Genomic DNA, 56,827 nt, shown 5'->3' with positions numbered 1-56,827 from the left:
GCCGACATCGACCGCCTCGGTGCGCTGCTGGAACGGGACCTGAGTCACTGGAAGCGGATCTAACGGAACACCCCTTCCCGGTACAGGCGCCACAACAGCCCCCAGCCGTAAATCAAGGGGTGGCGGCGGACGCGCGCGGGAACCTCGATGGTGCGGCCGGTGTGGCGGGTCAGCTTCCAGAGGATGTAATCGACCCCGCCCTGGAAGGTGAACAGGGCCTTGACCAGCCGCAGCAGTGACAGCACCTTGCCCTGAATGCTGCGCAGCCGCCAGCGCCAGCGATACCAGCGCCTCACCGGCGCGGGGATGTCGAGACACCAGAGCGCCTGCCGGCGCCGCAGCCGATAGGGCAACCCGGCCAGCAGGGAAGGGGTCAGGCGCTGATAATAGTCTTGCGCCCACCGATACAACTGCCGGGCCCGCTCCGCCGCCTTTTCGGCCCGCAGCTCGGCCCCGTAACTGGAGCGCAGGCTGGTCTGCCACAGGGTGGCGGTGTCGAAACAGGGGGGCAGCAGGGGCGCGGTTTCACTGACGAAGCGGGCGGCGGCGGCGACGAGACAGGCGGCGATACGCTCGGCTACGGCCCCGTCACGGCGCCAGACCAGACGGCAGGGCTGGGAGAAGCGCCCCCAAAGATAGGAATGAAACCAATCGAGGGTGCCCCCTTGGAAGTCGGCGAGGGTGAGCACGGCGTACTTGCTGCGCACCGTCCTGCCCTCGTGGCGGATTTCGGCATAGAAGACGTTGGGCGGCAGCAGCCGGTTGGCCCAGGCCAGCCAGCGGCGATCGTAGGTCCTGGTATAATCGTCCACCAGCACGTACAGATCCACCAGGCCGTCGTAGGGATCGCCGCTGCGCAGGCAGGAACCGTACATCAGCACCGCTGCGGTGCCCGGATGACGCGCCGTCAAACGCTCCGCCAGCGCCCGCACCGCCCCGGGCACCGGAGTTTCGATCACTTGCCGCATCCAGGCCGATAATTCATGTCCCGTCGCTTCCGTCTCGCCCATCTTTCCGATCCTCATCTCACCGATCCCCGTCCCCGCCTGCGGCAGTTGTGCAGCAAGCGCCTGCTGGGGTGGCTGTCCTGGCGCCTGCGCCGCCGCCGCGAACACCGCCCCGAGGTGCTGGCCGCGCTGGTGGCCGATCTGAGGCGGCAGGCCCCCGACCATACCGTGGTCACCGGCGATCTGACCCAGATCGCCCTGCCCCACGAATGCCGGGAGGCGGCCGCGTGGCTGGCGACCCTCGGCCCGCCGGCGCAGGTCAGCGTCATCCCCGGCAATCACGACCGCTACGTCGCCGAAAACGCAGCCGATACTTTGGCCCGCTGGGCCCCCTATTGCCAAAGCGGGCGGTTTCCCTATGTCAGAGCCTTGGGTACAATCCACCTGATCGGCCTCGATTCGGCGCCGCCCACCGCCCCCTTCCTGGCGACCGGGGCGCTCGGGGCCGCCCAGTGCCGTCGTCTCGAGACCCTGCTGGCGGAAACCCAAGGCTGCCGCATCGTGGCCATCCATCACCCGCCCCACCCGGAAGCCGTCAAGGCCCGCAAACGCCTCACCGACCGCGACCGGCTGCTGGCGGTGCTGCGCCGCCACGGCTGCGAACTGGTGCTGCACGGCCACAGCCACCACTGGCAGCTGCACTGGCTCGAGGGGCCCGCCGGCCCCATCCCCTGTCTCGGCGTCCCCTCGGCGTCCGCCCTCGGCCGCCGGCGCGGCTACCGGGCCCGTTATCATCTCTACGACATCGAAACGGCCGCAGACGGCTGGCGCATCGAGGTGTCCATCCGCGGGCTCGACCCGGCAAGCCGGGCCTTCCGTCACGAGGGCGGCTTCCGGCTTCACTGCCGCAGCTGACGCACCCACCCCAGGCTCAGCAGCAAAATCAGCCCCGTCGGCGCCAATGCCGTGAGCAGCGGCGGCAGATTCCACAGCAGCCCTAGGTTGGCGATCACCTGGGTGGCGAGAAAATACAGCACCCCGATCACGATGGCCGCCACCACCTGCCAGCCGAAGCCACCGCCGCGGGGATTGGTCGCTGCCACCGGCACCAGGAACAGCACCATCACCGCCATGTTCAGGGGCAGCAGCAGGCGCTGCCAGAACAGCAGTTCGTAGCCTTCCGCCTTCTGGCGGGTGGCCTTGAGGTACTGGACGTAACCCCACAGATCGGCCAGCGCCAGGGTCTCCGGCGGCAGCTCCAGGGTCGCCAGCTGCCTCGGGGACAGGAACGCGCGCCATTGCAACCGGGGCAAAAATTCGGTCTGGAGAATGCCGCCCCGCCAGCGCTTCTCGGTCACCTGCTGCAGCCGCCAGGTGCTCTCGTCGAGCACCTGGGCCTGACGGGCATGGAGATAGCTCAACAGCCGGCCCTGGGCATCGAATTCGTAGATGTCCACGTCCTGAGGCAGGCGGCCGTGGCGGATGGCGTGGACGTTGACGAAACGCCGGCCGTCCCGGGACCAAAAACCGTACTCGGTCCGCAGGGTTCCCTGCCCCGCCCGGGCCTGCTGGCGCATGACGAAACCCCACTGGGATGTCCTGGGGGCGACGAACTGGGCATCGAGCATCAGCAGGGCGGCCAGGAGCAACACGGTCTTGAGCAACCCCCAGGCCAGCTGCGCCAACGACAGCCCGGCCGCGCGCATGGCCAGAATCTCGCGGCTTCCCACCAACACCGCCAGCGCCAGGCTGCCGCCCATCAGGGTGGCGATGGCGGAGAACTCCAGCAGCTTGGTGGGAAAGGAGGCGGCCACGTACCACAACGCGTGCCGCAGGCGGTAGTTGCCCTCGCCCACCTCGCTGAGCTCGTCCACCAAGTCCAGGAAACCGAACAGGGCCAGCAGCACCAGGATCACGATCAGGTAGAAACGCAGAAAGTGGCCGGCCAGATAACGCTCGAGGATGCCCATCAGGCCGCCCTCCAACGCGCCCTGAAAGACCGTGCGCGCCAGGCGGCGCGCAGCAGGGGCGCGTACCAGATCACGACGATGACAGCCAACAGCGCATCCACCCACCACAGGCCGGGCATGGCCCCCACCTGGCCTTCCTTGACCCAGGTCTTGGCGATTCCCGACAGGTTGTAATAGACCGCGAACAGGACGATGGCGAATATCGTCCGGGCGAAGCGGCCGCGGCGTGGCGCGCTGCGGCTCAGGGGGACCGCCAGCAGCGCCAGCAGCAGGGCCGAGACGGGCCGCAGCAGGCGCCACTGGAGTTCGGCCAGGTTCTTGGGATCGTCGCCGGCATGGCGCCAAAGCGTCTTCAGGCTGGCGGCCTTGGCTTTGTAACCCAGCGGTTTGGGCACCCCTGCCAGCGCCAGGGTGAAGGTCTCAAAGTGCAGCACCACATCGTCACGGCCGCCGGGATTCAGATCGTAGGCGTACCCCTGGTGGAAGACCAGCGCGGTGCGCAGGTCTGCGGTGGTTTCCTGGGTCAGGTAACGGGCATGGATGGTCTGGCGGCGGCCGTTGTCCCTGGGACGGGTGAAGAACACCCGCTCCAGACGCGCCTGGCTGCGGTCGATGCCTTCCGAAAACAACACGTAGTGGCCACTCTCGCTACTGTGGAAACGGCCCGGCTCGAGCTTGTCGATGTCGAACTGGGCCTTGGCCCGGTCCTGGAGCACGTAACTGCGCGCGTAGGCCCAGGGACGCACGTACCAGGAAAGCAGCGCCACCCCCAGCGCGACGAGCATCCCCAGACGCAAGGCCGCCCAGGCCACCCGCAGCTCGCTGTAGCCGCAGGCGAACATCGCCGTCATCTCGGCATCGTTGTAGAGCCGGCCCAGCCCCAGCACCACCGACAGATAGAGGGCGATGGGCAACAGCACCTCGAGGGCGATGAGGATCTTGAGGCCCACCAGCTGCCAGACGATGTCCATGGGGAGGATGCCGGCCACTGCGTCGGAGAGCAGCTGGGCACTGCTGTAGCCCCCGAACAGCAGGACGAAGAATCCGCCGGTGGCCAGCAGGGGGCGCAGGACTTCCAGAACCAGGTAGCGGTCGAGCAAGGGCCAGCGCAGCCAGGAGATCATCGGCGCGCTTCACCCAGAAAGTGAGAAAGTGTCCGCATCTTGCCTCAATCTCCCTATAATTTCATTCCAAGGCTTGGAGGGAACGGCGATCGCGAAAACCGGTCATTCAGCCATTGTACCAATTGCCCCCGCCATCAACATCCGCAACCCCGACGAGGGCCTATGAGCGACTCCTTCGAACGCTGGCGCCAGTCCTCCCCCTTCTACGGGGGCAACATCCAATATCTGGAGACCCTCTACGAGCGTTTCCTGGAAGATCCCGACAGCGTCCCGCCTCACTGGCGCGAGCGTTTCCGCCAGTTGCAGCGGCAGCTGCCCGATCATCCGGACATCCCCCACCGGCCGGTGCGCCAGCGTTTCGCCGCCCTGGCCCGGGAAGCGAAAGCGGCGGCGGCAACCGGCGAGGAAACCGCCTGCGCCAAGCAGATCGCCGTCAACCGCCTCATCGTCCAGTACCGCCTTCTGGGGCACCTGGTGGCTGACACCAATCCCCTGCCGCTGCGCCCCAAACCCTACCTGCCGGAACTGGATCCGGGCTTCTACGGCCTCACCGATGCCGACCTGGACCGGGAATTCGACGCCTCCCTGATCCACGGTGCCGGCCGCATGACCCTGCGCGAGATTCTCGCCAGGCTTAAACGCATCTACTGCGGCAAGGTGGGCAGCGAAACCATGCACATCCTCTCCCGCGACGTGCGCCACTGGGTCCAGCGGCAGCTGGAGACCAGTGAATGCCGACCGCGGCTGACGCCGGAGGAGAAGCGCTGGGTCCTGAAACTGCTGATCGCCGCCGAGGGCATCGAGAAGTACCTTCACCGCCGCTACGTGGGCCAGAAGCGCTTTTCCCTGGAAGGCGGGGAGAGCCTCATCCCCCTCCTGGACGAGCTCATCCAACGCGCCGGAGAGAAGGGGATCGAGGAGATGGTCATGGGCATGGCCCACCGCGGCCGCCTCAATGTGCTGGTCAACATCCTCGGCAAACAGCCGGAATCGCTGTTCCAGGAATTCGAGGGCAAGGCCACACCCAGCGAGGGGACCACCGGAGACGTCAAATATCACCTGGGCTTTTCCTCCGACATTCCCACCCCGGGCGGTCCTTTGCATCTGGCCCTGGCTTTCAACCCCTCCCATCTGGAGATCATCGACCCGGTCGCCGAAGGTTCGGCCCGGGCGCGCCAGGACCGCATCGGCAAGACCGGCCCCAACCGGGTGCTGCCGCTGCTGATCCACGGCGACGCCGCCTTCGCCGCCCAGGGGGTGGTAATGGAGACCCTGCAGATGGCCCAGACCCGCGCCTTCCACACCGGCGGCACCGTCCACGTGGTGGTGGACAACCAGATCGGCTTCACCATCAGCAACCCCTTCGACGCCCGCTCCACCACCTATCCCACCGACGTGGCCAAGATGATCGAGGCGCCGGTCTTCCACGTCAACGGCGACGATCCCGAGGCGGTGATCTACGTCATCCGCCTGGCACTGGAATTCCGCATGACCTTCAACCGCGACGTGGTCATCGACCTGGTCTGCTACCGCCGCCACGGCCACAACGAGGCCGACGAGCCGGCGGTGACCCAGCCGGTGATGTACCGCCACATCCGCCAGCATCCCAGCGCCGCCTTCCTCTACGCCCGCCGGCTGATCGAGGAAGGCGTGATCGATCCGGCCACCCCCGAACGCTTCGAGCGCGAATACACCCAGGCCCTGGAACAGGGCGGGCCGCTGCTGCGCCGACCCCTGCCCAAGACCACCTTCCGCAACCGGGTCGCCTGGCATCCCTACGTGGGCAAACGCTGGGACGCACCCTACGATTCCCGCTTCCCGCTGGAGAAACTCCGGGACCTGGCCTACGAGTGGCTCAAGCTGCCGGAAGGTTTCGAGCTTCATCCCCGGGTCGCCAAGATCTGGGAGGACCGGCGCAGGATGACCGAGGGCGAGCTGCCGGTGGACTGGGGCTACGCAGAAAACATGGCCTATGCCACCCTGCTGGCGGACGGCAAGGCGGTAAGACTGACCGGGCAGGATTCAGGCCGCGGCACTTTCTTCCACCGCCATGGCATCGTCTATCACTACAAGACCGGCGAACCCTTCATCCCCCTGAAGAAGATCGCCTACCGCTTCGACACCCGCTTCTACCTCTACGACTCGCTGCTGTCCGAAGAGGGAGTGCTGGGATTCGAATACGGCTACAGCACCGCCGATCCGGAAACCCTGGTGATCTGGGAGGCCCAGTTCGGCGACTTCGCCAACGTCGCCCAGGTGGTGATCGACCAGTTCATCAGCTCCGGCGAGGCCAAGTGGGGGCGGCTGTCGGGGCTGACCCTGTTCCTGCCCCACGGTTACGAAGGCCAGGGGCCGGAGCATTCATCCGCCCGTCTCGAGCGCTTCCTGCAACTGTGCGCCGAGGACAACATGCAGGCCTGCGTCCCCACCACGCCGGCGCAGATCTTCCACCTGCTGCGGCGGCAGATGCTGCGGCCTTACCGCAAGCCGCTCATCACCTTCACCCCCAAGAGCCTATTGCGCCACCGCCTTGCCGTCTCCACCCTGGAGGAACTGGCCGAAGGGCGTTTCCAGCTGGTGATCGACGAAACCGATCCCATCGACCGCGACCGGGTGCGGCGGGTGATCCTGTGCTGCGGCAAGATCTATTACGAACTGCTGGAAGCCCGGCGCCAGGCGCAAATCGACCACATCGCCATCCTCCGCCTGGAACAGCTCTACCCCTTCCCCGCCCAAGCCCTGCAACAGGCCCTGGAAGGCTATCCCAAATTGCGCGAGCTGGTGTGGTGCCAGGAGGAGCCCAAGAACCAGGGCGCCTGGTACCAGATCCGCCACCGTTTCCTGGAAACCCTGCCTTCCGGGGTGGAACTGCGCTACGTGGGCCGCCCGCCGGCGGCCGCCCCCGCCGAAGGCGCTTTCGCCATGCACGTGGAACGGCAACACGCTATCATTGAGGCCGCGTTGCATCCTCAAATCGACGAACTCAAACGGGCAGCAGGCTGATGGAAATACGCGTTCCTCCTTTGCCGGAATCGGTCACCGATGCCACCGTCGCCGCCTGGCACAAAAAACCCGGTGAGGCGGTCCGCCGCGACGAAAAGCTGGTGGACCTGGAAACCGACAAGGTGGTTTTGGAGGTGCCCGCGCCCACCGACGGCACCCTGAAGGAAATCAAGCATCCGCAAGGCGACACCGTCACCAGCGGCGAGGTGCTGACGGTTCTCGAACCCGGTGAAGTCGCCGTGCAGGCCCCGACTGAGAAACCGCCCACCGGCGCCCCCCAGGTCCCGCCACCGCTGACGCCGGCCAAACCGGAAGCGGAAGCACAGCCGCCAGCGCTCAGCCCCTCGGTGCGCCGCCTGCTGACCGAACACGGCCTTGACGCCGGCCAGATTCCCGCCACCGGCAAAGGCGGCCGCCTGACCCGGGAAGACGTGCTCGCCTATCTGGAACGCCACAAGGCTACCGCACCGGCGCCGCCCACCGGCGAGCGTTCCGAACAACGGGTTCCCATGACCCGGATCCGCGCCCGTATCGCCCAAAGGCTGCTGGAGGTGCAGCGCAACACCGCGATGCTCACCACTTTCAACGAGGTGGACCTCCTGAAGGTCATGCAGATCCGCAAACGCCACGGCGAGGCGTTCCAGAAGAAACACGGCGTCAAGCTCGGCTTCATGAGCTTCTTCGTCAAGGCCTCGGTGGAGGCGCTGAAGGCCTTTCCCATCGTCAACGCCAGCATCGACGGCGAGGACATCGTCTATCACGGCTATTTCGACATCGGCATCGCCGTCTCCACCGACCGCGGTCTGGTGGTGCCTATCCTGCGCGATGCCGACCGGCTGGGCTTCGCCGACATCGAAAAGCAGATCGACGAATTCGCCCGCAAGGCCCGGGAGGGCTCCCTGGCGCTGGAGGACCTGCAGGGCGGCACCTTCACCATTACCAACGGCGGCATCTTCGGTTCCCTGCTCTCCACCCCGTTGCTCAACCCGCCCCAGAGCGCCATCCTCGGCATGCACGCCATCAAGGAACGGCCGGTGGCGGTGGACGGCGAGGTGGTGATCCGGCCGATGATGTATCTGGCCCTGACCTACGACCACCGCCTCATCGACGGCCGCGAAGCGGTGCTGTTCCTGCGCACCGTCAAGGAAATCCTGGAGGCGCCGGAGCGGCTGTTCCTGGGCATTTGACGAGAATAACGACGAGGTCGATCCATGTTCCCCTTACGCGACGAAAACCCGACGCTCCGCACCCCCATCGCCACCTGGGCCATCATCGCCCTTAACGTGCTGGTCTGGGCCGGGCTGGAAGGTTTCGGCCAGCCGCTGATGGTGCTGCAGGCCCTGTGCGACTGGGCCATGATTCCCGCCGAACTGTTCGGCCATCTCAAACCCGGAGACAGCGTACCGCTGGGACCGGAGGTGGAATGCATGCTGGAGAACCGTTCCCCCTGGCTGAGCGTGTTCATGTCCATGTTCATGCACGGCAGCTGGTTCCACTTGATCTCCAACATGTGGTTTCTGTGGGTCTTCGGCGACAACGTCGAGGACGCCATGGGATCCGGCCGCTTCCTGCTCTTCTACCTGCTGTGCGGTCTGGCGGCTGCCGCGGCCCAGGCGCTGGCCGATCCGTCCAGCCCGGTGCCGATGGTGGGCGCCTCCGGCGCCATCGGCGGGGTGATGGGCGCCTACGCCCGCCTCTACCCCAACGCCCGGGTGGAAAACCTGGTGCCGATGGGCTTCTATCTGGCCGTCGTGTCGGTGCCGGCCTATTTCATGCTCGGCTACTGGTTCCTGATCCAGATCATCGCCGGCCTGGCGACCGACACCGCAGCGGGCGGGGTGGCCTTCTGGGCCCATGCCGGCGGTTTCCTCGCCGGGCTGCTGCTGGCCGGCCCGCTGCACCGGCCCGACTATCTGGCCGAACATATCGCCCAGACCCCGCGGCAACGCAGCGACTACCGCTGGTGACGGCATGACCGAACCGTTCTGGCAGCGCAAATCATTGGCGGAAATGACCGAGGCGGAGTGGGAAAGCCTGTGCGACCGCTGCGGCCGATGCTGCCTGCACAAGATCGAGGACATCGACACCGGTGAAATCCTGTTCACCAACGTGGTCTGCGCCCTGTTCGACCTGACCGGCGGCCGCTGCACCCAGTACCGCATCCGCCGCCAGCTGGTGCCCGACTGCCTCGATCTCAAGGAAGGGCTGCCGCCGCTGCACTGGCTGCCGCAAACCTGTGCCTACCGCCTGCTGGCGGAGGGCAAACCCCTACCCGGGTGGCATCCCCTGGTGAGCGGCGACCCGGAAACGGTGCACGAAGCCGGCATTTCCATCCGCAGCTTCGCGATTCCGGAGACGGAGGTGGAAGACGTTCACGACCACGTGGTCGAAGGGCTGCGCTGAGATCCTACCATTCCAGGATGCGCCACTGGTGCACCCGGGCCCCCTCCTCCAGATCGCTGCGGCGGGTGTCGAGAGTGCCGTCGGCATCGGTATCCACCAGATAATAGGGCGGACCGATGGGCGGAATGACCTTGATCATGTAAAGCTGCCCGCCGATGCGGTATTCCTCGATCACACTCTTGCCGCGGCGGCGGATCGTCACCTCCGGCTGCAGTTCCTGATCCTCCTCCACTTCCGGCAGCGGCTCCAGCGGCGGCGGGGCATCATCATCAGCGCCCCGGGCCGCACCGCCGATCAGAAGCGGGAGCAAAACGGGTAAAAGCCGGCGCATCGCTGTTCTCCTGGTGGCTTGCATGGCCCCATTATAACGGCGGCGGCGGCGTTTTCAGGCACGAAAAAAGCGGGATGGAGACATCCCGCTTTTTTCGTGCTCTCCCCGGAGGGAAATTCAGGTCCGGGGCGTGGATTACTCGCCCTTGTCCTGATCTTCCGGCTCGGCCATCACCCACTTATAGAAGAAATAAGCGGCCACGATGATGAGGATGGTCACGACGATGCCGCCCGGGGTGCGCATCTTTTCCACTAAGTCGAGTATAGCTCCCATGAGATCCTACCTTGAAAAATTTGTTTTAATCGGTCGTGCTACGCAAAATGCAAGCGGCTTCATTGTTACGAATTGACATCATCCTGTCAAGAAAGGGCCGTGCTTCCCCCTCGGTGCCGGTCAATTTTTGTTTACCACGGCTGCTCTGTTTTCGTTCGCCGTGGAAATTCAATAGAATATCCGTTTCCCCTACAGATGAAACAACATGCGCCCAGGCAAGACGCGCTTTGCGCCCAGTCCCACCGGCTTCATCCATCTCGGCAACGCCCGCACCGCCCTGTTCAACCGCCTTGCCGGCGAGCGCTTCCTGCTGCGCATCGAGGACACCGACCGCGAGCGCTGCCGCGCCGAGTATGTCGCAGCGATAATCGAGGACCTGCAATGGCTCGGCATCGACTGGGACGAAGGCCCCCGTTCGGCCGAAGCGGACGACTATTTCCAGTCCCGGCGGCAGGCGATCTATGACCGCTATTACACCCGCCTGGAACAGGCAGGAAGCGCCTATCCCTGCTTCTGCTCCCCGGAGGAACTGGCGCAAATCCGCGCCCGCCAGCGCGCCGCCGGTCAGCCTCCCCGTTATCCGGGCACCTGCGCGCGGCTGTCCCCGGAGGAGGTCGAAGCCCGCCTGGCCCGGGGCCTGAAACCGACGCTGCGCTTTCGCGTCCCGCCAGGCCGTCAGATCGCCTTCGACGACCTGATCCGCGGCCCCCAGGCATTTCGCAGCGACGACATCGGCGATTTCATCATCCGCCGCGCCGACGGCACCCCTGCGTTCCTGTTCTGCAATGCCGTGGACGATGCCCTCATGGCGGTCACCCACGTGCTGCGCGGTGAGGACCACCTGGCCAACACCCCGCGCCAGCTGCTCATCCTCGAAGCTTTGCGGCTGACCCCGCCGCGCTACGGCCATCTGCCCCTGATCCTCGGCGAGGACGGTGCCCCCCTGTCCAAGCGCAACGGCAGCCGCAGTATCCGCGAGCTGCGCCAGCAGGGCTATCTGCCCCTGGCGGTGGTCAACCTGCTCGCCCGTCTCGGCCATCATTACCGCGAGGAGGCGCTGTTGACCTTGGCGGAACTGAGCGAAGGCTTCGATCTGGCCGCCATCGGCAAGTCCCCGGCCCGCTTCGACCCCCAGCAGCTCGACCACTGGCAGAAGCAGGCGGTCCACGCCGCCGACGACGCCACCCTATGGGACTGGCTCGATGAGGCTACCCGCGCCCTGATCCCCGCATCCTGCCGCAGCGAATTCTTGAGTCTGGTGCGCAGCAATTGCCTGTTCCCGAAGGAGGCCCGCCGCTGGGCCGAAATCCTGTTCGGCGATGCCGGGGCTCCGGACCCCGAAGCCCGCCGGGTCCTGGAACAGACCCCGGCGGAATTCTTCCAGGCCGCCCTGGAAACAGCCCGCCGCCACCCGGAGGACTACCAGGCCTTCGTGGCGGAATTGAAGCGGCTCGCCGGCGTCAAAGGCAAACGGCTGTTCCAGCCGCTGCGCGCCGCCCTCAGCGGCCGCCTCGACGGCCCGGAACTGGAACGTCTCTACCGCCTGCCCGGCCCCGGGCGGGTGCAAACCCGACTGGCCCAATGGATCACGCACCAATGCTGAAACTGTACAACAGCCTCACCCGCCGCAAGGAACCGTTCAAACCCCTTCAAGCCGGCAAGGTCCGCATGTACGTGTGCGGCATGACCGTGTACGACTACTGCCACCTGGGCCATGCCCGGGTGATGGTGGTGTTCGACGTGCTGGCCCGCTACCTGCACTGGAAGGGCTTTGAGGTCACCTACGTGCGCAACATCACCGACATCGACGACAAGATCATCCGCCGCGCCGCCGAGGAAGGCGTACCCATCGAGGCACTGACCGAGCGCTTCATCCGTGCCATGCACGAGGACGAAAAGGCCCTCGGCTGCCTGCCGCCGGATCAGGAACCGCGCGCCACCCGGTCGATCCCGCAGATCATCGCCATGATCCAGGCCCTGATCGACAAGGGTTATGCCTACGTGGGGGAAAACGGCGACGTCTATTACGCCGTCAGCCGCTTCAAGGATTACGGCAAACTGTCGGGCAAGAAACCGGAGGAACTGCGCGCAGGCGCCCGGGTGGAGGTCAGCGAGGCCAAGCGCGATCCCCTGGACTTCGTCCTCTGGAAACGGGCCAAGCCGGGGGAGCCTGCCTGGGATTCCCCCTGGGGACCGGGCCGCCCCGGCTGGCACATCGAATGCTCCGCCATGTCCACCGCCTGCCTGGGGGCCCATTTCGACATCCACGGCGGCGGCGCCGACCTGCAGTTCCCCCACCACGAAAACGAGATCGCCCAGAGCGAGGCGGCCACCGGCCACCCCTTCGTCAACTACTGGGTGCACGCCGGCTTCGTGCGCGTCAATCAGGAAAAGATGTCCAAGTCCCTGGGCAACTTCATCCGCCTGCGCGAGCTCCTGCAGAAATATCCCGGCGAGGTGATCCGCTTGTGTCTCCTCTCCAGCCATTACCGCAGCCCGCTGGAATTCTCCGAGGATTCACTGAGGCACGCCCAAGCCGGCCTCACCCGTCTCTACACCGCCCTGCGTGGTCTGCCGGAGGCGGAGGAAGGCGAGGAAGGCAGAATCTGGCGCCAGCGCTTTGAGGCCGCCATGGACGACGACCTGGGTACCCCGGAGGCCCTGGCAGTGCTGTTCGACCTGGCCAAGGAGATCAACCGCCTGCGCGACCGTGACCCGGACCGGGCGGCCCGCCTCGGAGCGACGCTCAAGGCGCTGGGGAACGTCTTAGGGATTTTGACCCAGGACCCGGAAACCTTCCTCAAGGGGGAGACGGCGGATCTTTCCGACGAGGAAATCGAGCGCCTGATCGAACAGCGCAATCAGGCCCGCAAACGGCGCGACTGGGCCAGCGCCGACCGCATCCGCGACCAGCTCAGGGAAAAGGGCATCGTGCTGGAGGATACGCCCCAGGGAACCCTGTGGCGGCGGGCCTGATTCAGGCCGCCGCCATCTCCTTGGCGATGGCGTAGATCTCCTCGGCGTCCAGCACCCGATCGTTGCGCTCGAACAGTTTGGCGATACAGGCCCGGTGCACGGCCAGTTTCAGGGTGCCGAAGCCGATGGCCCCCCAGCAGATCTTGCCGTGGCGCTCCGTGCCGCGGTCCATCATGTCCACCCCTTCGATTCCCAGGGGCGGCGTGGCGTTGGCATCGACGAGAACCTCCAGCCGGGGCAGATCCCGCCACTGGGATTCCTCCAACAGCTGAACACCGGCGGCGCCGGTGGCGAACACGATGTGGGCGTCTTCGATGACGGCGGCGCGGGCGGCGTTGTCGATGGCCTCCACCGGGGTGATCTCCACCCCGAAACGCCGTTTCATCGCCTCGCAGGCGGCCCGGGCCCGCGCCAGGGCGCGCGAAGTCAGCACCACCTGGGCCCCCTCCTTGGCCAGCAGGGCGGCGGCGCGCTGGCCGACGGGACCGGTGCCGGCGAGCACCACCGCCCTCTTGCCCCGCACCTCGGTGCTGGAGGCGATCCGCGCCACCCCGGCGGCCGCGGTGGTATTGCTGCCGTTGCTGTCGAGCATCACCGACACCCGGAAATCAGCGAAAAACCGGGCCGTGACCGCCGCCAGCAGGGCCTCGCCGGCCTGGAGGTCGCTGCCGCCGATGAAGATGGCGGTGTTTTTCTTGTCCTTGGGGGCGCGGGTGAAGATGGTCCCGTCCACCAGAGGCCCCACGTTGTCCGGCGTCAGGTTGGCGTGCCCGATGACGTGGTCGGCGCCGCCATCGTAGGCGACCACGGTATCGAAGGAAGCCGGATGGCTGTCGGTATCGAACTGGAACAGGAGTTTCTTCACCGCATGCACCTTGGAAGTCCTAAGGAAACAATCGATCGATTATAATAGCGGGCCGATTCCGCCACCAGGTTTGCGCCATGTTCAAAGACCAATCCCTCGATACTTTTCTCGACCGCCTGGCCAGCGCCGACCCCACCCCCGGCGGCGGCAGCGCGGCGGCGGTGATGGGGGCGATGGGCGCGGCGCTGGTGGGCATGGTCGCCAGCCTCACCGTGGGCAAGCCCCGCTATCGGGCGGTGGAGGCCGAGATGCATGCCCTCCAGGCGAAGGCCGCGGAACTGCGCCAGCGGCTGCTGGCCGCCATCGAGGCGGATGTGGCGGCCTTCGACCGGGTCATGGCCGCCTACCGGCTGCCGAAGGACGACCCGAACCGCGGCGAGGCGATCCAGGCCGCCCTCAAGGGCGCCACCGACGTGCCCCTCGCCTGCGCCCGCCTGTGCGTCGAGGTCATCGGCCTGTGCCATGAGGCGGCGGAAAAAGGCAATCCCAACGTGCTGTCCGATGCCGGCGTCGGGGTGCTGGCGGCCCATGCGGCGCTCAAGAGCTGCGCCATCAACGTGACCGTCAACCTCAACGCCATCCGCGATCCGGCCTTCGTGGCCGAGCGCCGCGGGGAGCTCGAAGCCCTGCTCGACGGCAGGGACCGGGAAGTCGAACAGCTGTACAACCACATTCTGGCCAAGCTATGAAGCCTCTGCGTCTTTCCGCCTATTTCCTCGGCATCCTGCTGAGCCTGGGGGCGGCCTGGCTGCTGTTTCCCGGCAACGCCACCCAGGCCGGTCTCGAGGCGCCGCCGACGGTGAAATGGGTGCCCTCGCTCTCCGAGACCGAACCGTTCTGCAGCTTCGCCCATCCGGAATGGCGCCGGGCCCAGACCATCGAAGGCGTCGAGATCGACGAGGATCCCCAGTGCGATCCGGACAACCCCTATGTGATCGCCAGCGTGGTCAAGGGCACCAACAACGTCACCATGCCCACCCTGATGAAGACCCGCCTGGCGGCCGATGCGGTGGTGAAGGAAAACGACCGCGACGGTGACGGCGACCCCGACGTCATCCACATCCGCCTGGAAGTGGGGGAACTAAACGGCAGCACTCCCGACGGCGACTTCCTCATCCCCGGCTACCGCATCGCCCCGGGACTGACGCCCGGCCTGTGGGTATTCGTGCCCAAGATGCGCGGCATGGCCACCGTCGATGCCGTCAACCTGGACGCCAACCCCCTGCTGCGCGCCCCCTCGCCGCCGATCCGGGTGGAACAGGGCGACACGGTCTATCTGACCCTGGAAAACACCCATTATCTGCCCCACACCATTCACCTGCACGGCGTCGATCATCCCTACCTCAAGCCAAATGGCGAAGGCAACGACGGCGTCCCCATCACCAGCGAGAAGATGCTGATGCCGGGCGAGCGCCGCACCTATCCGATCCGGCCGCGCCAGCCCGGCGCCATGCTCTACCACTGCCACGTGCAGACCGACAAGCACATGCTCATGGGCCTGCAGGGGTTGTTCATCGTCGAGGAGAACCGGCCTAACAACTGGCTCCAGACTTTCAACGTCGGCGCCGGCAAGGTTCGCCATCCCTCGCGGGCGGTGCGGGAAAAATACGCCCAGGAATACGACCTCCACTATCAGACGCTGGACAAGGAACGCTACCGGCCGATCCAGCAGTACAATGACCCACGCCTGGTGGCCAAAGCCATGAATCGGGATTACGACATCACCGATGCCGACGAGGATTTCTTCCTGGTCAACGGCCAGTCCTTTCCCTACACCCTGCGCGACAGTCTGATCGTGGTGGAACCGGATCAGAAAGTACTGCTGCGGGTCCTCAACGGTCATCCCGAAACCCTGGCGCTGCACCTCCACGGCCACAAGACCACCGCCATCGCCGCCGACGGCGTGCCGCTGCCATCCCCCGTCACCCGCGACGTCCAGGACCTGGCCCCGGCCCAGCGTCTCGACCTGGTGCTCGACACCCACGACGACGGCCTGCACAGCTTCGGCCAGGGCGCCTGGCTGATGCACGACCATACGGAAAAGAGCGTCACCTCCGACGGCGTCGGCCCCGGCGGCGACATCAGTCTGGTGATCTACCGCCGCTTCCTGGACGAAAACGGCTTCCCCAAGCTGCAGGGCATGGATCTGGTGCCGTTCTTCAACCGCTGGTTCTACCAGAAACAGGTGCCGGCCTGGGCCCGCAGCAAGGATTGGGAAATCTACAGCGACCCGGCGCCCCTGCCGCCCGACCCGGTGCGGGTGCTGCTGGCCGGCCTGAGCCTGGGGCTGGCCCTGGGACTGGCCTTCTTCGCCTGGCGGGAATGGAGGGAAGCGTCATGATCCAGGTATTGCTATGCCGTGGCGGGACAGGGCGGGTCCGTTCTCCGGGACGCCGTGAATCCGTCCCTGGAGGCTTGAAACCCGCCCGTCCAGGCCGGGTACACCCTGCGAATGGACCCGCCCTGTCCCGCCTTGCCGGTATCCTGCTTCTGCTGTTCTCCCTCACGGGCTTGGCCCATGCCGGCCACCGCATGGACATGGACAGCATGGTGATGAACGAGAACCCGACCCGGCTGCCCCAGGGCTGCGCCCAAATCTCCGAGGACGTCAAGATCACCGTCCACGCCAGCCGCAAATACGCCAAAAAATTCCCCGGGCTGGTGTTCGCCTACGACCGGCAGAGCTGGGAGGTGCCGCCCTGCGCCCGCCTCACGGTACGCTTTGTCAACGAAGACCACATCCGCCACCAGTTCATGGTCCACGGCCTGCCGCAGGACCTCTACCCCATGGGCATGTTCACCATCGAGGTTTCCGGTCCCGGCGAGGAAACCGCCAGTTTCATCCTGCCGCCCTACAAGAAGACCTATCTGGTCCACTGCGACATCGCCCAGCACACCGAGCACGGCATGAAGGCGCAGCTCAAGGTGGCCGGCGGCGACCGCGACCTGACCAGCCTGCCGGGGCTGACCAAACCGGTCCGCCCGGACCGCTATCCCACCCGCTGGACCGGCGGGCGCATCGCCTTCCTCGTGCTGGCACTGGCCGGCGGCATCCTGCTGGTGTGGGCCGGACGCTGGATACTCCGAAGTCTGGCGGAAGATTGATCCATGCCGGATTCTTGGCTCAGGAAATTACGCCAAGCAGTTCGTTGCGGCAAAATAGAATACCAGCAACATGCGCTGGAGCGACTGCTCGAACGGGGAATTGCGCTCGAAGAAGTCGAAGCTGTCTTACTCCAGGGCGAGATGATCGAATTTTATCCAGAGGAAGCCATGAATGAACCGCGATAGTGTATGTCCACTCTGTGGTGGCGACAAAACCCCCGGATACACGACAATTACGATCGACCTGGCATCGGGAGTCATTGTCGTGCGCAAAGTGCCAGCGCAGGTCTGCCAACAATGCGGTGAAAGCTGGATTGGACAGGAAACGGCCCGCCATCTGGAAAAATTGATTCAGGAGGCGCGCAAGAAGGCCCCAGAAATCGAAGTATTGAACTGGCCTGACGCTGCCTGAACCTTCAAGAATCCGGATAACCGTCCGGATTCTGCAACTGCCAGCGCCAGGCATCGCGGACCATGTCGTCGATACCCTTCTCCGCCCGCCAACCCAGTTCCTCGGCCGCGCGGGAGGGATCGGCGTAACATTCGGCCACGTCCCCCGGGCGGCGGTCGACGATGCGGTAGGGAATCCGGCGGCCGGTGACCCGCTCGAAGGCCGCCACCATCTCCAGCACGCTGTAGCCCTCACCGGTGCCTAGGTTGTAGGTATAGACCCGCCCGGGCGGGTTCTCCAGTTGCTTTTCCACCGCCTTCACGTGGGCCCTGGCCAGATCGACCACGTGGATGTAATCGCGCACCCCGGTCCCGTCGCGGGTGGGCCAGTCACCGCCGAAGACCTGCAGCTGCGGCAGCTTGCCCACCGCCACTTGGGTGATGTAAGGCATCAGATTGTTGGGGATACCGTGGGGATCCTCACCGATTCGGCCGCTTTCGTGGGCCCCGACCGGATTGAAATAGCGCAGCAGCGTTGCGGTCCACGGCTGCTCGCGCCGGTGAAGGCGGTCCGATTCCACCAGATCGCGCAGGATCTCTTCGATGAACAGCTTGGTGCGGCCGTAAGGGTTGGTGGCCTGGAGGGGAAAATCCTCGGTGATCGGCACCGAAGCAGGATCGCCGTAAACGGTGGCCGAGGAGCTGAACACCATCCGCTTGACCGCGGCCCGCTGCATCGCCTCGCACAGGTTCAGGGTCCCGGCGATGTTGTTCTGGTAGTACAGCAGCGGCTTTTCCCAGGACTCCCCCACCGCCTTGAGGCCGGCGAAGTGGACGACCACGGCGATGTCGGGCCAGACCTCGAACAGACGCCGCATCTCGTCCGCATCGCCAATGTCGGCGAGAAAGAACGGCACCTCCCTGCCGGTGATTTCCTCGACCCGACGGAGCGCCTCGATATTGCTGTTGCTGAGATTATCGACCACGACGATGTCGTAGCCAGCGCTGAGCAGTTCCACACAGGTGTGGCTGCCGATATAACCGGCGCCGCCGGTCACCAATATCCGTTTCACCCCTTCCCCTTTGGTTGCATGAGGCCGTATGACGACCCGCCCCACCCCGAAGGATGCACCGGCGTCCGCTAGCCTGCAGTCATATCCGGCAATCTTTCATCGCCCGATGCGCTGCGCTCATCGGGCCTACCACCGGCCCACATCGCCGCCAGGTCTTAATCCCTTTTCAAACAGGTCGCTTTCTAGACGGTGCTTCGGAACCAAGGCAGCAAGAAGGGGCTGCGCGATTGGTTATATGACCCCTCGCCATCGCAGCCGTCATATATAGCACAAAACTCATACGTCTGGAAGCAAAAGGAAAGGCAATGTGGAAGGGGCGTCCTTCCGGGAGCGCCGGCCTCTTGCCGGCCCTTGTGCCGCCGGGACAGGAAGCGCTGCCTTCACCTCCCCCCGGGGCTTCCGCTCACCACCGCGGCCGGAACCGGCGCTGCAAACCGTCGGGATGTGCGCGCTTTGGAGCGGCATCAAACCCGCAACGTCAGACGCGGCTTGCTTGCACCGGATAGAACAGGGCCTGCAGCTGCGCGCCCGGATCTTCGGCGCGCATGAACGCCTCTCCCACCAGGAAGGCATGGACCCCGTGGCGGCGCATGGTGTCCACGTCGTCGCGGGTGTGGATGGCGCTTTCGGTCACCACCAGGCGCTCCCCGGGAATACGGGGGAGCAGCCGCAAGGTGTTGTCGAGACTGGTCTCGAAGGTGCGCAGGTTGCGGTTGTTGATGCCGAGCAGCGCCTCTTCCAACGGCAACGCCCGCTCCAGTTCGGCCTCGTCGTGGACTTCCACCAGCACCGCCATGCCCAGTTCCCCGGCGAGCTGATACAGGTCCTGCAGGCGGGCGTCGTCAAGGGCGGCGACGATGAGCAGCACCGCATCGGCGCCGATGGCGCGGGCCTCGTAGAGCTGATAGGGATCGATGAGGAAATCCTTGCGCAGGGTCGGCAGCCCGGATACCTGGCGGGCCAGTTCCAGATAGGCTTCGCTGCCTTGGAAATAGGTCTTGTCCGTGAGCACCGACAGGCACGCCGCACCCCCCCGGGCGTAGCTGTGGGCGATGGCGCGCGGGTCGAAGTCCTCACGGATCACTCCCTTGCTGGGAGAGGCCTTCTTGATCTCGGCGATCACCGCCGCCTGGCCCTGGTCGATCCGGCGCTGAAGGGCGCCGCGAAAATCCAGCGGCGAACCCTGGTCTTCCGCCAGCGCCCGCACTTCCGTCAGCGGCAGGCGGCGGCGGCGCCGGTCGATCTCTTCCTGCTTGGTGGCAAGAATACGGCTGAGAATGTCGCTCATGGGCGCTGACTCCAGTCGATCAAAGCTTCGAGTTTTTTCAGGCCGGCCCCGCTGCGCTGCAGCCGGCGGGCGCGTTCGATGCCGGCTTCGAGATCGGGGGCCAGATCGGCGGCATAGATCGCCGCCCCGGCGTTCAGGACCACGATGTCGGCCGCCGGGCCCGCCTCCCCGGCCAGCACCCGGCGCATCACCTCGAGGCTCTCCGCCACGGAAGCCACCTGGATGGTCTCCAGCGGCGAACGCGGGATACCGAACTGTTCGGGCTCGATCCGGTAGCTGCGCACCTGGCCGTGTTTCAGTTCCGCCACCCGGGTGGGCGCGGCGAGGCTGATTTCGTCCAGGGCGTCGTCGGCATGGACCACCAGCACGTGGCGGCTGCCGAGGCGGCCGAGGACCCGGGCCAGCGGTTCCAGATAGCGGGCGGCGAACACCCCCAGAAGCTGATGGGGCGCGCCTGCGGGATTGAGCAGGGGGCCGAGGAGGTTGAACAGGGTGCGGATGCCCAGTTCCCGGCGCACGGGAGCCACCTGGCGCAGGGCGCTGTGGTGCTGGGGGGCGTAGAGAAAACCGATGCCGACGGCTTCGATGCAGCGTTTGACCTGCTGCGGGGTCAGATCCAGGTTGACCCCGGCGGCCTCGAGCACGTCGGCGCTGCCGGAGCGCGACGACACCGAGCGGTTGCCGTGCTTGGCCACCTGAGCGCCGGCGGCGGCGACGATGAAGGCGGCGGTGGTGGAGACGTTGAAGGTGTCCAGACCGTCGCCGCCGGTGCCGCAGGTGTCGATGAGGTGGTCGCCGGCCACCTCGATACGCACGGCCTTTTTCCGCAGCACCTCGGCGGCGGCGGCGATCTCGTCCACGCTTTCGCCCTTGGCCCGCAGCGCCACCAGCAGGGCGGCGGTCTGGGCCGGGGTGGTGTCGCCGGCGAGAATCCGCCGCATCAAGGCACGCATTTCCGCGGCGGTGAGATCCGCCGGCGCCAGCAGCCGGTCGAGGGCGGCCTTGACTTCCATCAGCCTTCCAGGAAATTGCGCAGCAGGTCGTGACCGTGGCGGGTCAAAATCGACTCGGGATGAAACTGCACCCCCTCGATGGGATAGGTCTTGTGGCGCACTCCCATGATCTCCTCGAATTCCCCCTCACGGTCCTCGGTCCAGGCGGTGATCTCCAGACATTCCGGCAGGGATTCGCGCTCGATCACCAGGGAATGGTAACGGGTGGCCTCGAAGGGATTGCTCAGACCGCGGAACACGCCGACATCGCGGTGGTGGATCATCGAGGTCTTGCCGTGCATGATGCGCTTGGCGTGGACGATGCGGCCGCCGAAGGCCACCCCGATGCTCTGATGCCCCAGGCACACCCCCAGGATCGGCAGCCTGCCCTTGAAATGCTCGATGGCGGCCACCGAGACGCCCGCCTCCTTCGGCGTGCAGGGCCCCGGGGAAATCAGCAGCCGCTGCGGTTCCAGGGCTTCGATGTCGGCGAGGCTGACCTGGTCGTTGCGCACCACGATCACCTCAGCCCCCAGTTCCCCCAGGTACTGGACCAGGTTGTAGGTGAAAGAGTCGTAATTGTCGATGCAGACGGTACGAATGCGCTTCACGACAGCCCCTCCGCCGCCCGGGCCACGGCGCGAAACAGGGCGCGGCCCTTGTTCATGGTCTCCTCCCATTCCTTCTCCGGCACCGAATCGTGGACGATGCCGGCGCCGGCCTGGACGTGCAGCTGCCGGTCCTTCATCACCGCGGTGCGGATGGCGATGGCGGTGTCGAGATTGCCGGACCAGCCGATGTAACCCACCGCGCCGGAATAGATGCCGCGCTTGACCGGCTCCAGCTCGGCGATGATCTCCATCGCCCGGATCTTGGGGGCGCCGGAGACGGTGCCGGCCGGGAAGGTGGCCCGCAACACGTCGAAAGCGTCGAAGCCGGGATGCAGCTGGCCAACGACGTTGGAAACGATGTGCATCACGTGGGAATAACGCTCGATGATCATGCGGTCGGTGACCTCGACGCTGCCGATCCGCGCCACCCGGCCGACGTCGTTGCGGCCCAGGTCGATGAGCATCAGGTGCTCGGCCAGCTCCTTGGGGTCGGCGAGCAGGTCGCGCTCCAGGGCCAGGTCATCTTCCGGCGTCGCCCCCCGTGGCCGGGTGCCGGCGATGGGGCGCACGGTCACGGCGCCGTCCTCCAGCCGCACCAGGATTTCCGGGGAAGAGCCGACGATATGGAAATCGGCCAGGTCCAGATGATACAGATACGGCGACGGGTTGAGGCAGCGCAGGGCGCGGTAGACGCTCAGGGGCTCGCCGTGAAAGGGGATCGACAGGCGCTGGGACAGCACCACCTGCATCACGTCCCCCTCGACGATGTAGTCCTTGACCCGGCGCACCGCGTTCTCGAAGCCCTCGCGGGTGAAACCGGAGACGAAGTCGCTTTCGTGCACCCGGCCGCCCGTTCCGCTGTCGGGATAGGGACAGCTGCCACGCAGGCGTTCGACCCAGGATTCCAGCCGTGCCTCGGCCCGTTCCAGGGCGTCGGGCTCGCCGGGATCGGCGTGGGTGATGAGCTCCAGGGTTCCGGAGAGGTTGTCGAACACCAGCAGGTCTTCCGATTCCATCAGCAGGATGTCCGGCGTCGCCAGAGGATCGGGCTTGCCCGCGATGGCCCGACGCAGCCGCGGTTCGATGTAACCGATGGTCTCGTAGCCGAAATAGCCCACCAGCCCGCCGCTGAAACGGGGCAGGCCCGCCAGCGGCGCGACCCGGTAGCGGGCGGCGAAATCCTTGATCCAGGCCAGCGGGTCGTCCGCCTCGGTCTGCTCCAGCCGCTCGTCCCCGCGCCACAGCTCGATACGCCGCCCAAAGACCTTGAGCACCCGCCGCGCCGGCAGGCCGATGATGGAATAACGCCCCCACTGCTCGCCGCCGTGGACCGACTCGAACAGATAGGTATAGGGCCGGGCCGCCAGCTTGAGGTAGGCGCTCAAGGGGGTGTCGAGGTCCGCCAGGACCTGGCGGCGCACGGGGATACGGTTGTAGCCCTGGTCAGCGAGTTGCCGGAATCGTTGTGGTGTCATGGGCTTGAAGCGGCGGGTGATCTTCCCGTTCGATCCCCCGCCGCGGTGACAAGTTCAATCAGTCCCCCGTCGCCAGGCCCTTGGCGATCTCGGCGCGCATGGCGTCGATCACCTGATTGTAGTCCGGCTGGCCGAAGATGGCGGAACCGGCGACGAAGGTGTCGGCCCCGGCGGCGGCGATCTTGGCGATGTTGTCCACCTTCACCCCGCCGTCGACTTCGAGGCGGATGTCGCGGCCACTGGCGTCGATGATCTCGCGCGCCTTCTCGATCTTGCGCAGCACGTAGGGGATGAAGGACTGGCCGCCGAAGCCCGGGTTGACCGACATCAGCAGGATCATGTCCACCCGTTCGATGGCCCATTCCAGATAATCCAGCGGGGTGGCGGGATTGAACACCAGACCGGCCTTGCAGCCTTGGTCGTGGATCAGCTGCAGGGTGCGGTCCACGTGGGTGGAGGCTTCCGGATGGAAGGTGATGTAGCTGGCCCCGGCCTTGGCGAAATCGGGAATGATGCGGTCCACCGGCTCGATCATCAGATGGACGTCGATGGGGGCGGTGATGCCGTAATCACGCAGCGCCTGGCATACCATCGGCCCGAAGGTCAGGTTGGGGACAAAGTGGTTGTCCATGACGTCGAAGTGGACCACGTCGCCACCGGCGGCGAGGACGTTCTTTACCTCTTCGCCGAGGCGGGCGAAATCGGCCGACAAAATCGACGGGGCTATCCAGGGTGTCTGCATACCGGGCTCCTCAATGAGTTGTCATTTTTTGGTTAGCGGTTAAGTTTACCGGATTTCCCTGCGGCTTTCAGCGGTTAACCCAGGGCAATCGCATGAACGCTACGTCCATCCAAGCAACTGAGCCCGGTAGTGGTCACTGGAGGCGGCCAGGAGCCGTCTTGCCTTGATGCCCCCGCGGCGTTTGGTGTGGTCGAGGCGAAAGAGATTGAGCACCATCTGTTTGAGCAGCGCCAGGTTATGAGCCGCATGTCGGGTTCGAAGGCGCATCTGATCATCGTTGAATACGACATCCATACACCAGTGAAGCGGGTTCTCCACCGCCCAATGCTGGCGCACCGCCGAGGCCAGCCGTTCGGCATCGGCCGGCAGGCTGGTGATGTAGAAACGCCGTTCCCGGGTGGTTTTGCCGGCGACGGTGCGTTCGGACTCGACCACGGCAAAGCAGGCCAGATCCGGCCAGCGCTGGGGCCGGTCCAGGCCGTCGAGCTGGTCGAACACATAGCAGCGTCGCACTTCCAGGCGACCATGCGCCTTGTCGACCGTCTCGCATTGCTGATGCGGGGTTTTGTCCGGCGCGTCCTGAAAGGCCTGGAAGAAATCCCGGATCGATTCGGACAGACCTTTCTGGTTGTCCTTGACCGCCAGTACATAGTCGGCCCCCCGGTCACGGATGGCCTTGGCAATCTTGGGATCGGTCCCCATGGCATCGAGGGTCACCACGCATCCTTTCAAGGCCAGGGTCTCCAGCAGGGCGGGAATGGCCGTCTTCTCGTTGGATTTGTCGGCCACCGCCTCTTGACCGACCACCAACCGGTACTGAGCCGCAAAGGCACTGACCAGATGCAGGGGATCCTGCCCCTTGGACCGGCTGCGCCGACTGGTCTTGCCGTCGATGGCGATCACCTGACCTTCCAATGCCGGAACCACGCTCACCGCCCAGCGCTGGAAGGCCGATCCGAACGCTTCCGGATCGATCATCGCCAAAATCCTCCCTAGGGTGTCGTGGGACGGAATCCCATGCGGCAAGGGCACATATCGACGCAGCCAATCCAGCTTCTCTTTGCCCCAAAGTTCAATCTCCACCAACGTATCGGCACCGCAGATCACCGCGCACACCACAACCACCAGCACTTCCACCAGATCGTAAGTTACCTTCGATGATTGTCGCGGGTCCGGAATCGATACGAACACCTCGCTCAGCGCCAGGGGCTTTTCCAGCATCTGTGCCTCCCACAAAAAGCATGCTCCTCAGAGAAGAAGTCTCTAATCTCCAAGTAATCTGCTGCAAGTCATCGAATCTTAAACCATCATCTTCGTGGGGTATATTCATGCGATTGCCCTGGCGGTTAACCCGGCCGCTGGTAATTTGCTTTCCCGGCCCCCTCCCGCAGCAGGGCGGGCGGAAAGAGCGGTTAGAATGACCCTTGATTTTTTCGATCCCACCCCAATATCAAGGACTGCTGATGAAAAAAGTGACCCTGTACACCTCCGCCCACTGCCCCTTCTGCCTGATGGCCGAACGCCTGCTGGCGCGCAAGGGGGTGACGGACATCGACAAGATCCGGGTCGATCTCGACCCGCAGCGGCGCCGGGAGATGATGGAACGCACCGGCCGCCGTACCGTGCCACAAATCTACATCGGTGACACCCACGTGGGCGGGTATCAGGAACTGGCCGCCCTGGAGCATCAGGGCCGGCTCGATGAATTGCTGAACGACTGTTAGCTTTGGGGAGAACAAACCATGCAAATCGTTTGCGGCCATTGTTTCACCATCAACCGTGTGCCTGAGGAACGCCTGGGCGACCGCCCCATCTGCGGCAAGTGCCGCAAACCACTGCTCGACGGCCGGCCCATCGAGCTGCGGGAAAACAACTTCGACCGCTTCGTCAGCCAGAACGCGCTGCCGGTGGTGGTGGATTTCTGGGCCCCCTGGTGCGGTCCCTGCAAAATGATGGCCCCGGCCTTCGCCCAGGCGGCCGCCGCGCTGGCGACCCAGGCCCGCTTTGCCAAGGTCGACACCGAGGAGTGCCCCCGGCTGGCCCAGCAGTACGGAATCCGCAGCATTCCGACCCTGATCCTGTTCCGCCGCGGCCAGGAGGTGGACCGGATTTCCGGCGCACTGTCCGCCTCCCAGATCCAGCAGTGGGTGCTGCAGCACTGAAGCCGGCTTTACTTGTATCCCGGCCGGTGATTGCCTAAGCTCCTCATATAAAGAAGCAGGAGAGGAGGGTTTCGTCATGCTTCCCGGATTCATCGGCCGGGTGCCGGTCTACGACCGTGCCCTGAATCTGTTCGCCTACGAACTGCGTCCCTGCAGTCTCACCGTGGAAAACGACACGGCGTCGGAAGCAAAGCTCCAGAAACTGTGGCAGTCGCTGCGGCTGGAGCGGCTCACCGGCGGCCGTCCGGGACTGGTGCCGTTCACCCCGGCCCTGGAGGCCCAGCTCCAGGCACACGCCTGGCAGAAGGAAGCCGTCATCATCACCCTGCCCGGCGAGCTGCTCGACCGTTACCCGAAGGAAACCCTCCAGCGTTGGACTGAAGAGGGTTATATGCTGGCGGTCCGCCATGACCGCTACGATGCCACCCTGGCGGCCGATCTGGAGTTTGCCCGCCTGTGGGCGATGGACGCCTCGCATCTGGAAGAATTCATTCCCCACCTCGACGCCCTTCACCGGCATGGCCTCGAGCTGCTGGTGCGCGACATCGAAACCCGCCAGCAATACGACCGCGCCTTCGATGCCGGCTGCGACTACTTCCAGGGCCATTATTTCGAATGCCCCCGCTTCATCCACGGCACCCAGCTGCCCGCCAACCGCCTGGCGGTGCTGCATCTGATCGCCCGCCTGAACGACCCGGACATCAGGATCGAGGAAGTCGAAACCCTGGTCAGCCAGGACATGACCCTGAGCTACAAACTGCTGCGCCTCATCAACTCCGCCTTCTACGGCCTGCCCAAGCAGGTCGACTCGATCCGCCGCGCTGTGGTCTTCCTCGGTCTTGACCGCATTCGCCACTGGGCCATCGTCATCGCCGTCAACGCCATCGACTACAAACCCCGGGAGCCGCTGGTCACCGCGCTTGTGCGGGCCCAGACCTGCGCCCGCATCGCCGCACGCCTGGGACGCAGTGATGTGGAAGCCTGCTACATCGCCGGACTGTTTTCCCTCCTTGACGCCATCATGGATGCACCCATGACCGAGATCCTCGCCAATCTCAGCCTGGCGGAGGAAATCGAGCAGGCCCTGCTCTACGGCGCTGGGCCCATCGGGCCTGTCCTGCAGACGGTGTTGCAGCTGGAAAACGGACTTTGTCATAAAATACCCCTCCCCGACCTCGATCTGTCCCAGGCCATGAGCGCCTATCTGGAGGCGATCGAGGAAGCGGAAGCCGTCCGCCGCGTGCTGGAAGATCAAAACAATGGAGGCACCGCATGAATGCAACCCCTTCCCTGCTGACCGCAACCCGCCTGCTGGAACAGACCATGCCGGTCACCTCCCGGCGCATTCTGGTCTATGCCGCCATCACCCTGGGACTGGTGTTCGCCGTGCTCGCCGGGAGCGGCACCTTCGTCGGCCTCGCCTCGCTCAGTGACGATCCCGGATTCTGGGGCCGCATCGGCGCCGTCGTCGGGCTGGCGGCAGGCATCTATCTGGCCCGATCGTTTCGGGCGCTGCGCTATTTCCGCCTCGAGCTGCCCCATCTCACCGCCATGGCGGTCAGGACGGCCGGCGGCGACCTGCCCCCCGGCAAGGCGCAGTTCGAGCAGGTCTCCCACCAGGTCGAAGACACCTTCGGCGACGCCAAGACCACTTTCGCGCTGCGCCGCCGGCTGCTCGACCTGCTCGCCGCCGCAGCCCTGCAGCACACCGCCGGCCTGCAGCGCCTGCCGGAAGCGGTCCGCACCCGCCTGCTGGATCTGTTGGGGTGGCACAGTGCCGACGCCATCCTGGCCGAGGCGGCCCGGCACCGGGCCCCGGACGTCTGCCGCCGCGGCGTGGCGGCCTTCGGCGTGCATTTCCCCGAGGTCCTGCGCCAGACCCTGATCGGCAAGGCCTTCCTCTACAGCCTGTGGCTGGGGGCTTTCCTGCTGCTGCTGCGCCCGGTCGTGTGGGTGGACGAGGCCCTGCCGACCGCCTTAGGGGTCTGGAACTACGTGTTCGCCGCCATCCTCACCTACTGGGTCAAAGGCGCCTTCCTCAATCCCATCGTTTCCGGTATGATGCTGTTGACCCTGCAGCCACGCCTGGAAGAAGTCGACGACGGCACCCTGAAGGCCTGGCAGCAAAAACTGCCGGCCCTGGAAAAGCCGCTTCCGTGACGGCACCTTCCCGCCGTTCTGCGGTCGAACGCTGTGTTTCCGCGCCCCGGCGCTAGATTGAGGTATCTTATTTCCGATGAAACCTGCCCACGTCGAGAGCACGGTCCGCGCCCGCATTCCCACCCGCCACGGCGAGTTCCTGCTCTACTATTACGAAAACGATATCGACGGCAAGGAGCACCTGGCGCTGGTCAAAGGCGAGGTCGCCGGCAAGACCGGCGTGCCGGTCCGCCTGCATTCGGAGTGCCTGACGGGGGACGTGTTCGGCTCCCGGCGCTGCGACTGTGGCGAGCAGTTGGAGGAAGCCCTGCGCCTGATCGGTGAATCGGAATGCGGGGTGTTGCTGTATCTGCGCCAGGAGGGGCGCGGCATCGGCCTGTTCAAGAAGCTTCAGGCCTACAACCTGCAGGACGAAGGTCTGGACACCGTCGACGCCAATCTGAAACTGGGGCATCAGGCCGACGAGCGCGATTACCGCATCGCCGCCCTGATGCTACGGGATCTGGGCGTGGACTCGGTGCGTCTGATCACCAACAACCCCCGCAAGATCGCCGAACTGGAGCGTTACGGCATACAGGTGGACGAACGCATCCCCATCGAAGTCGGCCACACCCACGAAAACTGGCGCTATCTCAAGACCAAGGCTGATAAGATGGCCCATCTCCTCAGCCTCAAAAAGCCCTGATTCAGCCCAGCGCCAGCATCCGGTCCAGCGCCTGCTTGGCGTAACGGGCGTCTTCCTCGGGTACCTGGATGCGGTTGACCACGTTGCCTTCCACCAGATTCTCCAGCACCCAGGCCAGGTGCTGGGGATCGGTGCGGAACATGGTCGAGCACATGCACACCGTGGGCGACATGAAATGGACATCGACGCCCCTGGGCTTCATCTCCTGGCGCAGCCGGTTGACCATGTTGAGCTCGGTGCCCACCAGCCAGCGGGTTCCCGGTTCCGAGGCCCGCACCGTCTTGAGGATCGCTTCCGTCGAGCCGATCACGTCGCTCTTCTGACAGACCTCGAAACAGCATTCCGGGTGGGAAATCACCCGGGCGTCGGGATACTTTTCCTTGAAGCGGTCGATGTGCTCGGGGCGGAACATCTGGTGCACCGAACAGAACCCCTCCCAGAGGATGATGCGGGCCTTCCTGATCTGTTCCTCGGTCAGCCCGCCCAGGGGCTTGCCGGGCCGCCACACCACCATCTCTTCCAGCGGGATGCCCATGCGGTAGCCGGTGTTGCGCCCCAGATGCTGGTCGGGAAAGAACAGCACCTTGCGGCGCTGGGTGAAGGCCCACTCCAGAATCCAGGCAGCGTTGCTGGAGGTGCAGACGATGCCGCCGTGGCGGCCGCAGAAGGCCTTCAGATCGGCGGCGGAATTGATGTAGGTGATGGGGGTGACTTCCGTTTCCACCTCCAGCACCTGGCCCAGCTCCTGCCAGCACTTTTCCACCCGGGCCAGGTCGGCCATGTCGGCCATGGAACAGCCGGCGGCCAGATCCGGGAGGATGGACACCTGTTCCGGGCGCGACAGGATGTCAGCCACTTCGGCCATGAAATGCACCCCGCAGAAGACGATGTACTCGGCCCCGGAACGGGCTGCCTCCCGCGCCAGTTTGAGGGAATCGCCGGTAAAGTCGGCGTGGCGGAACACCTCGTCCCGCTGGTAGTGATGGCCGAGAATCACCACCCTGTCGCCCAGCTTCTCTTTGGCGGCGACGATGCGGGCGGTGCAATCGGCATCTTCCAGTAACGCGTAATCCTGAATCGCCAGCGCTGCGGTCATAGGCTTGGTTTTCGGTAGTTGGACTTAAGAGGCGTTTTCCGCCTTTTCCCTGGCGCGCTGCTGCGGCAGCTTGCGCAGCTGCAGGAACAATTCCCGCAGCTGCTGTTCGTTGACCCGGGCCGGGGCGTCCACCATCGGACAGGCGGCGGTCTGGGTCTTGGGGAAGGCCATCACGTCGCGGATGGTCCTGGAACCGGTCATCAGCATCACCAGCCGGTCGAGGCCGAAGGCGATGCCGCCGTGGGGCGGGCAGCCGTACTTGAGGGCGTCGAGCAGGAAGCCGAACTTCTCCCGCGCCTCTTCCTCGCCGATTCCCAAGAGCTCGAACACCGCCTGCTGCATCTCCGGCGTGTGGATACGGATGGAACCGCCCCCCACCTCGACGCCGTTGAGCACCATGTCGTAGGCGCGCGACACCGCCTTGCCCGGATCGGCCTTGAGTTCCTCGATGGAACAGGCCGGCGCGGTGAAGGGATGGTGCAGGGCCACCCAGCGCTTTTCTTCCTCGTCCCATTCGAACATGGGAAATTCCACCACCCACAGGGGACGCCAGCCTTCTTCCACCAGGCCGCGGTCCTGGCCCAGCTTGACCCGCAGCGCGCCCAGGGCCTCGTTGACCACCCTGGCCTTGTCGGCGCCGAAGAAGATGATGTCGCCATCCTGGGCCCCGGTGCGCTGCACGATGGCATCGATCACCGTATCCGGCAGGAACTTGAGGATCGGCGACTGCAGGCCGTCGCGGCCCTTGGCCACGTCGTTGACCTTGACGTAAGCCATCCCCTTGGCGCCGTACTGCGAGACGAATTTGGTCAGGTCGTCGATCTCCTTGCGGCTCAGATCACCGCCCCCCGGCAGGCGCAGGGCCGCGACCCGGCCGTTGGGATCGTTGGCGGGGCCGGCGAAGACCTTGAACTCGACGTCGGCCATCACGTCCCCCAGATCCACCAGCTCCAGCGGGATACGCAGGTCCGGCTTGTCGCTGCCGAAGCGGCGCATGGCCTCGGCATAGCTCAGGCGCGGGAAGGGATTGGGCAGTTCGACCTTGAGCACCTGCTGGAACAGGTCGCGCATCATTTCTTCCATGAGCGCCATGATGTCGTGCTCGTCCATGAACGAGGTTTCGATGTCGAGCTGAGTGAACTCCGGCTGGCGGTCGGCGCGCAGGTCCTCGTCGCGGAAGCAGCGCACGATCTGGTAGTAACGGTCGAAGCCGGAGATCATCAGCAGCTGCTTGTAGAGCTGCGGCGACTGCGGCAGGGCGAAGAAGGCGTGGGGATGGGTGCGGCTCGGCACCAGATAGTCGCGCGCCCCTTCCGGGGTCGCCTTGGTGAGAAACGGGGTTTCGATTTCGAGAAAACCGTGCGCGTCGAGAAACCGCCTCAGCACCTGGGTGATGCGATGGCGCTGCCGCAGTTTCTCCTGCATTTCGGGACGGCGCAGGTCGAGATAACGGTAACGCAGCCGCACCTCCTCGCTCACCGGCACCTCGCTGTCGAGGGGGAACGGCGGGGTCTCGGCGCGGTTGAGGATTTCCAGCTCCCGGGCCAGCACTTCGATTTTCCCGGTGGGGATGCCGGGATTTTCCGTTCCCTGCGGGCGCCGGCGCACCTTGCCGCGCACCCGGATCACGTATTCGCTGCGCACCTTGTCGGCCAGGGCGAACGCATCCGGTGTGTCGGGATCCACCACCACCTGGACGATGCCCTCGCGGTCGCGCAGGTCGATGAAGATCACCCCGCCGTGATCGCGGCGGCGGTGGACCCAGCCGCTCAGCTCCACTTCCTCGCCGATGTTGGCTTCGCTTAATTCTCCACACCGATGGGTTCGCAACATGGTCGTTCTCGGTTTCCTTAAAATAGAGAGAAGTTGAATGAAAAAACGGCGGTCAGCTTTCCGCCGCCGCCTTCTTGGAGGACTCGCCGGCGGATTTTTCTCCCGCACCCTTGGACTCGCCGCCGTCGGCCAGGTTGCGCTTCTTCTCCGCCTTGCCCTTGAAGTCGGTTTCGTACCAGCCGGTGCCCTTGAGACGGAAACCGGCCGCCGACACCAGCTTCTGCAGGCTCTGGGCGTGGCACTCCGGACACTCGGTCAGCGGCGGGTCGCTGACCTTCTGCAGGGCTTCCAGTTCGTGGCCGCACTTCTGACAGCGGTATTCGTAAATCGGCATCCGTCACCTCCTCGAATTTCGGTTGAACTTTTCCGCCCCTCTAGTGGAGACGGCCGAGAGGCTTTTCAAGTTCCTGTATTTGCGGCATCATGCAGGCACGCGAAAACATGGAATTATAACCGAAACCCATGAAGACACTCACGTTGACCCGCCCGGACGACTGGCACCTACACCTGCGCGACGGCGCCCTCCTGGCCCAGGCCGCCCCCTTCAGCGCCTGCCGGTTCGGCCGCGCCCTGGTCATGCCCAACCTGAAACCGCCCGTCACCACCGTCGCTGCGGCCCTCGCCTACCGCGACCGCATCCTCAAGGCCGTGCCCCCCGACTGCGGTTTTACGCCCTATTTCAGCCTCTATCTCACCGAAAACACGGCGCCGGCGGAGATCGCCCGCGCCGCCGCCGAACCCTGCGTGCTCGGCTTCAAGCTCTATCCGGCCGGCGCCACCACCCATTCCGATGCCGGCGTGCGGCGTCTGGAAGCGGTCTATCCGCTGCTGGAGGCGATGGAGGAACTGGGAGTGGTCCTGCAGGTCCACGGCGAGGTCACCGATCCCGACATCGACATCTTCGACCGCGAGGCGGTCTTCATCGAGCGGGAACTGGTGCCGCTGCGGCGGCGTTTTCCCGACCTCAAAATCGTCCTGGAACACGTCACCACCGCCGAAGGCGTGGCCTTCGTGCAGCAAAGCCCGCCCCAGGTGGCCGCCACCATCACCCCCCAACACCTGCGTTACAACCGCAACGCGCTGCTGGCCGGCGGCATCCGCCCGCACTATTACTGCCTGCCGGTATTGAAGCGGGAAAAACACCGCCAGGCGCTGCTGGCGGCGGCCACCTCCGGCTCGCCCAAGTTCTTCCTCGGCACCGACAGCGCCCCCCACCCCCGTCCGGCCAAGGAAAACGCCTGCGGCTGCGCCGGCTGCTTCACCGCCCCGCTGGCGCTGGAAATGTACGCCGAGGTCTTCGAACATGCCGGCGCCCTCGACAGGCTGGAGGACTTCGCCAGCGGTTTCGGCGCCGACTTCTACGGCCTGCCCCGGAACCGGGAGAAGGTCCGTCTGCTTCGGAAAAGCTGGGAAGTGCCACAAACCCTCGGCGGGGAAATCCCCCTGGTTCCGCTGCGGGCGGGAGAAACCCTTCCCTGGCGCCTGCACGACGCCTGAAAAAACACGGGCCGGCGCCCTGCGGCGCCGGCCCGCAATTTTGCAAGCAACCCGGCTCAGATCCCGCTTTCGCCGCTTCCCTCGTCCAGTTCCTCTTCCAGTTCCTCGAATTCCTCGTCCAGCGGCACCTCGCCGTCGTGGATCAGATATTCGCGCCGCTGCAGATAGGCGTTGCGGATGAAGGCGTAGCGGTCCAGGGCGGCCTGATCGAGAATCTCGGTGGAGCTGAGGTTGTCGGCCCGGTAATCGACCGTCCGCAGGCCGAAAAGCCCCACCTTGACCGGGAAAATGGTGTAGGCGATCGGATTCATGAACCCGTCGGCGACGCTGCCAACACCGTCACGCGGGGTCGTCGGCCCCAGGAACGGCAGTACCAGATAGGGGCCGGGCGGAAGCCCCCACACGCCCAGGGTCTGACCGAAGTCCTCGTCATGCTTTTCCAGGCCGATCTCGGAGGCGACATCGATCAGGCCGGCGACACCGACCGTGGTGTTGACCAGAAACCGGGCGGCATCCTGACCGCTTTGCTTGAACTTGAACTGCAACAGGTCGTTGGCGGTCACAGCAATGTCCTTGACGTTGCCAAAGAAGTTGGTCACCCCCTGATCGACGAAATCCGGCGTCACCCACTGATAACCTCTGGCCAACGGCTTCATCAGGTAATCGTCGAGAGTGTCGTTGAAAGCCTGGACCTTGCGGTTGACCGGCTCCAAAGGATCGCGGGGATCGGTGCTGGCGCAGCCCCCAAGCAGGCCCAGCAGCACCAGCGCCATCCATCCGGCCCGCTTCCAGGTCGTCGCTATCGTCTTGTTTTCCATGTTTTTGTTACCACGATGTGAAAATAGAGCGTACTGCTAAAAATAGCATATTCGGCCTGGCGCTTCGAGTTCAGGGTATACTGATTGCCCTTTCTGAGGCCGTCCCATGCCTATGTCCCAGGAAAAACCGCCAATGGCACGCCGCTTCCGCGGCTATCTGCCGGTCATCGTCGATGTCGAAACCGCCGGTTTCGAGCCTGAAAAACACGCCCTGCTGGAGATCGCCGCGGTGATCCCGGAGATGGACGCGCAGGGGTTCCTTCGCATCGCCGAGGTCCACAGCGCCCACGTCCAGCCCTTCCCCGGCGCTGAGCTCGATCCTGCGGCGCTGGAATTCACCGGCATCGACCCCCACCATCCCCTGCGCATCGCCCTCGACGAGAAGGAGGCGCTGCTGAAAATCTTCCACCCGGTACGGGCGGCGGTGAAAAAACAGGGTTGCACCCGCGCCATCCTGGTGGGACACAATCCCTCGTTCGACCTGGCTTTCGTCAAGGCCGCCGCCCAGCGCGCCGGTCTCAAGCGCAATCCGTTCCACCCCTTCAGCACCTTCGACACCGCCACCCTGGGCGGGCTGGTCTACGGTCAGACCGTTCTGGCCAGGGCGGCCAAGGCCGCCAGCATCGAATGGGACAACCGCGAGGCCCACTCGGCCCGCTACGATGCCGAGAAGACCGCGGAGCTGTTCTGCACCATCGTCAACACCTGGGAGCGGCTCAAACGCAATGACGGCGCCGCACCGCACTCCCCCGACGCACAGGAAGCGACAGAAACGGAACAGGGCTGACTAGGGCGCCCCGGACCAGGCGATGCGGTGGCGGGCCGTGACCTCGCGCAGCCAGGCCGGCATCCGCTCCAGCAGCAACGCCCGCCGCACCCGGTCGCCGATGGCGGCGAAGGGTTTTTGCTCCCCAGGCTTGCGTTCGATGATGGTGACGAGATGGAATCCCCTCGGGGTTTCGATCACCTCGCTGATCTCGCCGTCCTTCAGCGTGGTCAATGCCTTTTCGATCGCGGGCATGGCGCTGCCTTCCGGCAACCAGCCCATGTCGCCGGCGTGTTGCCTGCCGTAAGGGTCGATGCTGTACTGTTTGGCGAGCCGGAACAGGCTCTCGCCCTGCAGAATCCGGCGGCGCAGGGCCTGGGCCGTGTCGCGGTCCGCCACCACGATCTGGCCAATGTGGCGCCGCTCCGGCACCCGGCCGATTTCCGGGTGACGCTGGTAGTAGTCGCGCAGTGTGGTCTCATCGGGCATCCATTCCTTTTCCTTCCGTTCCAGCAGACGCTGGATCAGGCGTTCCCGCCGGAAGCCGGCCACCTGGGCGGAAACGTCGATCTCCGCCTCCCGCGCGCCCCGGGCCAACAGCCCGGTTTCGGGCAGATCACCATACTTCCGCCGCAGCCGGGCCAGGGCCGCGGCTTTGGCCTGCCGGTAGCGGTCGGCAATGTAAACCGAGCGGACCGCGGCCAGGGCGTCGAGATCGGTGCCCAGCCGGCGACGCCAGTCGGCCTGTTTTGGCGCCGGGATTTCGATCCGGTCGTGCAGGTATTGCAGATATTTCTGCGCCAGCAGGCCGGTCTCGAATTCGGCCACGTCACGACGCACGGTTTCGTCTTCTTCCAATCCCAGTCGTCTGGCCTCCTGATACAACACTTCCGCCTGCACCAGGCGCTGCAGCAGATCACGGCGCAGGACAGTCTGTTCGTCAGCATCGAGGCTGGGATACTGGGTGGCAAAGGGTGAGGAGCGCAGGGTCTGTTCCAACTGCTCGGAAGTGACCGGCGTCCCGTCGACGGTGGCCAGCACCTTGGCCTGCAGGGTGGTGCTTGCCAGCAAGGCGGCGAAAATCAAGATTCGCATGGCAGTTCTCCGGGAAAAGGGACGCTGGCCGGAAGCCGGCGTCCGGTCGGGATCAGCGGGGATTGCGCCCGCCCAGATCGGGGGCGCTGGCGTGCATCCAGGTCACCGCGGCATCGAAGTCCTTGTCGATCTTTTTGCCCTTCCAGGTCTTGCCTTCGGCGATCAGCGGCACGCCGTACTGGTTGGTTTCGTGACAGGCGGCGCATTTGAGCGGTCCGTGGCTGCCGTCCGGGTTGTACTGGGGCGCCTGCTTGTAGGTGGTGGTGTCCACCCGCGGCGTCACCGGATACAAGCCATGGATCGACTGGTGGCACGCCTGGCACGCCAGCCCGGCGTGGCCCTTGGAGTAGCGCATCAGACTGTACTTGCCCGGCTGGTTGATGGGATAGGCGATACCGCCCTGTCCTTCCACATAGGGCGCCTCATGACAGTCGGCGCAGTGGGGCTCGCCCGGTGCCAGCCAGTAGTCGCGGCCGTGATCGGCGGCCCGGTAGGGCACGGCGATGGCGTCGTCGGCCCCCCTGGGCAGCTTAAGGCTGTCGGGATCGACCATGGGATCGGCGGACAGAATGGTGACACTGGGATCGCCGTCCTCGTCCTTGTGGATCAGCGGCTTGCCGCCCTGCATGGCGATCACGGCGATGTCGGCCTCGGTGCGCTCCTTGGCCCAATTGAGCAGGATGCCGGATTCGGCCGGGTCGTCGTGACCGTTCTTGTCCAGCATCACCTTGGGATCGAGATAGCGCTCGACCAGCTCCTTCTCGGTCACGCCGATGGCCAGGGCGATGGCTTCGAGGGACTTGTTGCGCAGGGTTTCCCCTTCCTGGCGGAAGGCGTGGGTGATGTGGTCACGCTGGTACAGCTCGCGCGAGAGCTGGTTGTGGCAGTTGGTGCACCACAGTCCCTTGCCGTGCTGGCCGTTGCCGATCTTGGAGACATTGGCCTGCAGCCACTTGCCGATGGCGTTGAGGTGCTCGGGGGTTTCCACGCCGTCCTTGTCCTTGTTGGGGTTGGAGTGGACGTCGCGGCCGGCGAAACAGCCGCCCTTGGTGTCGCGGTTGTCGGCGTTGGCGTAATGGTTGCGGCCGTCGGGGGTGATGGGATAGCCGTCCAGGGAACCGTCCTGGCGGTGGGCCGGATGGCAGCCGGCGCAGGTGCCGGTACGGCCCTGGCTGTCGGGAAGCGGCCGCACGGTCTGGTGGGCGCGGTGCAGCGCTTCGCTCAAGGGCGGAATACGCACATCACCGGGCACCTGCTGGCCGGTCAGCGCCTCGACCACGCCTTTCGAGGCCAACACCCCGATGACGTTGTCGGCGTGGCATTTCTGGCACAGCACCGGATCACGCCCGAGGCGGTTGGCAAGCGAGCGGCTGTCGGGATTGTAGTTGGCGGTGAACTTGGTGCCGTGCTTGGCGTCGTGGATCTGCAGGATGGAGATGGAGGTGGCCTTGAGGCCGGCGATGTAGTCGCTGGCTCCCAGCCCCTTCCAGAAGGCGAACTCGCGCTTGTAGAGGGTGTAGCGGTCGCCGTTGGCGTTCTCGTTGGAATGACAGTTGGAGCAATTGGGCACGTCGATGGGGTTGGTGCCGTGGAATTCGATGGGCTTGCCTGTATGACTGTCGAGCACCGGCTCGCCGGTCTTGGCGTCCACCATCCGCACCCAGGCCTCCTGGTAGGGACGGATGTCGCTCTCGACGATAGTGATGGGATTCTTGGTGACGGTGCTGTCCCAGAACGGGGTCAGCGGCAATCCCAGGGCGTCCCAGATACCGGGATGGGTAAGCATGATGGGGACGTTCTCCAGTACCGGCGACTTGGTGAAGACGATGGTGCCCGCCTCGCCGGTATAGTGCAGGTGCCCCCCCTTCATGGGACTGGGCACCGCCGCTCCTGCCGGGCCGTTGTCCACCGGCACCGGAATCTCGATGCCGACCCGCTGCTTCTCGCTGTCCTTGCTGGTGTGCTTGGGATTGCTGCCCTTAAGGTCCTTGTAAACGTACAGATGAGTCCAGTAGGCGTTGGCGACGTTCTCGCTGGCCTCGTACTTGCCGTCGCCGTCCACGTCGTAGGGAACGGTCCAGTAGTACAGCTTGGCCCCTTCCGAATAGGTGTTGTCCACGTGACCGTATTCGAGCTTGAAGCGCTTGTTACCGTCCACCAGGATCATCGGGTCCTTGGGATCGGCGCCGAGCAGCCGCGGCTTGTCGTGGGGTCCCCGGGCGGTCTTGACCACCTGACTCTGGATCGAGTTGTAGGGAGGCAGAATGCAGCAGTAGGAAAAATCGAAGCCGGTGCAGTGCATGCCCAGCTCGTAGTTGATGGTGATGTTGTAGTCGTTCTTGGGTTTGGTGGGATCGGTGGCGGCCGCCGCCACACCGGAGAGCAGCAGGGCACCCCATAGCAGAGAATGGCGAATCATGACAAACCTCCTTCACGATTGGCCGCCTGCAGCCCTCCCGGCACGGCGGCGGAATGTTATTTCTTCAGGCTTTCGTAGTAGGCGGCGATGTTTTCCATGTCCTCGTCGGAGAGGCTGCCCACCATCGCCTTCATGACCGCATGGTTGCGGGCACCGGTCTTGTAGGCCTGCATCGCGGCGACCAGATACTGGGCATGCTGGCCGGCGAGATTGGGATAGGCAGGGTTGGCAGCGATGCCATCGGCCCCGTGACAGCCGGCGCAGGCGGCCGCCTTGGCCTTGCCGGCGGCGATGTCGGCAGCATTGGCGATGCCGGCCAGGCTGGCCAGCGCCAGAACGGGAATCAGTTTTCTGGTCATGGGTACTCCTCCGCTTTTCGGATTTTGGGGAAGCCAATCATAACCCTTTTAATCATGTTATTCTAATATTTTTCAATTCCAAACACACCGCCATTGTAATAAAGGGCCGCAGCATTATTGCAAAAATTTATATTCATATAACATTTATCGGTTATATGTTGGGTCCCGTGTGATCATATTCCCAAAAGGAGCTATCCTTTGTTCCGTGCCTGGGATATTCTGAGTGAGCTGATGGCAGAGGCCCAGGCCAGAAAGACGACTCAAGCCTGACGGACGAGGAGGAAGTTATGGTCATCCGTCTTCACAAGAAAGCCCGCACCACCCCTGAGATCCGCCGGGAGATCCAGAACTCCGATCTGCCGGCCACGGTCCTGGCCAGGAAATACGGCGCTCATCGTCATACCATCCGCAAGTGGCGCCAGCGCGATTCGGTCGAGGACGCCCCGCACCGGCCCCATCGCATCCATGCCACCCTGACCCCGCAGCAGGAAGCGATCGTGGTCTGTCTGCGCGAAACCCTGCTGCTGCCCCTGGACGACCTGCTGGCGGTCGTTCACCGCTTCATCCATCCCAAGATGTCCCGCTCGGCTCTGGACCGGCTGCTGCGCCGCCATGGGGTCTCCAATCTCAAGGAACTGATCGCTGCCAAGGAAGGGGAGAACGCCCCCGCCAAGGCCAAAAAGAAAGGCTTCAAGGACTACGAGCCCGGGTTTGTCCACATCGACATCAAGTACCTGCCCAAGATGCCCGATGAGACTCGGGGCCGTTACCTCTTCGTCGCCATCGACCGGGCCAGTCGCTGGGTCTGCCTGGAAATCCATCCCACCAAGGAAGCCCAGGTCGCCGCCGCTTTCCTCGACCGCCTGATCGCCAAGGCCCCCTTCAAAATCACCAAGGTCCTGACCGACAACGGCAAAGACAAATCCGCCGGGAGCGGATTTGGACCGCGCAGCGGGCCCCGAAGGGGCGAACCCCAGGGATGGGGTGAGCAATTCACCGACCGCTTCTGCGCCACCGGGGAACGCGAACCGACCGGCCGTCACCTTTTCGACCAGGCCTGCCAACGCCATGGCATCGAGCACCGCCTCATCCCACCCAAACACCCGCAGACCAACGGCATGGTAGAACGTTGCAACGGTCGGATCGCCGAGATCCTCAAAACCACCCCCTTCCGCAGCAGCCAGGATCTGGAACGGACCTTGATGCAGTATGCCAGTGTCTACAACCATCAGATCCCCCAGAAGGCCCTGGGACACATATCACCAGTACAGGCCCTCAAAGACTGGCAGAAGAAGCGGCCGGAGCTCTTCAAAAAACGTGTATACAATCTCACGGGGCTTGACACCACCCCCGATCCCAAGTGGGTGATCGCCTGCGGCGACTGCGCCGTGTGCGGCGGCGAGTTCGGCGTGTCCTATGCCAGCTGCGGCGCGGTGGAAAACGTCATTCCAGTGGATGTTAAAATCTCCGGTTGCCCCCCCGCCACCGGCAGTGCTGCTGGCCGGGATTCTGGAAGCGCTCGGAAAAGGGAGAAGAAAGCGATGAAACGCCTGTTGCTGATACTGGGCTTCCTCGGCCTGACGGCCGCGGACGCCTTCGGCGCCGACAACGCCTTCTTCGGCTGGTACGGCCTCTCGGCCCAAGGCAGCCTGGCGGCGCTGTCGCCCAGACTGGAGAAATTCAGCTGGAGTTTCCTCCAACAGGCCCGCTTCAGTCACAATCCCCAGCCTCTGTTTGCTGACAAGTCCAACAAGCTGACCGAGAACCTGCTGTTCGTCCAGTTCAATTACCACTTCAACGACCAGCTCCACGTCGGCCTGGGCTACACCCGCGACTGGCTCGACCGTTTCAACGAAAACCGCGCCTACGAGGAGATCGGCTGGCGTTCCCCCTCTACAGATACCGGGCGCTGGTTCACCCGCACCCGGCTGGAGCAACGGCTGCACGAGAAGCTCGACTCCAACGATATGGGCCTGCGGATCCGCGAACTGGTGCAATGGAACCACCCTGTGCCGGGCCTGTCCCAGGTTGACTTCATCCTCAACGACGAGGTGTTCTGGTATCTCAATTCCAGCGCCTGGCGCAGCGACGGCTTCGCCGAAAACCGCGCCTTCGCCGGTTTCGCCATTCCCCTGGCGACCAAAACCAGGCTGACCCTCGGTTATATGAACCAGTTCGTGCGCAAGGGCACATCCAAGACCAGCCAGCTGAACCACATCCTGTTCGTCAATATCGGTTTTCATCTTTAAGCGAGGTTTGCATGAGCGCCCTGCCCCCCTGCCCCCCAGTGCCAGTCCGAATACACCTATGAAGACGGCCACCTGTATGTCTGCCCCGAATGCGGCCACGAATGGAGCCAGACCGAAGCAGAAGCCGCCGAAGACACCCTGACCATAACCGACGCCCATGGCAACGTCCTGCACGACGGCGACAGCGTCACCGTCATCAAGGATCTCAAGGTCAAGGGGGCTTCGGCGGTGGTCAAGGTCGGCACCAAGGTCAAGAACATCCGGTTGGTGGAAGGGGATCACAACATCGATTGCAAAATCCCCGGTATCGGCGCCATGAAGCTGAAGTCGGAATTCGTCAAAAAGGCCTGACCCCCGGTAGCCGTCACCCGGTGCCTTCCGTCAAACAGCTGCTCTACCGGCCCCTGATCGCCGCCACCGTGCTGGCGAGCCTGGCGGTGGCGGCGGTCATCGCCGCCTTCATCTTCCTCAGCGACCGCAACTTGGCGCGCATTCACCGGATCGAGGCCACCGTCGGCCAGGTCAACCAGCTCCAGGCCATCGACCATCAGCTCCAGGCCATGCTGCTCGACGGCCCCGATCCCCGGATGCTGGCAAACATCCGCACACAATTACAGCGACTGGAACAGGAATGGCCGGACCTGATTCCCGCCATCGTCAGCGCCCTGGACGATCCCTCCCCACCCCGGCTGGGAAGCGCCATCCGCCGCCTCCAGTCTCTCCTCGGACGGGAAAACCAGCGGGAAACCCGGCTCCTGGCGCAGATCGTCGCCGATACCGAGATGGAACGCCGGGCCGCCTTCGTCGGCCTGATCGTCCTTTCGGGGCTGCTTGCCCTCGGCGCGCTGCTGACCTGGCGCTGGCTGCTGCTTCCCCTGAGGCGCATGAACCTCCTGCTGCTGCAGCTGGCCGACGGCCGCTTCGAGCCCATCGACAACCCCGACAGCAGCTCGCCCTGGCGTCCTGTGCTGGACAATTACAACCGCATGGTCCGCCGCCTTGCCGAACTGGAACGGGCCCGGCGGGAACGCACCGAGCAGCTGGAATCCCAGGTGCGCCGGGCCGCCAGCACGCTGCTGGCCCAGAACCGCGACCTAGCCCGGGCCGAGCGCCTGGCAGCGGTGGGCGAGGTGGCCGCCGGCCTGGCGCACGAGCTGCGCAACCCCTTGGCCGGCATCCGCCTGGCGCTCCATAATCTGCGCAGCGACACGGACGACCCGGAAACCTGGCGCCGCCTCGATCTGGTCATCGCCGAACTGGAGCGGATCAGCCGTCACCTCAATCAATTTCTGGACCAAGCCCGCCACCGGCCGGAACCGCCGCGCACCTTCGAACTGGCCCCGGTGGTCCAGGAAACCCTGGAACTGCTGCGCTATCAGTTGCCACCCGACATCGCGCTGCAGTGCCACATCCCCACCGGTCTGCAGGTGCAACTGCCGGAAACCGGCCTGCGCCAGGTGCTCATCAATCTGGTGCTCAACGCCGCCCAGGCCCTGGGAACCCGGGGCTGCATCCGAATCGAGGCCCGTATCGAACCGGGACGCCTGCTGCTGACGGTGAGCGACGACGGTCCCGGTTTCCCGCCATCACTGCTGGCCCACGGGGTCCGCCCCTTCGCCAGCAGCCGCGACGGCGGCACCGGTCTGGGGCTGCTGATGGTCAAACGCTTTGTCTCTGCCCTCGACGGACGCCTGGAACTGGCCAACCGCCCCGAAGGCGGCGCCCGGGTCACCCTGGAGATTCCATGCGCGCCACCCTGCTGATCATCGAAGACGAGCCCCTGCTGGGCGAGGAACTGCAGCGCCACTTCCTGCATCTCGGCTGGGAGGTGGAATGGGTGCGCGACCTGGCCGGCGCCCAACGGGTGCTGGACCAGGAGGGACTGGAACCGGACGCGGTGCTCTCGGACATGAACCTTCCCGACGGCAACGCCCTGGAGTTTCTCGAACGCCGCGGCGGCCGCCGGCCGGGCTGTGAATGGATCTTCCTCACCGGCTACGGCAGCGTTCCGGACTCGGCGCGCGCCCTGCGTCTGGGGGCCTACGAATTCCTGGAGAAGCCCTGCGATCCCAACCGCCTGCAGATGGTGCTGGAGGCGGCGGTGCGCAGCGCCCGCGCCCAGCGGCGCCTGTCCGAGGAGCGCGCCCAGCAGCATCAGCGCTACACCCCGCAGCTGTTCGCCGGCGACAGCCCGGCCACGGCGCGGCTGCGGCAGATGCTGACGCGCCTGGCCCAGGTGCCGTTCTCCTCCCTGGTAATCCTGGGGGAAACCGGGACCGGCAAGGGGCTGGCGGCCAAGATCCTCCACGCCGGCGGAACCCGCGCCCAGGGCCCCTGGGTGGAGCTGAACTGCGCCGCCCTGCCCCGCGAACTGGTGGAAGCGGAGCTGTTCGGCTACGAACCGGGCGCCTTCACCGGCGCCAAGGGTCGCCACCGGGGACTACTGGAACAGGCCGACGGCGGCCCCCTGTTCCTGGACGAGATCGGCGAACTAGAACCGGGCATCCAGGCCAAGCTGCTCAAAGCGGTGGAGGACAAGCGCTTCCGCCGCCTCGGAGGGTAACGGGAAATCCAGGTGGACGTCCGGATCATCGCCGCCAGCAACCGCGATCTCAAGGCCCAGGTCAAAGAGGGGCGTTTCCGCGAGGATCTCTATCATCGCCTGAGCGTGTTTCAGCTCACCATCCCGCCGCTTAGGGAACGCAAGCAGGACCTGAAAGCCCTGGTTCCCCTGTTCGTGGCCGAATTCAACGCCAAGGCCGGCAAGCAGGTCCGGCACGTTCCCGAGGCCGCCTAGCGCGCCTTCGAGCGCTACGACTGGCCCGGCAACGTGCGCGAACTGCGCAATCTGATCGAGCGCTGCGTACTGCTGGCGGAAGACGACACCCTGCCGATCCAGTGGCTCGGCCTGCCTGGCCTTGCCGCACCGCCGGAGGACGACGACTGCCTGCGCCTGCCCCTGGACGGCAGCCTGTCCCTGGAGGAGATGGAACGCCGCATCCTCGTCGCCGCCCTTCACAAGACCGGCGGCAACGTCACTGCCGCCGCCCGTCTCCTCAAGACCTCCCGTGAAACCCTGCGCTACCGGGTACAGAAGTTCGGCCTGGATGGCTGATCCGGCGCGGCCCTCCCTGGCCGCTGCAGACCCTTGCCCCAGCCCCACCTGCAAAAACGGAACAGAGGATGGACTATATTCGCTCCCCATAATAGAATGATGCCCATCACAATCATCAGGACGACGACATGGAGTTCACGGCGCGCGCTTTCCACATCGTGCTTCTGCTTTGTCTGGGGCTGAACGCCGCCGCCGACACCCCCGTCCTGCCACCCCGCCCGCTGTCACTGACGGAAACCCTCGCTCTGGTCCGCCAGCGCAACCCCGATCTCCAGGCCGCCCAGGCCCGCATCTGGCAGGCCGCCGCCCGGCTCGACGAGGTGAATGCCGCTTTCCTGCCCCGGATCAAGGCTGGCGTCCACTACCTCCATAGCAACGATCCCGCCCGCGCCTTCGGCATGATCGTCTCCCAGAGGCGCTTCGACTTCAGCATGGACGTCAACCATCCCGGTTATGTGGAAGATTTCCGTCCCGAGATCGGCGCCTACTGGTCCCTGTTCCGCGGCGGCCAGGACTGGTATGCGCGCCAGGCGGCCAAACTGGGGATCGACAGCCGCCGGCTGCAGCGCAGCGAACTGCACAACCTGCTCGCCGCCGCCGCCAGCCGGGCCTTTTACGCCCTGTTGGAGGCCCCGAAGCGGGTGGAGGTGGCCGACAAGACCCTGACGACCGTCCGCAAGGAACTGGAACTGATGCGCGCCCGCCAGCGTGAAGGCACCGCCCTCAAGTCCGACGTGCTGTCGCTGGAGGTACGTCTGGCCCAGGCCCGCCACGACCGCATCCGCGCCGAGAACGCCGAGCAGGCGGCCCGCACCGCACTGGCCACCCTGCTGGCCCTGCCTTCGGACGCCCGCCTTCAGGTTCGCGACGAATCCCGCCGCCTGCCCTCCAGCGAAGGGAAGTTTGAATCCTGGCTCCGGCAGGCCCTGGCCCACCGCCCCGAATGGCTCGCTGCCCGCAAACAGGTGGCAATGCGGGAGAAGGCGCTCAAAGCCGCCTGGGGCGGGCATCTGCCGCGGGTGGACGCCTTCGTGGTCTACGGCATGAACAGCAGGAACCCGCGCTTTCCCACCTCCAGGGACAACTGGACCATGGGGCTGAAGGCCGAAATCGACCTGTTCTCCGGCGGCGCCGTCAACGCCCGGGTTCGTCAGGCCCGCCGGCGCCTGGAAGAGGCCGAACGGCTGGCGGAAAGCACCCGCCTGCGGGTGGAAAAGGAAGTCCGAAGCGCCTGGCTCGACCTGCGCGACGCCCTGGCCCGGGTCGAAGTCGCCAGACGAGGGTTGGCCGCCGCCGAGGAGGCGCTCAAACTGGTGCGGGCCCAGTACCGCGGCGGCACCGCCACCGTGACCCGCTTTCTCGAAGCCGAAACCGACGCCGCCGGCGCCCGCCTGCAACTGATCTCCGCCCGGTTCGGGGCCCTGGTGGCGGAAGCGGAATTGAAACGGGCGACAGGGATGTGGTCGCTGGAGGAGCCACGATGAGGCGTTCAACCTCCGAACAAGCGCTCCAAAGCCGCGCTCACCGTCACCGTATCCCGCTCGGACAATCGCCCCAAACGCCCGTCGATCAGACGGTGGTCCAGGGTGAAGAGTTTGAAACGCACTTTGGACGGTGCCGGCAAGCCGGCAGGTTGCAGGTCCTGGATCGCACAGTCCAACGGCCAAGGCCGATGATAAGCCGAGGTAATCATCGCCATCACCGAATGACCGACGAGATCGTTGAAAGCCGACGCCGAAGACAAGACCAGGGCCGGGCGCCGTTTCCGGGTCTGGCGATCGGTGAACGGAAACGGCACCCGGACGACCGTGAAGCGCTCAAAGGTCATGGTAGGCGGCTTCGTCCGCTTCCGAATGCCATTCTTCCAGGGTCGATTCGACCGCTTTCAGATATTCCAGGTCCAGCGGTGTGGCCCGCCGTATCCGAACCGCCCCTTCGGCGTCGATCTCCCAGACGATCCGATCCCCGGGACGGATACCCAGGGCCTTGCGGATTTCCGCCGGAATGGTGGCCTGCCCCTTGCTGGTCACTTTCACCACATGCGTCATTATCACCCCTCATACTGTATTACGGTAAGAACATCATACTATGAAACTCACCAGCAAACTCGTCTGGGGACCGCTCGCTTTTCTGGGACTGGTGCTGCTGCTGGCCTGGGTCCAGGGGGCCTTTGCCACCAAGGTGCCGCCGGGGAATACGGGGCGACCTGGGAAAACCGTCTCCGGGCCGACGGTGGCGGTGGCGGAGACCCCCCTGCCGCGGCGGCTGCGCTGGCCCGGCACCGTCAGCGCCGACACCGTGGCCCACATCGCCCCCAAGATTCCCGGGCGGATTTTGGAAATCGGCGTCGATATCGGCAGCAGGGTCGAACAGGGACAACTGCTGGCCCGCCTTGAAGACAGCGAAATCCGCGCCCGTCTCAAGGCGGCGCAGGCCGCGCTGGCCGCCGCCCAGGCCCAGGCGCAACGGGCGGCCGCCGATGCCCGGCGCATCCGCAATCTGTTCAGACAACAGGCCGCCACCCAGCGTGATCTCGATGCCGCCGTCGCCGCCGAACGCACCGCCAAGGCGCAGGTGGAACAAGCACGCCAGCAAATCCAGGCCATCCGCTCCCAGCTCAAGGAAACCCGTCTGTATGCCCCTTTCGCCGGCAGCGTCATCGAACGGCTGGCCGATCCCGGCGACATGGGAATGCCCGGACAGCCGATCCTGGTGCTGCAGAACCCCCACCGGCTGGAGGTCTATACCCACGTACCGGAAAGCTGTGCCGTCTATTTGCGTCCGGGCACCGGGGTACGGATCGAGATTCCCGGCCGGCGCTTACAGCTTATGGCGACCGTGACGGAAACGGCCGCCGCCGCCGATCCCTTCACCCACACCATCGAGGTCAAGGCGGCGCTGCCGGCCGGACAGGACATCCTGCCCGGCGCCTTCGCATGGGTCGGCCAGAGCTGCGGTGAGGAGACGGTCCTGCTGCTGCCGCAGCAGACCGTACGCCGGGTGGGTCAGCTGGAGGAAGTGGACTTGGTGCGCGAGGGCCGGGTCCAGACCCGCCTGGTGCGCACCGGCCGCCGCATCGACGGCCAGGTGGAGATCCTTTCCGGGCTGAAGGCGGGCGAGCGGGTGCAACTCCCCGGGGATGGGGGAAACGCTTCGCGGGGACGCCGTGAATCCCTCCCTGGAGGCTTCACCGCGGCCTCCCTGCCGCGGAGACCCCGCTCACCGTCCCCCCCATCCCCTACCCCCAGGAGCTGAGATGGCGGAGACAAAACTGGGCTTTACCACCCGCATCGTCAAGCTCTTCATCGAATCGCGCCTGTCGCCGCTGATTCTGATCGGTTCGCTGCTCATGGGCCTGACGGCGCTGCTGCTGACGCCGCGCGAGGAGGAACCACAGATCGTGGTGCCGGTGATGGACGTGTTCGTCGAGGCTCCCGGCACCTCGGTGGACGAGGTGGAGAAGCTGGTGGCCACCCCCCTGGAGCAGAAGCTGTGGGAGATTCCCGGGGTGGAATACGTCTATTCCATGTCGATGCCGGGCCGGGCCATCGCCACGGTGCGTTATTACGTGGGTGAGGACCGCGAGGACAGCCTGCTCAAGACCTGGAGCAAGCTGATGTCCAACCGCGAACTGATCCCGCCGTTTGTCACCTCCTGGACGGTCAAGCCGGTGGAGATCGACGACGTCCCCATCGTTCTCCTGACCCTGTCCTCGCCCGATCCGGCCTACGGCACCTACGAGCTGCGCCGCATCGCCGAGGAACTGCTGGACAAGGTCGGCCAGGTGAAGAACACCGGCAAGCTGTGGATCGCCGGCGGCGAGCGCCGCACCCTGCGCATCTATCCCGATCCCGCCAAACTGGCGGCCCATCACCTGAGCCTGTTGCAGCTGATGCAGGCGCTGCAGCAGGCGGACTTCAACCTTCAGGCCGGGGAATTCGACCACCGCAACCGTCGCCTGCGCCTGGAGGCCGGTCCCTTCTGGCAGACTCTGGAGCAGGCCGCCGCCACCGTGGTCGGCCAGTACCGGGGACGGCCGGTCTATCTGCGCGAAGTGGCCCGTCTCGAGGACGGCCCTGCCGAGGTGGAAACCCTCACCCGCATCGGCTTCGGCACCCAGGCGGAACACAGCAAACACATCGCCGGCCCCGAGACGCGGACCGGCGACGGCCGGCCGGCAGTCACCATCGCCATCCCCAAGCGCCGCGGCGCCAACGCCGTCACCGTGGCCCGTGAGGTGATCGAGAAGATCCGCTCCCTGCACGGCAGCGTGATTCCCTCCGACGTCACCGTCACCGTCACTCGCGACTACGGCGAGACCGCCAACGACAAGGTCAACGAACTGGTCGAGCATCTTTTCATCGCCATCGCCACCGTCATCGTCCTCCTGGCCCTGGCCCTGGGGGTGCGCGAGGCCTTCATCGTCGCCATCGCCGTGCCCATGACCCTGGGGGTGACCCTGTTCTGCGACCTGGTGTTCGGCTATACCATCAACCGCGTGACCCTGTTCGCCCTGATCCTGTCTCTGGAGCTGCTGGTGGACGACCCCATCGTGGACGTGGAAAACATCTACCGCCACTTCAAGCTGCGCAGGCAGCCGCCGCTGCAGGCGGCCCTGACCGCGGTGGACGAGGTGCGGCCGCCCACCATCTATGCAACTTTCACCGTCATCGTCTCCTTCCTGCCGATGTTCTTCATCACCGGCATGATGGGCCCTTACATGGCGCCGATGGCCTTCAACGTGCCGGTGGCGATGCTGATGTCGCTGCTGGTGGCCTTTACTGTCACCCCCTGGGCCAGCTATCACCTGCTCAAGGCCGAATACGGCAAGCCGGGGGAAAAGCCTTATCGTTTGCACGAAAGCCCCATTTACCGCGGGTACCGCAGAGCGCTGGGGCCGCTGATCGCCTACCCCTGGCGCGCGCGCGTTTTTCTGGGGGTGGTGGCACTGCTGTTCGTGCTCTCGTGCCTGCTGGCGGTGTTCGGCATTCCCCTGAAACTGCTGCCCTTCGACAACAAGAACGAGCTGCAGCTGGTGATCGACATGCCCCGCGGCACCACCCTGGAGGAAACCGACGCCGTGGCCCGGGACCTAGAGGCCTATCTCGCCACGGTCAACGAGGTCACCGATTTCGAGACCTACATCGGCCACGCCTCACCCATGGACTTCAACGGCCTGGTGCGCCACTACTATCTGCGCCGCGCCAGCTATCAGGGTGATATCCGCATCAACCTGATCCACAAACATCAGCGCGAGCACCAATCCCACGAGATCGCCCTCAGGATCCGCCCCGACATCGAGGCCATCGCCGCCCGTCACGGCGCCAGCGTCAAGATCGTCGAGATTCCCCCCGGGCCGCCGGTGCTTTCCACCGTAGTGGCCGAGGTTTACGGCCCGCCAGGAGGATCTTACGACGATCTGGCCGCCGCCACGCTGAAGATGCGCGAAGGCTTCGAGAAGCTCGACATCCTGGTGGACGTGGACGACTTCGTGGACGAACCCCAGACCCGGCTGGATTTCCACGTCGATCAGGCCAAGGCGGCATTGCACGGCATCAGCGTCGGGCATATTTCCCGCACCGTCGCCGCCGCCCTGGGCGGGGCCCGGGTCGGCCTGCTGCACGCTCCCCACGAACGCCAGCCAGCCCCGGCGATCGTCCGTATCGAACGGCCCTTGCGCTCCCATCCGGAAATCCTCACCAGCCTGCGGGTGCACGGCAGCGACGGCAAACTGATTCCCCTGAGCGAGCTGGGGCATTTCGTCGAGGAACCGGTACCGGTGAGCCGCTACCACAAGAATCTCAAGCCGGTAGGCTACGTGACCGCCGAAATGGCCGGCCACGCGCCGGTGGAGGCCGTCATCGCCCTCACCCGGATGTTCGAGGAAGACCCCCTGCCCAAAGGCTACGACTTTACCCTGCGCGGCGAGGGGGAATGGAAGATCACGGTGGACGTGTTCCGCGACCTGGGGCTAGCCTTCGCCGCCGCCCTGGTGATGATCTACATTCTGCTGGTGATGCAGACCGATTCGCTGGGAATGCCGCTGGTCATCATGATGTCCATCCCCCTGACCATCATCGGCATCATGCCCGGTTTCTGGCTACTGAACCTGCTGCCGGAGCCCATCGGCCCTTATCCCAATCCGGTGTTGTTCTTCACCGCCACCGCCATGATCGGCATGATCGCCCTGGCCGGGATCGTGGTACGCAACTCCATCATTCTCATCGACTTCATCCAGCGCCTCGAGGATCAGGGCAAATCCCTGACCGAGGCGCTGATCGAGGCGGGCGCGGTGCGTCTCAGGCCGATCTTCCTCACCGCCGGGGCGGCAATGTTCGGCTCCTTCGTCATCACCCTCGACCCAATCTTCTCAGGGCTCGCCTGGAGCTTCATCTTCGGCATCTTCGCCTCCACCAGCTTCACCCTTCTGGTGGTGCCGGTGGTCTATTACCTGCTGAACCACGAAATCCGTTCAGGGTCGATTTAACCGCCCGGGATTAACCTGCAGTTCCCAATGTGAGCTGCAGGTTAATCCCATGAGCCATCTCAAGACATCCCTTGCCGTCCTCATCGTCTGGGGAATCTTCGGTACCGCAGCGGCCAGCGAACCACACCCTTACTGGCGCTCCGGGCATGCGCCGCGGCCGGATATCCACGCCTTGCTGGAACGCCAGCATGCCCGCATCGAGTGGAGTACCGCCAGCGGCCGGCTGAGCGAGCGGCAATACCGCAAGCTGATGCGCAAACACCTGAGGATCGTAGAACTGGAAGACCGCTTCAGCCGCGACGGCTGGCTGTCCCGCAAGGAAATGCGGGTTCTGCACCACAAGATCCGCAAACTCAACGGCAAAATCCGCAAAAAGAGCCACCAGGGCCCAAGACCTTACGCATACGACACCTATGACCGCTGGCACCCGCATCCTCTGCCTCCCGGCGGTCGCCTGTACCAACCCGGACCGTGGCCGCGGTACCGCCCGGAAGCGGGAAGATACGACTGGTAAGCAGGATCAACGGGCCGGGGGCAACTGGAACATCAATCCTTTGCCCTCGCCCTGCATCAGGGTCGAGGGATAGGTGCCGTTCCATTTCTCTACCGCCTTGTAACGGATAAGGCGGTCGGTGATGGAGGCGGCAACCAGCTGGTTGGCCTTGGCGACAGCTTCCGCCTCCTTCATGATCTGATAGGCCTTGGCGTCGGCCTCGATGCGCTGGCGTTCGGCCTCGGCCTTGGCCTGGGTGGTGACCTCGATCAGCTTGGTGTTGGCCTCGATGGTCTTGATCCGCTGGTTTTTTTCCGCTTGTTTTTCCACCATTTCCAGACGCTGTTCTTCCTGTTTGGCCAGCTGCACCTCCTCGACCTTCTTGAGCACGATCTGCGGCAGGCGGATGTTGCGCAGCGCCACATCCTGAAGCTGAAAGGGCAGGGCCTTGAACTTTTCCCCGAGGACAGCGCGGATCTCCCTGGCGATGACCGCGCGGTCGGCGGCGATCTTCTCGGCCTGGTACTTGCCGATGACATCGCGCACCACGTCCCGGACGATGGGGTTGATGAGCTTCTCGAAGTAGTTGTCGCCGTAGCGGGTCAGGATTTCCGCGGCCTCGCTGGCCATCGGGGTGAACTGCACCGTCAGCTCGACGCCGATGGGAAGATTCTTGTTGTCGAGCACCTCAATGGCCGGCTTGTTGACGACACCGCCCTTGTCGGGCTGATCCTTGACGCTCTTGTAGTTGACCGTCTGCAGCCGGACATCGAACACGTGCACCCGCTGGACCAGGGGCAGTTTGAAATGGAGGCCCGGTTCCTTCTCCTCCGGGTCGTACTTTCCGAAGGTGCTGAGCACGCCGACGGTGCCGCTTTCGATGGTGTACACCGTCATGAAAGCGAGCGCGACGATGACAAGGCTGGGAATCAGCAGGCCGGCCGCACCGGCCTTGAAAGCCGTGCGGGGAAAGAGCTTATCGCCGGTGGGATCGATGTCTGTTTTCATGGGGCCTCCGCAAAAGTCTGAAACCTGTACACCAGCTTAGCAGCAAAAACCCCTCGAGCAATCCGCTAGACCACCTCTGTCTGTTCTGGCTCAGCTAGTTCGCCGCCATCATGATGCTGCTCTGGCGATTGCGACCCTTGGCCGCCAGAGATTCAGACCTCCCATACGGTCCGGTCGATATCGGCCAATTGCGCCAAAGGAACCGGACGGCTGCAAAGATATCCCTGCGCCACATCACACCCCATTTCCCGGAGGGCGCGCCACTGGCTCGGTGTCTCTACGCCTTCAGCGATGACCTGGATTCCGAGGTTGTGGGCCAGGGCGACAATGGCGCTGACCACCTCACGGTCCTCGGTATGCGTCATCATGTTGCCGATGAAGGAACGGTCGATCTTCAAAGCTGCAATCGGCAGCCGGGCCAGATAGGCCAACGACGAGTAGCCGGTGCCGAAATCGTCGATGCAGACGCCCACGCCCAATTCCTGCAAGGAATCGAACAGAGACAGCGTCCTGGCTGGATCATCCATGGCTGCCGATTCGGTCAGTTCCAGCTTGAGGCAATGCGGTTCCAGAGCGTTGTCCTTCAGCACCGCCGCCACTTGTCCGATCAGGGATGGCGCCAGCTGACGGGCGGAAACGTTGACCGCAACCGGAAAATCCGTTTCCCCCAGCGCCCCAAGACACTGCCGATAGTCCCGGCCCACCTGCTGCAACACCCAAACGCCAACCGGTTCGATCAGACCGGTTTCCTCCAGCAGAGGAATGAACTCCGCCGGGTTGATCAGCCCATGCTCCGGATGACGCCAACGCAGCAACGCCTCCAGCCCCACGATACGGCCGTCCCGCAGGGAAACCTGAGGCTGGTAATGAATCTCGAACTGCCGCCGTTCGAGGGCGTTGTAAAGATAATTTTCCAGCATTTGCCGCCGTTGTATGCCCTCGTGCAAAGCCGGATCATAGAGACAGAAACGATTGCGTCCTGCCTGTTTGGCATGATACATGGCCATGTCCGCACGGCTGATGAGCTCGTCAAGGGTTTCGGCCTGGGCGGGATAAAGTACCATTCCGATGCTGACGGTGACCGAGCGTTCGATTTCTCCGAGGACGAAAGGCCGGCGGAAACGCGCCAGGATCTTTTCGGCGACGGTGATGGCATCCTCCGGCATTTCCAGATCATTGAGAATGATGGTGAATTCGTCACCGGAGAGACGGGCTACGGTATCTCCCATACGTGGCGCCTCACGCTTTCGCAAACAATGCTGCAACCGCCGCGACACCTGCTGCAACAGGCGGTCGCCCACCTGATGTCCCAGGGTGTCGTTGATGACTTTGAAACGGTCCAGATCCAGCATCAGCAAAGCCATTTGCCTGCCGTTGAAGTGGCAACGCCGTATCGCCTGCCTCAATTCGGTACGGAACATGAGGCGGTTGGGCAGTTCGGTCAGATGATCGTAATGGATCAGGCGCTCCATTCCCTGGCGTCGCACTGCGTACTCCGACAGATCGGAAAAGACCGCCACGTAATGGGTCACCTCGCCTTCCGCATCGGAAATCGCGGTGATCCGCAGCCATTCCGGATAAACGGAGCCGTTCTTGCGCCGGTTCCAGATTTCCCCCTGCCACTGGCCGGTTGCATTGATGCTCTGCCACATTTGGCGATAGAAATCCTCACCGTGATGGCCGGAGCTGAAAATGCGCGGTGTTTGGCCGATCAGTTCCTCGCGGCTGTAACCGGTGATCGTAATCAGCGCCCGATTGACCAGAATGATCCGTTTGTCCGCATCGGTCACCAGGATACCCTCGGCACTGTTCTCGAAGACCCGGGTGGCCACTTTCAATTCCACCGCCTGTTGGTGACTGAGCAGGCGCTGACGGAGGAGGAACACCGCCATGCCCATGATGTCGGCGAATTCCTCCACCAGCCGCTGGTCGCCGCAGTCGAAGGGTTCGCCGTCTTCGCGGTCACACAGGTATACCCGCCCTTGGACTTTGCCATCACACCGGATTAACGCCGCGAGCAAGGAATGCATCGGTGGATGGCCGGGCGGGAACCCTGCCGCCCGTGGATGCCGTTCCATATCCGTCAACCGGATGACCCCTTTTTCCAGCAGGAAATCCCCCAACAACCCCTTTCCGGTAGGCAGGCGCCCGATGGCCGCGGCGGTCTCAGGATCGATTCCGGTATAGAGGAAGTCGCTGATCTTCCCGTCAGCATCTAACAGAATCAAGGCACCGTAACGGGCGCCAACCAGGGACACCAGGTGTTCCAGGGCGGACTGCAATAGCTGCTGCTCCAATCCGGTTTCGGCCGCCTGGCTCAGCAGTTGTTTTGATTCCTCCCGCAACCGCCGCAAGCGGGCGGTATGCTCCGCCAACCGGTCCAGACGCTGGCGAAAACGCGCACTTTGACGCTCGATCCCCGCCTGCAGCCGCCGTGTTTCGCGCAATGCCGCACCCAACAAACTAAATGGCGTCACCGCACCGACGAAACGACCATCGCTATCGATCACCGCCAAGGCACCGCCCTGTTCCTTTTGCAGACGGCGCCAACCCTCTTCAAGCGGGGCATCCGCCGACAGCGGTGGCGGTGGAGGCTGCAATAACAGGTCAGCGAAGATTCGCCCGGGACGAGCGCTCACCTGCGCCGCCGTCACCAACCCCAGGAAAATTTCGCAACCGCTCGCCTGCTCGAAAACCGCAAACACCGTCTGTCCAGAAAGTTCATCCAGAGACGGCCGCTCGTCAGGAGCGACCCGCACGACCCGATCACTCAACGCCTCCATGATACGTAAGGGGCGCTGCAGGGAAAAAAGAGGGTTGCTTCCTTCCATGGCTTCAGGCGGCGAAGCGACGGGCGAGATCGCGCAATCCACTGGCCAGCTGCAGCAGTTCATTGGCGGCAGCGGCTGCCATGCCCGAATCCCGGGCCACCCGGTCGGCGGTCGTACTGATGCGCTCGACACTGTGGCGGATCTCGTCGGTCACACAGGATTGCTGCTCCACAGCTCCGGCCACTTCCAAGCTCATGGTCTTGATGAGATCGATACGGTCAGCCACCTGGCTCAAACGGTCACCGGCACTTTCTGCCCGGGTAACACTGCCGCGGGCCCGTTCGCAACCGGATTCCATGACCTCGACGGCTTCCTGAATGCCTTGCTGGAGGTTCTCCACCAATTGCTGAATTCGGTGAGTGGATTCCTGGGTGCTAGAAGCTAACTTGCGCACCTCCTCAGCCACCACGGCAAACCCGCGCCCCTGTTCCCCAGCCCGCGCCGCTTCGATTGCGGCATTGAGCGCCAGTAGATTGGTCTGGTCGGCAATGTCGCGGATGACTCCCACGACCATGCCGATATCATCCCCCTCCTTCTTGACCGTCTGAATCACCTCCGCCGCCTGCGCCACACTGTCTGCCAGGGCGGTAATCTCCTGGGCGGTATCCTGACTGGTCTGCATTCCGTCACGTGCGGCTGCACTGGCGTCATCTGCCGAATCGGACGTCTGGGTGGCACTGGCGGCGATACTATGAATCGTCTGGTTGAGTTCCTCGATCGCCCGGGCCAGTGCTTCCGTGTCTTCCTGCTGTTTGTCCAGGACCTGTGTGGTTTCCTCTGCCACCCGATGGTTCCGGCCTGCGCGGTCCGCCACCGCTTCCGCCATGTCCTCGAAACGGCTTTGCAGCGTCCGGAGTCTGGCTTCGAGTGACAGCAAGGCGGTCTGTAATTGGCCGGCTTCATCCGCCCGTCCGGCATAAACCAGATTGGCGACCGGATCATCACTGAAGCGGCGGGACCACTCCACTACCCGAACCAAGGGATCAAGCAGGCGCCGACACAGCAGGTGTACCGTCAAGATCGATCCCACCAACGCACTCCAGCCCCAGACGGGGCTGCCCCACTGCAAAGCTGCACTGACCGGCAGCAAAGCGGCGGCGACAGCCAAAGTCAATCGATCGGCCAGCGCCAGACGCCGGCGGTTGCGGAAACGCCCTGCCTGCATGAGCGTATACAGACGCTCGGCCCGCTCGCGCCATTCCGGCTTGGGATGGGTACGTACCGACTCGTAACCAACCAGCTGGCCATTCTCCACCACCGGGGCGACGAAAGCGTCCACCCAGTAATGATCCCCGTTCTTACAGCGGTTCTTGACGATACCCATCCAGGGACGCCCTGCCTTGAGATGATCCCACATTTGCTTGAAAGCGGCTGGCGGCATGTCGGGATGGCGCACGATATTGTGCGCCTTGCCGAGCAGCTCCTCCTTTTCGAAACCGGAAACTTCGACAAAGGCGGCGTTGGCATAGGTGATCCGGCCCTTGAGGTCGGTGGCGGACACCAAATCTTTCTCCGGAAGAGCCACTTCCCGGCCGGTTACAGGCAAATTGACGCGCATAGGGATCTCCTTCCATTTAACCTGCATGGTTGTAATGGAATTATTAATCCCCCTGAAGGAAGCGCCTATAAGGAAAATGCTTAAATGTCAGGGAACGATCACCTGACAACGGACTGCCAGCAGGGTCAGCTGAGCGACGTTTTCCAATTTGAGCTTCTTGAAAATCCGGGTCCGGTGGACGCCGACCGTCTTCTCGCTCAGATGCAGACGCTGGGCGATCTCTTTCACCGATCGTCCCTCCGCCAGCTGGCGGAACACCTCGAACTCCCTTTGAGTCAGGAGACTCAATGCAGCACAATGCTCCCGGACGCGCGGGTGTTCCAACTCGGGATCGAGGACTGTCTCCCCGGCAGCGATCCGGCGGATCGCCGTCACCAGAAACTCAGGACCGTGACGTTTGCTGAGATAACCACAGGCCCCGTTCTGCAGGGCGCGTTCCATCAGCAACGAATTCTCATACATGCTCAGCAGCAATATCCGGGCCTGGGGATCGCGTTGGCAGATGCGCCGCAGGATTTCCAAACCACTGACATCCGGCAAGGCGATATCGAGAAGCGTGACATCCGGTTGCAAAGATACGAACGCGTGATAGCCACTCTTCCCCTGATTCGCCTCTCCCACCAGCACC

At 64.6% G+C, this 56,827-nt stretch carries 54 protein-coding genes and 3 pseudogenes (2 of these 57 cut by a window edge); 31 read left to right on the top strand and 26 right to left on the bottom strand.

Annotation, left to right across the window (positions count from 1 at the left end; genetic code table 11):
* A protein-coding gene (locus MCIT9_RS06640; RefSeq protein WP_317706616.1) for a sulfotransferase family protein crosses the window boundary here: on the top strand, positions 1–63 show its 3' portion. The gene continues 966 nt to the left of window position 1, outside the view; the window shows 63 of its 1,029 coding nt (coding positions 967–1,029); its start codon lies beyond the left edge, outside the window; its stop codon occupies positions 61–63.
* Here MCIT9_RS06640 and MCIT9_RS06635 read toward each other — a convergent pair.
* A complete protein-coding gene (locus tag MCIT9_RS06635) occupies positions 60–959 on the bottom strand; it encodes a hypothetical protein (protein WP_317706615.1) in 900 nt (299 codons plus the stop codon). The two genes, MCIT9_RS06640 and MCIT9_RS06635, sit on opposite strands and share 4 nt — an antisense overlap.
* Before the next feature lie 24 nt (positions 960–983).
* Here MCIT9_RS06635 and MCIT9_RS06630 point away from each other — a divergent pair, with 24 nt between their 5' ends.
* Positions 984–1,862, top strand: coding sequence for a metallophosphoesterase family protein (locus MCIT9_RS06630; protein WP_317706614.1), 879 nt, complete (start codon positions 984–986; stop codon positions 1,860–1,862).
* Here the strand turns inward: MCIT9_RS06630 and lptG are convergent.
* Together lptG and lptF are read right to left on the bottom strand one after the other, a co-directional pair.
* The gene (lptG, locus tag MCIT9_RS06625) at positions 1,847–2,917 is read right to left on the bottom strand and encodes an LPS export ABC transporter permease LptG (protein ID WP_317706613.1); all 1,071 of its coding nucleotides are present in this window, start codon (positions 2,915–2,917) and stop codon (positions 1,847–1,849) included. The two genes, MCIT9_RS06630 and lptG, sit on opposite strands and share 16 nt — an antisense overlap.
* Positions 2,917–4,041 carry an LPS export ABC transporter permease LptF gene (gene lptF, locus MCIT9_RS06620; protein ID WP_317706612.1) on the bottom strand — a complete coding sequence of 375 codons (1,125 nt, stop codon included), beginning with the start codon at positions 4,039–4,041 and terminating at the stop codon, positions 2,917–2,919. The genes lptG and lptF overlap by 1 nt, the downstream gene beginning before the upstream one ends.
* 162 nt (positions 4,042–4,203) lie before the next feature.
* Here lptF and MCIT9_RS06615 point away from each other — a divergent pair, with 162 nt between their 5' ends.
* The 4 genes from MCIT9_RS06615 to MCIT9_RS06600 are packed head-to-tail and all read left to right on the top strand — an operon-like array spanning position 4,204 to position 9,447.
* Complete coding sequence (locus tag MCIT9_RS06615; RefSeq protein WP_317706611.1) at positions 4,204–7,044, top strand: 2-oxoglutarate dehydrogenase E1 component; 2,841 nt, start codon at positions 4,204–4,206, stop codon at positions 7,042–7,044.
* Positions 7,044–8,231, top strand: coding sequence for a 2-oxoglutarate dehydrogenase complex dihydrolipoyllysine-residue succinyltransferase (gene odhB / locus MCIT9_RS06610; protein ID WP_317706610.1), 1,188 nt, complete (start codon positions 7,044–7,046; stop codon positions 8,229–8,231). Before MCIT9_RS06615 ends, odhB begins: the two co-directional genes overlap by 1 nt.
* A gap of 24 nt (positions 8,232–8,255) precedes the next feature.
* Complete coding sequence (locus MCIT9_RS06605) at positions 8,256–9,011, top strand: rhomboid family intramembrane serine protease (protein WP_317706609.1); 756 nt, start codon at positions 8,256–8,258, stop codon at positions 9,009–9,011.
* A 4-nt stretch (positions 9,012–9,015) separates the two neighbouring features.
* Positions 9,016–9,447, top strand: a complete 432-nt coding sequence (locus MCIT9_RS06600) for a YcgN family cysteine cluster protein (protein WP_317706608.1) — start codon at positions 9,016–9,018, stop codon at positions 9,445–9,447.
* 4 nt (positions 9,448–9,451) lie between these two features.
* Here MCIT9_RS06600 and MCIT9_RS06595 read toward each other — a convergent pair whose 3' ends face one another.
* Both MCIT9_RS06595 and MCIT9_RS06590 read right to left on the bottom strand, forming a co-directional pair.
* A complete protein-coding gene (locus tag MCIT9_RS06595) occupies positions 9,452–9,778 on the bottom strand; it encodes a DUF2782 domain-containing protein (RefSeq protein ID WP_317706607.1) in 327 nt (108 codons plus the stop codon).
* 135 nt (positions 9,779–9,913) lie between these two features.
* Positions 9,914–10,051: a hypothetical protein gene (locus tag MCIT9_RS06590; protein WP_317706606.1), complete on the bottom strand. Its 138-nt coding sequence runs from the start codon at positions 10,049–10,051 to the stop codon at positions 9,914–9,916.
* Between the two features lie 205 nt (positions 10,052–10,256).
* Between MCIT9_RS06590 and gltX the strand changes: the two genes are divergently transcribed.
* Together gltX and cysS are read left to right on the top strand one after the other, a co-directional pair.
* On the top strand, positions 10,257–11,654 hold the full coding sequence (gene gltX, locus MCIT9_RS06585) for a glutamate--tRNA ligase (protein WP_317706605.1): 1,398 nt from the start codon (positions 10,257–10,259) through the stop codon (positions 11,652–11,654).
* The gene (gene cysS, locus MCIT9_RS06580) at positions 11,648–13,027 is read left to right on the top strand and encodes a cysteine--tRNA ligase (protein ID WP_317706604.1); all 1,380 of its coding nucleotides are present in this window, start codon (positions 11,648–11,650) and stop codon (positions 13,025–13,027) included. The genes gltX and cysS overlap by 7 nt, the downstream gene beginning before the upstream one ends.
* 1 nt (position 13,028) lies before the next feature.
* On the opposite strand, the gene MCIT9_RS06575 is transcribed toward cysS, so the two are convergent.
* Positions 13,029–13,892 (bottom strand): NADP-dependent methylenetetrahydromethanopterin/methylenetetrahydrofolate dehydrogenase, encoded by an 864-nt coding sequence (locus MCIT9_RS06575; RefSeq protein WP_317706603.1) that lies wholly within the window; start codon positions 13,890–13,892, stop codon positions 13,029–13,031.
* Positions 13,893–13,969: 77 nt separating this feature from the next.
* On the opposite strand from MCIT9_RS06575, the gene fchA reads away from it, so the two are divergent.
* From fchA to MCIT9_RS06550, 5 genes are all read left to right on the top strand, one after another.
* A complete protein-coding gene (gene fchA, locus MCIT9_RS06570) occupies positions 13,970–14,581 on the top strand; it encodes a methenyltetrahydrofolate cyclohydrolase (protein WP_317706602.1) in 612 nt (203 codons plus the stop codon).
* A complete protein-coding gene (locus MCIT9_RS06565; RefSeq protein ID WP_317706601.1) occupies positions 14,578–16,233 on the top strand; it encodes a multicopper oxidase domain-containing protein in 1,656 nt (551 codons plus the stop codon). Before fchA ends, MCIT9_RS06565 begins: the two co-directional genes overlap by 4 nt.
* Before the next feature lie 74 nt (positions 16,234–16,307).
* A complete protein-coding gene (locus MCIT9_RS06560; protein ID WP_317706600.1) occupies positions 16,308–16,997 on the top strand; it encodes a cupredoxin domain-containing protein in 690 nt (229 codons plus the stop codon).
* 3 nt (positions 16,998–17,000) lie between these two features.
* Positions 17,001–17,183 carry a DUF4258 domain-containing protein gene (locus MCIT9_RS06555; protein ID WP_317706599.1) on the top strand — a complete coding sequence of 61 codons (183 nt, stop codon included), beginning with the start codon at positions 17,001–17,003 and terminating at the stop codon, positions 17,181–17,183.
* The gene (locus MCIT9_RS06550) at positions 17,170–17,409 is read left to right on the top strand and encodes a type II toxin-antitoxin system MqsA family antitoxin (protein ID WP_317706598.1); all 240 of its coding nucleotides are present in this window, start codon (positions 17,170–17,172) and stop codon (positions 17,407–17,409) included. Before MCIT9_RS06555 ends, MCIT9_RS06550 begins: the two co-directional genes overlap by 14 nt.
* Positions 17,410–17,413: 4 nt before the next feature.
* Here MCIT9_RS06550 and galE read toward each other — a convergent pair whose 3' ends face one another.
* From galE to MCIT9_RS06515, 7 genes are all read right to left on the bottom strand, one after another.
* Positions 17,414–18,460, bottom strand: a complete 1,047-nt coding sequence (gene galE / locus MCIT9_RS06545; RefSeq protein WP_317706597.1) for a UDP-glucose 4-epimerase GalE — start codon at positions 18,458–18,460, stop codon at positions 17,414–17,416.
* 478 nt (positions 18,461–18,938) lie between these two features.
* On the bottom strand, positions 18,939–19,748 hold the full coding sequence (trpC, locus tag MCIT9_RS06540) for an indole-3-glycerol phosphate synthase TrpC (RefSeq protein WP_317706596.1): 810 nt from the start codon (positions 19,746–19,748) through the stop codon (positions 18,939–18,941).
* Complete coding sequence (gene trpD / locus MCIT9_RS06535; RefSeq protein WP_317706595.1) at positions 19,745–20,761, bottom strand: anthranilate phosphoribosyltransferase; 1,017 nt, start codon at positions 20,759–20,761, stop codon at positions 19,745–19,747. The genes trpC and trpD overlap by 4 nt, the downstream gene beginning before the upstream one ends.
* Positions 20,761–21,351 carry an anthranilate synthase component II gene (locus MCIT9_RS06530; RefSeq protein WP_317706594.1) on the bottom strand — a complete coding sequence of 197 codons (591 nt, stop codon included), beginning with the start codon at positions 21,349–21,351 and terminating at the stop codon, positions 20,761–20,763. Before MCIT9_RS06530 ends, trpD begins: the two co-directional genes overlap by 1 nt.
* A complete protein-coding gene (gene trpE / locus MCIT9_RS06525) occupies positions 21,348–22,826 on the bottom strand; it encodes an anthranilate synthase component I (RefSeq protein WP_317706593.1) in 1,479 nt (492 codons plus the stop codon). The genes MCIT9_RS06530 and trpE overlap by 4 nt, the downstream gene beginning before the upstream one ends.
* 58 nt (positions 22,827–22,884) lie before the next feature.
* On the bottom strand, positions 22,885–23,568 hold the full coding sequence (rpe, locus tag MCIT9_RS06520) for a ribulose-phosphate 3-epimerase (protein ID WP_317706592.1): 684 nt from the start codon (positions 23,566–23,568) through the stop codon (positions 22,885–22,887).
* Positions 23,569–23,667: 99 nt separating this feature from the next.
* On the bottom strand, positions 23,668–24,789 hold the full coding sequence (locus MCIT9_RS06515) for an ISAs1 family transposase (protein WP_317705762.1): 1,122 nt from the start codon (positions 24,787–24,789) through the stop codon (positions 23,668–23,670).
* Between the two features lie 242 nt (positions 24,790–25,031).
* Between MCIT9_RS06515 and grxC the strand changes: the two genes are divergently transcribed.
* The 5 genes from grxC (at position 25,032) to ribA (ending at position 28,575) form a co-directional block, all read left to right on the top strand.
* Positions 25,032–25,292: a glutaredoxin 3 gene (grxC, locus tag MCIT9_RS06510; protein ID WP_317706591.1), complete on the top strand. Its 261-nt coding sequence runs from the start codon at positions 25,032–25,034 to the stop codon at positions 25,290–25,292.
* Between the two features lie 18 nt (positions 25,293–25,310).
* Entirely contained in the window at positions 25,311–25,730 is a 420-nt protein-coding gene (gene trxC, locus MCIT9_RS06505) for a thioredoxin TrxC (protein ID WP_317706590.1), read from the top strand.
* Positions 25,731–25,806: 76 nt separating this feature from the next.
* Complete coding sequence (locus tag MCIT9_RS06500; RefSeq protein ID WP_317706589.1) at positions 25,807–27,006, top strand: EAL and HDOD domain-containing protein; 1,200 nt, start codon at positions 25,807–25,809, stop codon at positions 27,004–27,006.
* Positions 27,003–27,890: a hypothetical protein gene (locus tag MCIT9_RS06495; protein WP_317706588.1), complete on the top strand. Its 888-nt coding sequence runs from the start codon at positions 27,003–27,005 to the stop codon at positions 27,888–27,890. The genes MCIT9_RS06500 and MCIT9_RS06495 overlap by 4 nt, the downstream gene beginning before the upstream one ends.
* Positions 27,891–27,966: 76 nt before the next feature.
* Entirely contained in the window at positions 27,967–28,575 is a 609-nt protein-coding gene (gene ribA / locus MCIT9_RS06490; protein WP_317706587.1) for a GTP cyclohydrolase II, read from the top strand.
* Between the two features lies 1 nt (position 28,576).
* Here ribA and nadA read toward each other — a convergent pair whose 3' ends face one another.
* From nadA to MCIT9_RS06475, 3 genes are read right to left on the bottom strand one after another with little or no spacing between them, the layout of a single operon-like run.
* Entirely contained in the window at positions 28,577–29,671 is a 1,095-nt protein-coding gene (gene nadA, locus MCIT9_RS06485) for a quinolinate synthase NadA (protein WP_317706586.1), read from the bottom strand.
* 24 nt (positions 29,672–29,695) lie between these two features.
* Positions 29,696–31,501, bottom strand: a complete 1,806-nt coding sequence (gene aspS / locus MCIT9_RS06480; RefSeq protein ID WP_317706707.1) for an aspartate--tRNA ligase — start codon at positions 31,499–31,501, stop codon at positions 29,696–29,698.
* Positions 31,502–31,556: 55 nt separating this feature from the next.
* Positions 31,557–31,838 carry an FmdB family zinc ribbon protein gene (locus tag MCIT9_RS06475; protein ID WP_317706585.1) on the bottom strand — a complete coding sequence of 94 codons (282 nt, stop codon included), beginning with the start codon at positions 31,836–31,838 and terminating at the stop codon, positions 31,557–31,559.
* A gap of 128 nt (positions 31,839–31,966) precedes the next feature.
* Here MCIT9_RS06475 and pyrC point away from each other — a divergent pair, with 128 nt between their 5' ends.
* The gene (pyrC, locus tag MCIT9_RS06470; RefSeq protein ID WP_317706584.1) at positions 31,967–33,001 is read left to right on the top strand and encodes a dihydroorotase; all 1,035 of its coding nucleotides are present in this window, start codon (positions 31,967–31,969) and stop codon (positions 32,999–33,001) included.
* Between the two features lie 56 nt (positions 33,002–33,057).
* Here pyrC and MCIT9_RS06465 read toward each other — a convergent pair whose 3' ends face one another.
* Positions 33,058–33,819: an MlaA family lipoprotein gene (locus tag MCIT9_RS06465; protein ID WP_317706583.1), complete on the bottom strand. Its 762-nt coding sequence runs from the start codon at positions 33,817–33,819 to the stop codon at positions 33,058–33,060.
* Positions 33,820–33,931: 112 nt separating this feature from the next.
* Between MCIT9_RS06465 and rnt the strand changes: the two genes are divergently transcribed.
* Positions 33,932–34,606, top strand: coding sequence for a ribonuclease T (rnt, locus tag MCIT9_RS06460; protein ID WP_317706582.1), 675 nt, complete (start codon positions 33,932–33,934; stop codon positions 34,604–34,606).
* On the opposite strand, the gene MCIT9_RS06455 is transcribed toward rnt, so the two are convergent.
* Genes MCIT9_RS06455 through MCIT9_RS06445 form a run of 3 tightly spaced genes read right to left on the bottom strand, consistent with a single transcriptional unit; the run spans position 34,607 to position 38,458 of the window.
* Positions 34,607–35,680 (bottom strand): peptidylprolyl isomerase, encoded by a 1,074-nt coding sequence (locus tag MCIT9_RS06455; RefSeq protein WP_317706581.1) that lies wholly within the window; start codon positions 35,678–35,680, stop codon positions 34,607–34,609. It lies immediately after the preceding gene.
* A 52-nt stretch (positions 35,681–35,732) separates the two neighbouring features.
* Positions 35,733–38,099: a hypothetical protein gene (locus MCIT9_RS06450; protein WP_317706580.1), complete on the bottom strand. Its 2,367-nt coding sequence runs from the start codon at positions 38,097–38,099 to the stop codon at positions 35,733–35,735.
* A gap of 56 nt (positions 38,100–38,155) precedes the next feature.
* Entirely contained in the window at positions 38,156–38,458 is a 303-nt protein-coding gene (locus tag MCIT9_RS06445) for a c-type cytochrome (RefSeq protein ID WP_317706579.1), read from the bottom strand.
* A gap of 287 nt (positions 38,459–38,745) precedes the next feature.
* Between MCIT9_RS06445 and MCIT9_RS06440 the strand changes: the two are divergent.
* The 8 genes and pseudogenes from MCIT9_RS06440 to MCIT9_RS06410 all read left to right on the top strand — a co-directional run.
* Positions 38,746–39,801: pseudogene (locus MCIT9_RS06440) on the top strand (integrase core domain-containing protein); the annotation flags it as partial.
* Positions 39,802–39,822: 21 nt separating this feature from the next.
* Positions 39,823–40,707 (top strand): DUF2490 domain-containing protein, encoded by an 885-nt coding sequence (locus MCIT9_RS06435; RefSeq protein WP_317706706.1) that lies wholly within the window; start codon positions 39,823–39,825, stop codon positions 40,705–40,707.
* A 72-nt stretch (positions 40,708–40,779) separates the two neighbouring features.
* Positions 40,780–41,058 (top strand): zinc ribbon domain-containing protein YjdM, encoded by a 279-nt coding sequence (locus tag MCIT9_RS06430; protein WP_479724341.1) that lies wholly within the window; start codon positions 40,780–40,782, stop codon positions 41,056–41,058.
* A 20-nt stretch (positions 41,059–41,078) separates the two neighbouring features.
* Positions 41,079–42,470, top strand: coding sequence for a sensor histidine kinase (locus tag MCIT9_RS06425; protein ID WP_317706578.1), 1,392 nt, complete (start codon positions 41,079–41,081; stop codon positions 42,468–42,470).
* Positions 42,452–43,504: pseudogene (locus MCIT9_RS06420) on the top strand (sigma-54-dependent transcriptional regulator). Before MCIT9_RS06425 ends, MCIT9_RS06420 begins: the two are co-directional and overlap by 19 nt.
* Positions 43,505–43,519: 15 nt before the next feature.
* Positions 43,520–43,594: pseudogene (locus MCIT9_RS13745) on the top strand (AAA-type ATPase lid domain-containing protein); the annotation flags it as partial.
* Between the two features lie 99 nt (positions 43,595–43,693).
* Positions 43,694–43,822: a helix-turn-helix domain-containing protein gene (locus MCIT9_RS13740; RefSeq protein WP_479724340.1), complete on the top strand. Its 129-nt coding sequence runs from the start codon at positions 43,694–43,696 to the stop codon at positions 43,820–43,822.
* 128 nt (positions 43,823–43,950) lie between these two features.
* Positions 43,951–45,306, top strand: a complete 1,356-nt coding sequence (locus tag MCIT9_RS06410) for a TolC family protein (RefSeq protein ID WP_317706576.1) — start codon at positions 43,951–43,953, stop codon at positions 45,304–45,306.
* Between the two features lie 5 nt (positions 45,307–45,311).
* Here the strand turns inward: MCIT9_RS06410 and MCIT9_RS06405 are convergent, their stop codons facing one another.
* Positions 45,312–45,650, bottom strand: a complete 339-nt coding sequence (locus tag MCIT9_RS06405) for a type II toxin-antitoxin system PemK/MazF family toxin (RefSeq protein ID WP_317706575.1) — start codon at positions 45,648–45,650, stop codon at positions 45,312–45,314.
* Positions 45,640–45,858 (bottom strand): AbrB/MazE/SpoVT family DNA-binding domain-containing protein, encoded by a 219-nt coding sequence (locus MCIT9_RS06400; RefSeq protein WP_317706574.1) that lies wholly within the window; start codon positions 45,856–45,858, stop codon positions 45,640–45,642. The genes MCIT9_RS06405 and MCIT9_RS06400 overlap by 11 nt, the downstream gene beginning before the upstream one ends.
* Positions 45,859–45,910: 52 nt before the next feature.
* Between MCIT9_RS06400 and MCIT9_RS06395 the strand changes: the two genes are divergently transcribed.
* Genes MCIT9_RS06395 through MCIT9_RS06385 form a run of 3 tightly spaced genes read left to right on the top strand, consistent with a single transcriptional unit; the run spans position 45,911 to position 50,823 of the window.
* A complete protein-coding gene (locus MCIT9_RS06395) occupies positions 45,911–47,077 on the top strand; it encodes an efflux RND transporter periplasmic adaptor subunit (RefSeq protein WP_317706573.1) in 1,167 nt (388 codons plus the stop codon).
* A 1-nt stretch (position 47,078) separates the two neighbouring features.
* Entirely contained in the window at positions 47,079–50,309 is a 3,231-nt protein-coding gene (locus MCIT9_RS06390) for an efflux RND transporter permease subunit (RefSeq protein WP_317706572.1), read from the top strand.
* A 49-nt stretch (positions 50,310–50,358) separates the two neighbouring features.
* Positions 50,359–50,823, top strand: coding sequence for a hypothetical protein (locus MCIT9_RS06385; protein ID WP_317706571.1), 465 nt, complete (start codon positions 50,359–50,361; stop codon positions 50,821–50,823).
* Positions 50,824–50,829: 6 nt separating this feature from the next.
* On the opposite strand, the gene MCIT9_RS06380 is transcribed toward MCIT9_RS06385, so the two are convergent.
* The 4 genes from MCIT9_RS06380 to MCIT9_RS06365 form a co-directional block, all read right to left on the bottom strand.
* On the bottom strand, positions 50,830–51,810 hold the full coding sequence (locus tag MCIT9_RS06380; RefSeq protein WP_317706570.1) for a prohibitin family protein: 981 nt from the start codon (positions 51,808–51,810) through the stop codon (positions 50,830–50,832).
* Positions 51,811–51,962: 152 nt separating this feature from the next.
* Entirely contained in the window at positions 51,963–54,584 is a 2,622-nt protein-coding gene (locus tag MCIT9_RS06375) for an EAL domain-containing protein (protein ID WP_317706569.1), read from the bottom strand.
* A 61-nt stretch (positions 54,585–54,645) separates the two neighbouring features.
* Complete coding sequence (locus MCIT9_RS06370; RefSeq protein WP_317706568.1) at positions 54,646–56,199, bottom strand: methyl-accepting chemotaxis protein; 1,554 nt, start codon at positions 56,197–56,199, stop codon at positions 54,646–54,648.
* A gap of 87 nt (positions 56,200–56,286) precedes the next feature.
* Positions 56,287–56,827: the 3' portion of a response regulator gene (locus MCIT9_RS06365; protein ID WP_317706567.1), read on the bottom strand. It continues 86 nt past the right edge of the window; 541 of the gene's 627 nt are visible here — the last part of the coding sequence; the start codon falls outside the window, past its right edge; its stop codon occupies positions 56,287–56,289.

It is taken from the genome of Methylomarinovum caldicuralii, assembly GCF_033126985.1.
In the GTDB taxonomy this organism is placed as follows: Bacteria; Pseudomonadota; Gammaproteobacteria; order Methylococcales; family Methylothermaceae; genus Methylohalobius; species Methylohalobius caldicuralii.
The sequence above is the reverse complement of the archived record's forward strand: the minus strand, read 5'-3'. Positions and strand labels throughout refer to the sequence as shown.

Coding starts and splice junctions, on each gene's coding strand:
- MCIT9_RS06630 (WP_317706614.1), top strand. CDS start 984: ATGTCCCGTCGCTTCCGTCTCGCCCATCTTTCCGATCCTCATCTCACC.
- lptG (WP_317706613.1), bottom strand. CDS start 2,917: ATGGGCATCCTCGAGCGTTATCTGGCCGGCCACTTTCTGCGTTTCTAC.
- lptF (WP_317706612.1), bottom strand. CDS start 4,041: ATGATCTCCTGGCTGCGCTGGCCCTTGCTCGACCGCTACCTGGTTCTG.
- MCIT9_RS06615 (WP_317706611.1), top strand. CDS start 4,204: ATGAGCGACTCCTTCGAACGCTGGCGCCAGTCCTCCCCCTTCTACGGG.
- odhB (WP_317706610.1), top strand. CDS start 7,044: ATGGAAATACGCGTTCCTCCTTTGCCGGAATCGGTCACCGATGCCACC.
- MCIT9_RS06605 (WP_317706609.1), top strand. CDS start 8,256: ATGTTCCCCTTACGCGACGAAAACCCGACGCTCCGCACCCCCATCGCC.
- MCIT9_RS06600 (WP_317706608.1), top strand. CDS start 9,016: ATGACCGAACCGTTCTGGCAGCGCAAATCATTGGCGGAAATGACCGAG.
- MCIT9_RS06595 (WP_317706607.1), bottom strand. CDS start 9,778: ATGCGCCGGCTTTTACCCGTTTTGCTCCCGCTTCTGATCGGCGGTGCG.
- MCIT9_RS06590 (WP_317706606.1), bottom strand. CDS start 10,051: ATGGGAGCTATACTCGACTTAGTGGAAAAGATGCGCACCCCGGGCGGC.
- gltX (WP_317706605.1), top strand. CDS start 10,257: ATGCGCCCAGGCAAGACGCGCTTTGCGCCCAGTCCCACCGGCTTCATC.
- cysS (WP_317706604.1), top strand. CDS start 11,648: ATGCTGAAACTGTACAACAGCCTCACCCGCCGCAAGGAACCGTTCAAA.
- fchA (WP_317706602.1), top strand. CDS start 13,970: ATGTTCAAAGACCAATCCCTCGATACTTTTCTCGACCGCCTGGCCAGC.
- MCIT9_RS06565 (WP_317706601.1), top strand. CDS start 14,578: ATGAAGCCTCTGCGTCTTTCCGCCTATTTCCTCGGCATCCTGCTGAGC.
- MCIT9_RS06555 (WP_317706599.1), top strand. CDS start 17,001: ATGCCGGATTCTTGGCTCAGGAAATTACGCCAAGCAGTTCGTTGCGGC.
- MCIT9_RS06550 (WP_317706598.1), top strand. CDS start 17,170: ATGAACCGCGATAGTGTATGTCCACTCTGTGGTGGCGACAAAACCCCC.
- trpC (WP_317706596.1), bottom strand. CDS start 19,748: ATGAGCGACATTCTCAGCCGTATTCTTGCCACCAAGCAGGAAGAGATC.
- trpD (WP_317706595.1), bottom strand. CDS start 20,761: ATGGAAGTCAAGGCCGCCCTCGACCGGCTGCTGGCGCCGGCGGATCTC.
- trpE (WP_317706593.1), bottom strand. CDS start 22,826: ATGACACCACAACGATTCCGGCAACTCGCTGACCAGGGCTACAACCGT.
- rpe (WP_317706592.1), bottom strand. CDS start 23,568: ATGCAGACACCCTGGATAGCCCCGTCGATTTTGTCGGCCGATTTCGCC.
- MCIT9_RS06515 (WP_317705762.1), bottom strand. CDS start 24,789: ATGCTGGAAAAGCCCCTGGCGCTGAGCGAGGTGTTCGTATCGATTCCG.
- grxC (WP_317706591.1), top strand. CDS start 25,032: ATGAAAAAAGTGACCCTGTACACCTCCGCCCACTGCCCCTTCTGCCTG.
- trxC (WP_317706590.1), top strand. CDS start 25,311: ATGCAAATCGTTTGCGGCCATTGTTTCACCATCAACCGTGTGCCTGAG.
- MCIT9_RS06500 (WP_317706589.1), top strand. CDS start 25,807: ATGCTTCCCGGATTCATCGGCCGGGTGCCGGTCTACGACCGTGCCCTG.
- MCIT9_RS06495 (WP_317706588.1), top strand. CDS start 27,003: ATGAATGCAACCCCTTCCCTGCTGACCGCAACCCGCCTGCTGGAACAG.
- ribA (WP_317706587.1), top strand. CDS start 27,967: ATGAAACCTGCCCACGTCGAGAGCACGGTCCGCGCCCGCATTCCCACC.
- nadA (WP_317706586.1), bottom strand. CDS start 29,671: ATGACCGCAGCGCTGGCGATTCAGGATTACGCGTTACTGGAAGATGCC.
- MCIT9_RS06475 (WP_317706585.1), bottom strand. CDS start 31,838: ATGCCGATTTACGAATACCGCTGTCAGAAGTGCGGCCACGAACTGGAA.
- pyrC (WP_317706584.1), top strand. CDS start 31,967: ATGAAGACACTCACGTTGACCCGCCCGGACGACTGGCACCTACACCTG.
- MCIT9_RS06465 (WP_317706583.1), bottom strand. CDS start 33,819: ATGGAAAACAAGACGATAGCGACGACCTGGAAGCGGGCCGGATGGATG.
- rnt (WP_317706582.1), top strand. CDS start 33,932: ATGTCCCAGGAAAAACCGCCAATGGCACGCCGCTTCCGCGGCTATCTG.
- MCIT9_RS06455 (WP_317706581.1), bottom strand. CDS start 35,680: ATGCGAATCTTGATTTTCGCCGCCTTGCTGGCAAGCACCACCCTGCAG.
- MCIT9_RS06450 (WP_317706580.1), bottom strand. CDS start 38,099: ATGATTCGCCATTCTCTGCTATGGGGTGCCCTGCTGCTCTCCGGTGTG.
- MCIT9_RS06445 (WP_317706579.1), bottom strand. CDS start 38,458: ATGACCAGAAAACTGATTCCCGTTCTGGCGCTGGCCAGCCTGGCCGGC.
- MCIT9_RS13740 (WP_479724340.1), top strand. CDS start 43,694: ATGGAACGCCGCATCCTCGTCGCCGCCCTTCACAAGACCGGCGGCAAC.
- MCIT9_RS06410 (WP_317706576.1), top strand. CDS start 43,951: ATGGAGTTCACGGCGCGCGCTTTCCACATCGTGCTTCTGCTTTGTCTG.
- MCIT9_RS06405 (WP_317706575.1), bottom strand. CDS start 45,650: ATGACCTTTGAGCGCTTCACGGTCGTCCGGGTGCCGTTTCCGTTCACC.
- MCIT9_RS06395 (WP_317706573.1), top strand. CDS start 45,911: ATGAAACTCACCAGCAAACTCGTCTGGGGACCGCTCGCTTTTCTGGGA.
- MCIT9_RS06390 (WP_317706572.1), top strand. CDS start 47,079: ATGGCGGAGACAAAACTGGGCTTTACCACCCGCATCGTCAAGCTCTTC.
- MCIT9_RS06385 (WP_317706571.1), top strand. CDS start 50,359: ATGAGCCATCTCAAGACATCCCTTGCCGTCCTCATCGTCTGGGGAATC.
- MCIT9_RS06380 (WP_317706570.1), bottom strand. CDS start 51,810: ATGAAAACAGACATCGATCCCACCGGCGATAAGCTCTTTCCCCGCACG.
- MCIT9_RS06370 (WP_317706568.1), bottom strand. CDS start 56,199: ATGCGCGTCAATTTGCCTGTAACCGGCCGGGAAGTGGCTCTTCCGGAG.